The organism is Mesorhizobium sp. PUT5 (genome assembly GCF_052216645.1).
In the GTDB taxonomy this organism is placed as follows: domain Bacteria; phylum Pseudomonadota; class Alphaproteobacteria; order Rhizobiales; family Rhizobiaceae; genus Mesorhizobium.
The window spans coordinates 336,493-392,987 of sequence record NZ_JBQOSO010000003.1 but is presented as its reverse complement, the minus strand read 5'-3'; the positions used below and the strand labels follow the sequence as shown (position 1 = coordinate 392,987).

General features: G+C 67.3%; 51 protein-coding genes and 1 other RNA gene (2 of these 52 only partly in view). 21 read left to right on the top strand and 31 right to left on the bottom strand.

The window, feature by feature from the left end; translation table 11 throughout:
* The 6 genes from ACTDI4_RS03470 to ACTDI4_RS03445 all read left to right on the top strand — a co-directional run.
* Positions 1-793 carry the 3' portion of an ABC transporter substrate-binding protein gene (locus ACTDI4_RS03470; protein WP_442839826.1) on the top strand. It extends 476 nt beyond the left edge of the window, so only the last 793 of its 1,269 coding nucleotides appear in the window; its start codon lies off the left edge, out of view; it ends in the stop codon at positions 791-793.
* A gap of 68 nt (positions 794-861) precedes the next feature.
* On the top strand, positions 862-1,749 hold the full coding sequence (locus ACTDI4_RS03465; protein WP_442839825.1) for a carbohydrate ABC transporter permease: 888 nt from the start codon (positions 862-864) through the stop codon (positions 1,747-1,749).
* A gap of 41 nt (positions 1,750-1,790) precedes the next feature.
* Entirely contained in the window at positions 1,791-2,600 is an 810-nt protein-coding gene (locus ACTDI4_RS03460; RefSeq protein ID WP_442839824.1) for a carbohydrate ABC transporter permease, read from the top strand.
* 17 nt (positions 2,601-2,617) lie between these two features.
* Positions 2,618-3,736, top strand: a complete 1,119-nt coding sequence (locus ACTDI4_RS03455) for an ABC transporter ATP-binding protein (RefSeq protein WP_442839823.1) — start codon at positions 2,618-2,620, stop codon at positions 3,734-3,736.
* A complete protein-coding gene (locus tag ACTDI4_RS03450; RefSeq protein WP_442839822.1) occupies positions 3,733-4,686 on the top strand; it encodes an N-acetylglucosamine kinase in 954 nt (317 codons plus the stop codon). The genes ACTDI4_RS03455 and ACTDI4_RS03450 overlap by 4 nt, the downstream gene beginning before the upstream one ends.
* 31 nt (positions 4,687-4,717) lie before the next feature.
* Entirely contained in the window at positions 4,718-5,722 is a 1,005-nt protein-coding gene (locus tag ACTDI4_RS03445; protein WP_442839821.1) for an SIS domain-containing protein, read from the top strand.
* A 71-nt stretch (positions 5,723-5,793) separates the two neighbouring features.
* Here the strand turns inward: ACTDI4_RS03445 and ACTDI4_RS03440 are convergent, their stop codons facing one another.
* A complete protein-coding gene (locus tag ACTDI4_RS03440) occupies positions 5,794-6,228 on the bottom strand; it encodes a cupin domain-containing protein (RefSeq protein ID WP_442839820.1) in 435 nt (144 codons plus the stop codon).
* Positions 6,229-6,446: 218 nt separating this feature from the next.
* On the opposite strand from ACTDI4_RS03440, the gene ACTDI4_RS03435 reads away from it, so the two are divergent.
* The 3 genes from ACTDI4_RS03435 to ACTDI4_RS03425 all read left to right on the top strand — a co-directional run bounded on the left by ACTDI4_RS03435 (position 6,447) and on the right by ACTDI4_RS03425 (position 10,363).
* Positions 6,447-7,904, top strand: coding sequence for a phospholipase D-like domain-containing protein (locus tag ACTDI4_RS03435; protein ID WP_442839819.1), 1,458 nt, complete (start codon positions 6,447-6,449; stop codon positions 7,902-7,904).
* Positions 7,905-8,029: 125 nt separating this feature from the next.
* On the top strand, positions 8,030-8,887 hold the full coding sequence (locus ACTDI4_RS03430) for an endonuclease/exonuclease/phosphatase family protein (RefSeq protein WP_442839818.1): 858 nt from the start codon (positions 8,030-8,032) through the stop codon (positions 8,885-8,887).
* A gap of 84 nt (positions 8,888-8,971) precedes the next feature.
* On the top strand, positions 8,972-10,363 hold the full coding sequence (locus ACTDI4_RS03425; protein WP_442839817.1) for an FAD-binding oxidoreductase: 1,392 nt from the start codon (positions 8,972-8,974) through the stop codon (positions 10,361-10,363).
* Between the two features lie 31 nt (positions 10,364-10,394).
* Here the strand turns inward: ACTDI4_RS03425 and ACTDI4_RS03420 are convergent, their stop codons facing one another.
* Positions 10,395-11,540 carry a GGDEF domain-containing protein gene (locus ACTDI4_RS03420; protein ID WP_442839816.1) on the bottom strand — a complete coding sequence of 382 codons (1,146 nt, stop codon included), beginning with the start codon at positions 11,538-11,540 and terminating at the stop codon, positions 10,395-10,397.
* Between the two features lie 328 nt (positions 11,541-11,868).
* A complete protein-coding gene (locus tag ACTDI4_RS03415; protein ID WP_442839815.1) occupies positions 11,869-12,327 on the bottom strand; it encodes a transposase in 459 nt (152 codons plus the stop codon).
* Positions 12,328-12,762: 435 nt separating this feature from the next.
* Between ACTDI4_RS03415 and ilvD the strand changes: the two genes are divergently transcribed.
* Positions 12,763-14,436, top strand: coding sequence for a dihydroxy-acid dehydratase (gene ilvD / locus ACTDI4_RS03410; protein WP_442839814.1), 1,674 nt, complete (start codon positions 12,763-12,765; stop codon positions 14,434-14,436).
* 31 nt (positions 14,437-14,467) lie between these two features.
* Here the strand turns inward: ilvD and ACTDI4_RS03405 are convergent, their stop codons facing one another.
* The gene (locus ACTDI4_RS03405) at positions 14,468-14,929 is read right to left on the bottom strand and encodes a universal stress protein (RefSeq protein WP_442839813.1); all 462 of its coding nucleotides are present in this window, start codon (positions 14,927-14,929) and stop codon (positions 14,468-14,470) included.
* A gap of 222 nt (positions 14,930-15,151) precedes the next feature.
* Between ACTDI4_RS03405 and ACTDI4_RS03400 the strand changes: the two genes are divergently transcribed.
* The 3 genes from ACTDI4_RS03400 to ACTDI4_RS03390 all read left to right on the top strand — a co-directional run bounded on the left by ACTDI4_RS03400 (position 15,152) and on the right by ACTDI4_RS03390 (position 16,240).
* Positions 15,152-15,382: a hexameric tyrosine-coordinated heme protein gene (locus ACTDI4_RS03400; protein WP_442839812.1), complete on the top strand. Its 231-nt coding sequence runs from the start codon at positions 15,152-15,154 to the stop codon at positions 15,380-15,382.
* A 164-nt stretch (positions 15,383-15,546) separates the two neighbouring features.
* Positions 15,547-15,942 carry a hypothetical protein gene (locus tag ACTDI4_RS03395; RefSeq protein ID WP_442839811.1) on the top strand — a complete coding sequence of 132 codons (396 nt, stop codon included), beginning with the start codon at positions 15,547-15,549 and terminating at the stop codon, positions 15,940-15,942.
* Positions 15,943-16,039: 97 nt separating this feature from the next.
* A complete protein-coding gene (locus ACTDI4_RS03390; protein WP_442839810.1) occupies positions 16,040-16,240 on the top strand; it encodes a hypothetical protein in 201 nt (66 codons plus the stop codon).
* 111 nt (positions 16,241-16,351) lie between these two features.
* Here ACTDI4_RS03390 and ACTDI4_RS03385 read toward each other — a convergent pair whose 3' ends face one another.
* The 3 genes from ACTDI4_RS03385 to ACTDI4_RS03375 form a co-directional block, all read right to left on the bottom strand.
* Positions 16,352-16,936, bottom strand: coding sequence for a UbiX family flavin prenyltransferase (locus tag ACTDI4_RS03385; protein ID WP_442839809.1), 585 nt, complete (start codon positions 16,934-16,936; stop codon positions 16,352-16,354).
* Positions 16,921-18,438 (bottom strand): UbiD family decarboxylase, encoded by a 1,518-nt coding sequence (locus ACTDI4_RS03380; protein ID WP_442839808.1) that lies wholly within the window; start codon positions 18,436-18,438, stop codon positions 16,921-16,923. The genes ACTDI4_RS03385 and ACTDI4_RS03380 overlap by 16 nt, the downstream gene beginning before the upstream one ends.
* An 85-nt stretch (positions 18,439-18,523) precedes the next feature.
* A complete protein-coding gene (locus ACTDI4_RS03375) occupies positions 18,524-18,805 on the bottom strand; it encodes a DUF6455 family protein (protein WP_442839807.1) in 282 nt (93 codons plus the stop codon).
* Between the two features lie 191 nt (positions 18,806-18,996).
* Between ACTDI4_RS03375 and ubiT the strand changes: the two genes are divergently transcribed.
* From ubiT to mog, 4 genes are read left to right on the top strand one after another with little or no spacing between them, the layout of a single operon-like run.
* Positions 18,997-19,545 (top strand): ubiquinone anaerobic biosynthesis accessory factor UbiT, encoded by a 549-nt coding sequence (gene ubiT, locus ACTDI4_RS03370; protein WP_442839806.1) that lies wholly within the window; start codon positions 18,997-18,999, stop codon positions 19,543-19,545.
* Between the two features lie 11 nt (positions 19,546-19,556).
* Positions 19,557-20,540: a ubiquinone anaerobic biosynthesis protein UbiU gene (gene ubiU / locus ACTDI4_RS03365; protein ID WP_442843253.1), complete on the top strand. Its 984-nt coding sequence runs from the start codon at positions 19,557-19,559 to the stop codon at positions 20,538-20,540.
* Positions 20,541-20,543: 3 nt separating this feature from the next.
* Entirely contained in the window at positions 20,544-21,443 is a 900-nt protein-coding gene (gene ubiV, locus ACTDI4_RS03360; RefSeq protein ID WP_442839805.1) for a ubiquinone anaerobic biosynthesis protein UbiV, read from the top strand.
* A gap of 46 nt (positions 21,444-21,489) precedes the next feature.
* Positions 21,490-22,038: a molybdopterin adenylyltransferase gene (mog, locus tag ACTDI4_RS03355; RefSeq protein ID WP_442839804.1), complete on the top strand. Its 549-nt coding sequence runs from the start codon at positions 21,490-21,492 to the stop codon at positions 22,036-22,038.
* Between the two features lie 24 nt (positions 22,039-22,062).
* Here mog and ACTDI4_RS03350 read toward each other — a convergent pair whose 3' ends face one another.
* From ACTDI4_RS03350 to ACTDI4_RS03320, 7 genes are read right to left on the bottom strand one after another with little or no spacing between them, the layout of a single operon-like run.
* Positions 22,063-23,061: an FAD:protein FMN transferase gene (locus ACTDI4_RS03350; protein WP_442839803.1), complete on the bottom strand. Its 999-nt coding sequence runs from the start codon at positions 23,059-23,061 to the stop codon at positions 22,063-22,065.
* A gap of 1 nt (position 23,062) precedes the next feature.
* Entirely contained in the window at positions 23,063-23,596 is a 534-nt protein-coding gene (locus tag ACTDI4_RS03345; RefSeq protein WP_442843252.1) for a nitrous oxide reductase accessory protein NosL, read from the bottom strand.
* An 8-nt stretch (positions 23,597-23,604) separates the two neighbouring features.
* Complete coding sequence (locus ACTDI4_RS03340; protein WP_442839802.1) at positions 23,605-24,435, bottom strand: ABC transporter permease subunit; 831 nt, start codon at positions 24,433-24,435, stop codon at positions 23,605-23,607.
* Entirely contained in the window at positions 24,432-25,349 is a 918-nt protein-coding gene (locus tag ACTDI4_RS03335) for an ABC transporter ATP-binding protein (protein ID WP_442839801.1), read from the bottom strand. The genes ACTDI4_RS03340 and ACTDI4_RS03335 overlap by 4 nt, the downstream gene beginning before the upstream one ends.
* Entirely contained in the window at positions 25,346-26,704 is a 1,359-nt protein-coding gene (locus tag ACTDI4_RS03330) for a nitrous oxide reductase family maturation protein NosD (RefSeq protein ID WP_442843251.1), read from the bottom strand. The genes ACTDI4_RS03335 and ACTDI4_RS03330 overlap by 4 nt, the downstream gene beginning before the upstream one ends.
* 36 nt (positions 26,705-26,740) lie before the next feature.
* Entirely contained in the window at positions 26,741-28,669 is a 1,929-nt protein-coding gene (nosZ, locus tag ACTDI4_RS03325) for a TAT-dependent nitrous-oxide reductase (protein WP_442839800.1), read from the bottom strand.
* A gap of 25 nt (positions 28,670-28,694) precedes the next feature.
* Positions 28,695-30,986 carry a 4Fe-4S binding protein gene (locus ACTDI4_RS03320; protein ID WP_442843250.1) on the bottom strand — a complete coding sequence of 764 codons (2,292 nt, stop codon included), beginning with the start codon at positions 30,984-30,986 and terminating at the stop codon, positions 28,695-28,697.
* 233 nt (positions 30,987-31,219) lie between these two features.
* Here ACTDI4_RS03320 and ACTDI4_RS03315 point away from each other — a divergent pair, with 233 nt between their 5' ends.
* Positions 31,220-32,074, top strand: coding sequence for a ferritin family protein (locus ACTDI4_RS03315; RefSeq protein ID WP_442839799.1), 855 nt, complete (start codon positions 31,220-31,222; stop codon positions 32,072-32,074).
* A 33-nt stretch (positions 32,075-32,107) separates the two neighbouring features.
* On the opposite strand, the gene ACTDI4_RS03310 is transcribed toward ACTDI4_RS03315, so the two are convergent.
* The 14 genes from ACTDI4_RS03310 to ACTDI4_RS03245 form a co-directional block, all read right to left on the bottom strand.
* Positions 32,108-32,827 carry a peptidylprolyl isomerase gene (locus ACTDI4_RS03310; protein ID WP_442839798.1) on the bottom strand — a complete coding sequence of 240 codons (720 nt, stop codon included), beginning with the start codon at positions 32,825-32,827 and terminating at the stop codon, positions 32,108-32,110.
* Positions 32,824-33,543 carry a respiratory nitrate reductase subunit gamma gene (gene narI / locus ACTDI4_RS03305; RefSeq protein WP_442839797.1) on the bottom strand — a complete coding sequence of 240 codons (720 nt, stop codon included), beginning with the start codon at positions 33,541-33,543 and terminating at the stop codon, positions 32,824-32,826. Before narI ends, ACTDI4_RS03310 begins: the two co-directional genes overlap by 4 nt.
* Before the next feature lie 14 nt (positions 33,544-33,557).
* A complete protein-coding gene (gene narJ, locus ACTDI4_RS03300) occupies positions 33,558-34,175 on the bottom strand; it encodes a nitrate reductase molybdenum cofactor assembly chaperone (protein ID WP_442839796.1) in 618 nt (205 codons plus the stop codon).
* A gap of 10 nt (positions 34,176-34,185) precedes the next feature.
* Positions 34,186-35,718, bottom strand: coding sequence for a nitrate reductase subunit beta (gene narH, locus ACTDI4_RS03295; RefSeq protein WP_442839795.1), 1,533 nt, complete (start codon positions 35,716-35,718; stop codon positions 34,186-34,188).
* Positions 35,715-39,494, bottom strand: a complete 3,780-nt coding sequence (locus ACTDI4_RS03290) for a nitrate reductase subunit alpha (protein WP_442839794.1) — start codon at positions 39,492-39,494, stop codon at positions 35,715-35,717. Before ACTDI4_RS03290 ends, narH begins: the two co-directional genes overlap by 4 nt.
* A 22-nt stretch (positions 39,495-39,516) precedes the next feature.
* Positions 39,517-40,800: an MFS transporter gene (locus ACTDI4_RS03285; RefSeq protein WP_442839793.1), complete on the bottom strand. Its 1,284-nt coding sequence runs from the start codon at positions 40,798-40,800 to the stop codon at positions 39,517-39,519.
* Between the two features lie 277 nt (positions 40,801-41,077).
* Positions 41,078-42,016, bottom strand: a complete 939-nt coding sequence (locus ACTDI4_RS03280; RefSeq protein WP_442839792.1) for an ABC transporter permease — start codon at positions 42,014-42,016, stop codon at positions 41,078-41,080.
* A gap of 17 nt (positions 42,017-42,033) precedes the next feature.
* Positions 42,034-43,011, bottom strand: coding sequence for an ABC transporter permease (locus ACTDI4_RS03275; RefSeq protein ID WP_442839791.1), 978 nt, complete (start codon positions 43,009-43,011; stop codon positions 42,034-42,036).
* Position 43,012: 1 nt separating this feature from the next.
* Complete coding sequence (locus tag ACTDI4_RS03270) at positions 43,013-44,482, bottom strand: sugar ABC transporter ATP-binding protein (RefSeq protein ID WP_442839790.1); 1,470 nt, start codon at positions 44,480-44,482, stop codon at positions 43,013-43,015.
* A 69-nt stretch (positions 44,483-44,551) separates the two neighbouring features.
* Positions 44,552-45,565, bottom strand: a complete 1,014-nt coding sequence (locus ACTDI4_RS03265; RefSeq protein ID WP_442839789.1) for a substrate-binding domain-containing protein — start codon at positions 45,563-45,565, stop codon at positions 44,552-44,554.
* 57 nt (positions 45,566-45,622) lie between these two features.
* A complete protein-coding gene (locus tag ACTDI4_RS03260) occupies positions 45,623-46,507 on the bottom strand; it encodes an SMP-30/gluconolactonase/LRE family protein (RefSeq protein WP_442839788.1) in 885 nt (294 codons plus the stop codon).
* A gap of 3 nt (positions 46,508-46,510) precedes the next feature.
* The gene (locus ACTDI4_RS03255; protein ID WP_442839787.1) at positions 46,511-46,702 is read right to left on the bottom strand and encodes a tautomerase family protein; all 192 of its coding nucleotides are present in this window, start codon (positions 46,700-46,702) and stop codon (positions 46,511-46,513) included.
* Between the two features lie 120 nt (positions 46,703-46,822).
* Positions 46,823-47,575, bottom strand: coding sequence for a response regulator (locus ACTDI4_RS03250; RefSeq protein ID WP_442839786.1), 753 nt, complete (start codon positions 47,573-47,575; stop codon positions 46,823-46,825).
* The gene (locus ACTDI4_RS03245) at positions 47,575-48,891 is read right to left on the bottom strand and encodes a GAF domain-containing sensor histidine kinase (RefSeq protein ID WP_442839785.1); all 1,317 of its coding nucleotides are present in this window, start codon (positions 48,889-48,891) and stop codon (positions 47,575-47,577) included. Before ACTDI4_RS03245 ends, ACTDI4_RS03250 begins: the two co-directional genes overlap by 1 nt.
* A 123-nt stretch (positions 48,892-49,014) precedes the next feature.
* Between ACTDI4_RS03245 and ACTDI4_RS03240 the strand changes: the two genes are divergently transcribed.
* Entirely contained in the window at positions 49,015-49,338 is a 324-nt protein-coding gene (locus ACTDI4_RS03240) for a YMGG-like glycine zipper-containing protein (protein ID WP_442839784.1), read from the top strand.
* A gap of 49 nt (positions 49,339-49,387) precedes the next feature.
* Positions 49,388-49,879, top strand: a complete 492-nt coding sequence (locus tag ACTDI4_RS03235) for an L-2-amino-thiazoline-4-carboxylic acid hydrolase (RefSeq protein WP_442839783.1) — start codon at positions 49,388-49,390, stop codon at positions 49,877-49,879.
* 58 nt (positions 49,880-49,937) lie between these two features.
* Here ACTDI4_RS03235 and ACTDI4_RS03230 read toward each other — a convergent pair whose 3' ends face one another.
* The 3 genes from ACTDI4_RS03230 to ACTDI4_RS03220 form a co-directional block, all read right to left on the bottom strand.
* Positions 49,938-54,743: an NAD-glutamate dehydrogenase gene (locus tag ACTDI4_RS03230; protein ID WP_442839782.1), complete on the bottom strand. Its 4,806-nt coding sequence runs from the start codon at positions 54,741-54,743 to the stop codon at positions 49,938-49,940.
* A gap of 147 nt (positions 54,744-54,890) precedes the next feature.
* A complete protein-coding gene (nudC, locus tag ACTDI4_RS03225; protein WP_442839781.1) occupies positions 54,891-55,832 on the bottom strand; it encodes an NAD(+) diphosphatase in 942 nt (313 codons plus the stop codon).
* Between the two features lie 35 nt (positions 55,833-55,867).
* Positions 55,868-56,287 (bottom strand): HIT domain-containing protein, encoded by a 420-nt coding sequence (locus ACTDI4_RS03220; protein ID WP_442843249.1) that lies wholly within the window; start codon positions 56,285-56,287, stop codon positions 55,868-55,870.
* 130 nt (positions 56,288-56,417) lie between these two features.
* On the opposite strand from ACTDI4_RS03220, the gene ffs reads away from it, so the two are divergent.
* Positions 56,418-56,495, top strand: an RNA gene (gene ffs / locus ACTDI4_RS03215) — signal recognition particle sRNA small type (it continues 19 nt past the right edge of the window).

Below are 56,495 nucleotides of genomic sequence, written 5' to 3'. Positions count from 1 at the left end.
GGAGAAGGCAGGCATCGACACGAGCAAGCCGCCGGCAAGCTGGGCCGAATGGTTCGAGCAGATGAAGAAGGTCAAGGATGCCGGGATGTACGCCATTCCGGACGAGACGCTCGTCTTCAACTCGGTCGGCGAGATCTACGCCACCACGGGCGGCAACGACAGCTGGGGCTTCGACTGGGCCAGCCGCACGACCCGGATCACGCCGGACGCCATGACCAAGGTGCTCCAGAAGTTCGTGGACCTCGTGCCGCTGAACAGCAGCACCAGCCGCAACGACCAGGCGACGAAGGACCTGTTCATCTCGAACCCGCTCGCCTTCCACACCGTCGGCCCCTGGGTCAACCCGACATATGAGGAAGCCGCCAAGGCGAGCGGCCTCAAATACGACTTCGTGCTGATCCCCGGCGACGAGCCCGGCAAGACCGGCGGCGTGCGGGACTACGAGATGATCGGAGTGGCGCCGGGAGCGCATCAGGACGTCGCCTTCGAATTCGCGGCCTTCCTCACCGACAAGGCGCAAATGGCCCGCTGGGCGAAGCTGCTCGCGCGCTACAATGCAAACGCGGCCGCCATGGCCGATCCCGAGGTCTCGGCGCTGCCGCTGATCAAGGCCTCCGTCGATGCCGCGCATGGCGCGATGGACGTGGCGGCCCCCTATTTCGTCGATTCCGTGCCGAACTGCTACAAATCGATCGTGACGGACTATGCCGCGGCTACCGCAGACGGGAAATACACTCCCGAGGAGGGCGCCAAGGAGATGATCGCGGAACTCAACGACTGCCTGGCCAAGTAGACACCCGCAGCCAGACAACATTTGCGGCCGGCGCCCGATGCCGGCCGCAATACGAACCGAGAGCATCCATGTCCCTGCGCCGTCATTTGCCGCACTACCTGATGATCGCCCCGTTCATGGTCCTGTTCGCGGCCTTCTTCCTGTATCCGATCCTCAGCGGCTTCTATTACAGCTTCCACGATTGGAACGGCGTGAAGACGCCTGAATTCGTCGGGTTCGGAAACTACGCGAAGATCCTGCACTCGCGCGATTTCTCGACGGCGATGTCGAACCTCTTCCAATACATCGCCATCACCGTGCCGCTGGGCATCCTCGTGGCCCTTGGACTCGCGCTTCTCGTCGACAGCTTCACCGGACGCTGGGCCAACTTCTTTCGCAACGCCTATTTCATGCCGGTGGTGCTGCCGGCCTTCCTCGCCGCCACGATCTGGCGGTGGATCTACGCGCCGAACCTCGGGCTTCTCAACATGGTCCTCGGCTGGTTCGGCATGCCCTCGATCAACTTCCTGAACGATACGGGCACCATGCTCTACGCGTTGATCGCGGTGGACGTCTGGGTCTCGGCCGGATTCAACATGATCATCATCCTGGCCGGGCTGAAGAACATCCCAACGGAGCTCTACGAAGCCGCGCGGCTCGACGGCGCCAGCAAATGGCAGCAGATCGTCCACATCACCATTCCGATGCTGAGCCCGGTCCTCTTCTTCGTTTTCACCTACGGCCTGATCTCGGCCATGCAGGTTTTCGACAAGCCCTGGCTTCTGACCGGCTCGTCCTTCACCAGCTATGGCGGACGGCGGAATGCGCTGCTCTTCCCGGTCATGGACATGATGGGCAGGGCATTCGGGGGCGTGAAGTTCGGCGAGGCCGCCGCCTACGGCTTCCTCCTCACCATCGCCATCGTCGCCATCACCGCGGTCATGTTCGGGCTCCGCAACTGGAGGGAACGCAGATGAGAAGTTCCGGCGCATTCCCACGTCGCTTGAACGGATGGACCGTGCTGAAATGGGCCGTGGCCATCATCGTGGCCGTTATCGCGGTCTTCCCGATCTGGTGGATGGTCAACGTCGTCTTCGCCCTGCCGGGGGAGCCCGTGTCGCTGAACCCGCGGCTGTGGCCCACCTCTTTTCCGGCGGGCGTCGAAAAGATCCGCGTCATCTTCACGGAGACCGAATATCTGCGCGCCTACGGGATTTCTCTCGTCTACGCGCTTCTCACCATTGTCGGCGCCCTGCTGATCGGTTCGCTGGCGGCTTTCGAGTTCTCGCTTTTCGACTTCCCAGGCCGGCGCATACTCTTTGCGATCGTCATGCTGTCGCTGATGGTGCCGACCGCCGTCACCATCATCCCCACCTATCTGCTGACCGCCCAGTTCGGCTGGCTCAACACGATGCGCGGCCTGGTGGTGCCGGGGCTGGCCTCGGCCTTCGGGCTGTTCATGCTGGTGCAGTTCATGCGCTCCATCCCCAAGGACATGATCGAGGCGGCGCGGCTCGACGGGGCCAGCCATCTGCAGATCTACTGGCATGTCGCGCTGCCGCTCTGCCGCAACGCCCTGGTGACCCTGGCCATCCTCACCTTCATGCAGACATGGGGCAACTATATGTGGCCGCTCATCGTGGCGACGAAACCCGAGATCTACACGGTGGGCCAGGTCGTCGGTCTCTTCAATTCGCCGCTGTCGCACCAGACCGTCGATATGGTCATGACAGCCAACCTGCTGGCCGCGATCCCGCCGCTGCTCTTCTTCCTGATCTTCCAGCGCAAGATCGTCGAAGGCATCGCCATGTCGGGAACCAAGGGCTAACCGGAGTGCAGCAGAACATGGCTTTCCTCGACATTTCCTCCGTCTCGAAGTCCTTCGGCGCGGTCAGCATTCTCGAGAACGTCGATCTCTCGATCGGGCAGGGCGAGTTCGTCGTCTTCGTCGGCCCCTCGGGTTGCGGAAAATCGACATTGCTGCGGCTGATCACCGGGCTCGAGAACCTCACCTCCGGCACGATTTCCATCGACGGCAAGGTGGTCAACGACGTCGAGCCGGCGGAACGCGGCACCGCAATGGTGTTCCAGTCCTATGCGCTCTACCCGCACATGACGACCTTCCAGAACGTCTCCTTCGGACTGCGCATGGCGCGCAAGCCGCGCGATCTGATCGCCGAGCGCGTGCGTGGCGCAGCCGCGATCCTGCGGCTCGACAAGCTGCTCGAGCGCCGGCCGGGCCAGCTTTCAGGCGGCCAGAAGCAGCGCGTGGCCATCGGGCGCGCCATCGTGCGCGAGCCCAAGGTTTTCCTCTTCGACGAGCCGCTTTCCAATCTCGACGCCGAGCTTCGGGTGCAGATGCGGGCAGAGCTGATGGACCTTCACCGCCGGCTCGGCACGACGATGATCTATGTCACCCACGATCAGGTCGAGGCGATGACGCTGGCCGACAAGATGGTGGTGATGAACGGCGGGCGCGTGCAGCAGGCGGGGCGCCCGCTCGATCTCTACGACGACCCGGACAACCGCTTCGTGGCCGGCTTCGTGGGCTCGCCCAAGATGAACTTTCTACCGGCCCGGATCGTTGCCGTGGAAAGCGGCGGCCTGCGGCTTGCAGGCCTTGGCGGCGACGCCGAGGCGTTCCTGCCCCGTTTCGACGCCGGAATGCCTGCCGGCGACGTTGAGGTCGGTATCCGCCCCCATCACATGCGCCTGCTGCAGCAAGGCGAGCCCGTGCCCGACAGCGGGCTGGTGCTCGACGGTCGCCGGACCTTCGTCGAGGAACTCGGCTCCGAGACCTTCGTGCATCTCGAACTGGGCGACGGCACACGCATGACCATCAGGGCAGGACGCAACGAGGCCGTCACCGCCGAGCGGATCCGCGTTCACGCCGATCTCGGACATGCGCTGCTTTTCGCATCCGACGGTCAGCGGATCCGGGACCGGAGCGGAAAGTCGGCATGACACCTGCAACCGAAGGCGCAGCCATGATCGTCGGCATCGATATCGGCGGCACCAAGACCCACCTGCGGGCCGAGCCGGTCGCAGGCGACGGACCCGCGCGCGATCTGGTGGTCCGGAGCGCGGACTGGCGCGTGAGGGACTGGGAGCGCGACGCTGCCCGGCTGCTCGAGATTCTGGCCGGACTTGTCGAAGGCGCCGCGGTCGAAGCCATCGGCATCGGTGCGCACGGCTGCGACGACGAAGCAGAATGCAACGCATTCCAGGCCGCCTTCGCCGCGCGGATCACGACGCCGCTGGCCGTCGTCAACGATGCCGAACTGATGCCTTTCGCGCTCGGCCTGCCGGGACAGATCGGCGTGGTCGCAGGCACGGGTTCCATCGCCACCTGCCGCACGCGCGCCGGCGGAATGCTGGTCGCGGGCGGCTGGGGATGGATCATCGGCGACGAGGGCAGCGCGGCCAGTCTGGTGCGCGAAGCCGTGCGCGCCGTCGCCCATCATTTCGATGCCGGCGGCGGCCGTGGCGAGCCGCTGGTCGAGGCCATCTTCGAAACGCTGGACGTGCCGGCCGTGCCGCGCCTGGGCAGCGTGCTTGCCGCATACCGCTCGGCGGCTGAGATCGGCCGGCATGCCGCGGTAATCTTCGAAGCGGCCGACCGCGGCTCCGCCCTGGCGGCCGACGTCATATGGCGTGGCGGCCGGGCATTGGCCGAAATGGCCGCGTTGCTCGAAAGCCGCGGCGCGGGCGCTTCCCATGCGGTCGCCGGCGGCAGCGTCATCGTTTCGCAGCCCCGGCTCTGGCAGGCGTTCGCAACCGGCCTGACGGAGGCCACCGAAGGCCGCCTCACGCCACATATCTTCACCGGCCAGCCGGTAGAAGGTGCCTGCCGCCTCGCCGCGAGCCTTATCGAAAATCCGAATTCGGCCCGCAGCGGACTGCTCTCCGCCTGAGCGGAAACACGATCAACGGAAGGACCACCCCATGAGCTATCGTTCCACCATTGCCCGTCAACCGCAGGCCCTGGCCGACACCTATGCCGCCGCCCGCAGCCAGTTGGCCGGGATGGATCTGTCGATCCTCGACCGGCCTCTGATCGGCGTGACCGGGATCGGCGCGAGCTTCGCCGCCGCCGTGGTGGTGGCCGCTCAGTTGCAGGACGGCGGACGGCGTGCCTTCGCCATCCGCTCGGTGGATATGGCGGGCGGCCTTGACCTGTGCGATGCGCTGGTGGGCCTCTCCCACCGCGGCCGCAGCGTGGAGACGCTGGCCGCCCTGGAGAAGCTGCCCTCCGCCGGCCGCCTTGCCATCACCAACGACGCGGCAAGCCCGCTTGCGCTGGCGGCGGACCTGCATCTGAAGCTCGACAACGGCTCTGATGCCACGCCCTCCAGCACCGGCTATACCGCCACGCTGCTGGCCGCCGGCATGATCTGCGAGAAGCTGGCGGGCGAGACGGCCGACGCCTTCGCTGCGATCCCCGCGCTTGCGGGCGAGGTGCTGGCGACTGCTGCTGGCAAGATGGAGCGACTGGGCAGGCTCTTCGCCACACGCCGTGCCATCGATTGCGTCGGGGCCGGGGCGGCCATGGGCACCGCCGATGAAGCCTCGCTGCTGATCCGGGAGGCGTCGCGCATACCGGCTGCAGCCTATGACACGCGCCACTACCTGCACGGCCCCATGGAATCCATGGACGGCACGACGGGCGTCGTCATCTTCGGCACGGGCCGGGAGCTGGAGCTTGCCCGCCATCTGGAGCGCATCGGCTGCCCGGCCCTGCTCGTCACCACCGCGGAGGGTATGGAAGACGGCGAACTCCTGACCGTGATCCGGGTGCCGGCATCCCGAAACGTGATCGCGCAAGGCATCATCGACATTTTCGCCGCCCAGCTCCTCGCCGCGGAACTCTCCGACGCAGCCGGCCTGACCGACACCAAATTCCGCTACCGCATGTCCGACACCAAGGTCCCGGACTCCAAGGCCGCCTGATCGCCCGATCCGCGAGGGCACGGCAACACCGGCATGGGCACGGAGCGGGCGTGCCCGACGCCGGTGTTCACTCAATGCTGCTGGAGAACGGTGTTTTCCGCACCTTCCTCGACCTGATCGATCACCAGCAGCCGCACCGGCTCGGTGCCGACGTTCTCGGCCCGATGCCATTGCCCGATCATTTCCACGATGAAATCGCCGGCCTGATAGACGGTGCTTCGCTCAGTCTCGACATTGGTGACCTGAAGCTTGCCGGCCTCGACATAGGCATAGCGCGGGAAGGGATGCTTATGCACCGGCAGTCTGGCTCCCGGCGCTATCTGGTAGCTCGAAACCAGAACCTGCACATTCTTCTGCGGCAGCGTTATCGGCTGCCCCGACGCCGTCTTGCTGCTTGACGCCAGAGGCAGCACCACGACCGGCGATCCGGCGCTGTCCAGCGCCATCGACCCCGTTGCCGGCAGCACGGCCAGCAACGCAAAAGCTCCAACCAGACGGAATTTCATGGTCTCCCCTCCCCCCGCACGCGCAACCTTGGCGCGGCCCGGCTGGAGGTGTCAATCCACATCGTGCGTGTCCGGCCGCGAGGCATCGTTGTTGTGGAGGCCGGGCGTCGCGGGCATGGTTGAGGTTGCCCGGCATGCAGCCTTTCCCGTAGACCCTGGAAAGGGAGAATCTCCTGGCGACGGGTCCCAGGAGCACGACCGCTGGATTGCTTGCGCTCATGTGGAATCTGCTCCTGGCCTATTGGCCCCATATTCTCGCCGTCATTTCCGTGCTGGTCGCGGCGGTCGCCAGCGTGCATGCGGCCATGACGAAGGAAGAGGTGCGCTCCGCCATCGGCTGGGTCGGAGTGATCCTCCTGTCGCCGATCATCGGCGCCCTGATCTACGCCATTGCCGGCATCAACCGGATACGGCGCGGCTCGATCGCCGCCGAGCGCTCCGCCGCCGGGCACGAGATGCTGGCCCATCCCAGCTTCGACGTCACCGACGAACTGGTCGCGGGCCGTTTCGGCAGGCGGTTCGCCGCGCTCAAGAAGCTGGGCGACAGGATCACCCACCACACGCTGACCTCGGCCAACGCCATCGACATCTTGAAGTCGGGCGACGACGCCTACGCGGCGATGGTCGAGGCCATCGCACAGGCGCGGCGCAGCGTCATCCTGGAGACCTACATCTTCGACCGCGACCCGATCGGCCTGCGCATCGCCGACGCGCTGATCGCGGCGGCGAAACGCGGCATTGCCGTGCGCGTGCTGATCGACGCCGTGGGCGCGCGCTATTCGGTGCCCAGCATCGTGGGCTACCTGCGTGAAGGCGGTGTTTCGACCGACGTGTTCAACGGCAGCATCATCATGGGGCTGCGCCTGCCCTACGCCAACCTCAGGACCCACCGCAAGATCCTGGTGGCGGACGGCGCCGTGGCCTTTGTCGGGGGCATGAACATCAGGCAGGGTTTCACGGCCGAATTCGCCGGCAAGGCGAGCGCCCACGACACGCATTTCCGCGTCAGGGGACCTGTGGTGGCCGACATCTTCGCCGTCGCCGCCGAGGACTGGTATTTCGCGGCGGGCGAGAGGCTGCATGGCCAGCCCTGGCAGATCGAGCAGCAGGAGGGCGAGCCGGATTCGCCGATCCTCATGCGGGCGGTGCCTTCCGGGCCGGACGTCAGCATCGAGACGAACCACAAGATGCTGATGGGCGCCTTTTCGGTCGCCCGCCACACCATCCGCATCATGTCGCCCTACTTCCTGCCCGACCGCGAGCTTGTCAGCGCGATGACGACGGCGGCACGCCGCGGCGTGGCGATCGACATCGTGGTGCCCTCGGCCAACAACCTCGTCCTGGTCGACCGGGCAATGACGGCCCAGTTCAACCAGGTGCTCAAGAACTACTGCCGCATCTGGCGCTCGATCGGCCCCTTCGATCACTCCAAGCTGCTTGCCGTCGACGGCACCTGGGCCTTTGTCGGCTCCTCCAACCTCGATCCGCGATCGCTGAGGCTGAATTTCGAGATCGATCTGGAAGTGGTCGACACCGGCTTTGCCGGCAGCATAGACGCACGCATCCAGGACATCATCGCCTCCGCCAGGCAGGTGACGCTGGCAAGCCTGCGCGCCCGGCCCTTTCCCATGCGGCTGCTCGACCGCATCCTGTGGCTGGGGTCGCCCTATCTTTGACGGGATGACCGTGCGGGGCACGGTTTCGCCATGCTTGCCTATATATGGATTGTTTGGGAATTCGCGATTACCTAGGTACAACGGAGTCCTGCACGAAGCAGGGGCCCGAGGAGGACAGAAGGATCATGCGCAGACTGGGCGGCGGTCTTCCGGCAAGCGTTCTGGCGCGGCTGAGGAAGAGGAAAGGGCCTCCGCAGCCGGCTGCGTTCGCTCCCCACCCGCATCCGGCCGGCCTGCTGGTCGCCTCCTACAACGTCCACAAATGCGTCGGGGTGGACGGCAGGTTCGACCCGGAGCGCACCGGCAGGGTCATCCGCGAGATCAACGCCGACGTCATCGCATTGCAGGAGGCCGACAGGCGCTTCGGCGACCGCAACGGCCTGCTTGACCTGGCCCGGCTCGAACGCGAAGCGGGCCTGGCGCTGGTTCCTGTCACCGGAATGGCCAAGGCGCATGGCTGGCACGGAAACGTCGTGCTGTTCCGGCGCGGCAGCGTGCGCGACGTGCACCAGATCACGCTTCCGGGGTTGGAGCCCCGCGGAGCCATCGTTACCGAGATCGAACTGGAAACCGGCGGCGCGATCCGCATCGTGGCCGCGCATTTCGGCCTGCTGCGCCGCTCGCGCACCCACCAAGCCCGCATCATTCACGAGATCATGAACGCGCGGGACGAGATTCCGACATTGCTGATGGGCGACCTCAACGAATGGCGCCTCAACGACCGCTCCGCGCTGAGCACGCTCGACTCCGCCTTCGGCCCGCTGCCGGCCGCCGTTCCGAGCTTTCCGTCGCGGCTGCCGCTGCTGGCTCTCGACCGCATCATCGCCAACCGCAACGACATCCTGTCGCCGGTGGCGGTCCACGACACCCCGCTGGCGCGCATGGCGTCCGACCACCTGCCGATCAAGGCCGTCGTGAATCTCGCCCTGGCGCACGACGACAGCGATCCCGCCCACGCGGATGGCGAGCGAAGGGCGGCCTGAACCGGCGACCGGCCCCGACGGCTCCGCGCATCCGCGGACATGGAAGGATGACCGGTCGCAGCCGAACCCGGCAGGAAAACGGACATGGACGGCCAGGACGATCTTCTCGCTGAACTGCGCAGGACTGCGGGACATGCGGCCGTGTGGGGCAGCGACGAACTCAAGAACCGCGATCCGGGTTTCGACGACCGCAATTTCAAGGCGGCCGCGCTGGTGCGTCCTGCCGACACCGAAGGCGTGGCGGCGCTGATGCGCTTCTGCGCCCGACGCGGAATCGAGTTGGTGCCGCAGGGCGGCCGCACCGGACTTGCCGGCGGTGCGGCGACGACGGCCGGCCAGATCATCTGCGACCTCGGCGCAATGAACTGCATCGAGGAGATCGACACGCTGGCCCGCGTCGCCATCGTCCAGGCCGGAACCCCGCTCGCCGCGCTTCAGGAAGCCGCCGGCGCCCACGGGCTCGACCCCGGCATCGACCTGGCGGCGCGTGGAAGCTGCACCATCGGCGGCATGATCTCGACCAATGCCGGCGGCATCATGGCCTTCCGCAACGGCACGATGCGCCACCGCCTGCTCGGCCTCGAAGCCGTGCTGCCGGACGGGCGCGTGTTCCGCGACCTCACCCGCGTTCTGAAGACCAGCGCCGGCTACGACCTGAAGCACCTGTTCGTCGGGGCCGAGGGCACGCTGGGCATCGTCACCCGCGCCGCGATCAGGCTCGATCCGGTCGGCGGCGCCACCGCCACGGCGCTCGTCGGCGTCGGCGATGCCGCAAGCGCCCAGCGCATCGTGCGCCATTTCCTCGGCATGACCGGGACAAGCCTGCGCGCGGCCGAGATCATGTGGCGCGATTTCACGCTCGCCATGAGCAGGATGCTGGACCTCGAACCCGGCACGCTGCCGCTCGACGCGCCCTGCCTGCTGCTGCTGGAACTCGCCGCCGACACGGCCGGCCAGGCTGCGGCCGCGCTGGAGCAGGGCCTCTCCGACATGTGGGAGGCGGCAGGCATCGCCGATGGCCTGGTCGCCGGCTCGCTCGCCCAGGCCAGGGCCATCTGGCGCCTGCGAGAGGAGACCGAGCAGATCGAGCGTATGCACGACCATCCGCCGTCCTTCGACGTGTCCGTGCCCGGCGGCGCGATCGACGCCTATGTCGCGCGCATCACCGAAGACCTCAAGGGCATCGATGCGGACTATGCGCCCTATGTGTTCGGCCATCTGGCCGACGGAAACCTGCATATCTCCATCAACGCCGACAGCCCCTCGCGCGAACGCTACAGGGCGATCGAGGACGTTCTCTATGCGGGCCTGCGCGAGATCGGCGGCTCCTTCTCGGCCGAGCACGGAGTGGGCCTCGACAAGCGCGATGCCTATGAGCGCCATGCCGATCCGGTCAAGCAGGAGCTTGCGCGCGCGGTCAAGGCGCTGCTCGACCCCGAAAATCTGATGAACCCGGGCAAGGTCGTCCGCTCATGATCTCCGGCGCACGAGCGCCGGATTTTCCCGCCTACGCCACGGCCTGCAACTCGATGGCGATCCGGTCGCGACCGGTATTCTTGGCGCGGTAGAGCGCAGTGTCGGCCCTGCCGAGCACATCCTCGAAATCGTCGCCGCGCGACGTCGAAAGGGCGATCCCGGCGCTCGCGGTGCCCTTGATGGTACCCTTCGGCGTCTCCATCGGGCTCGCCGCAAAGGCTGCCCTGATGCTTTCCGTCGTGGCGGTCGCCAGGGTCACGGGAGCCGCGCGCATCACCAGCACGAATTCCTCGCCGCCCGTGCGTGCGGCCAGGTCTCCCGGCCGCAGGCTCCGGCGAAGCGCCTGCGCGAACTGGCACAGCACCCGATCGCCCGTGTGGTGGCCATATTGATCGTTTATCGACTTGAACCTGTCGAGGTCGAAGGCAATCACCGCGTCACCCAGGCCCAGCGTATCGGTCGCCAGACTGTCGAACAGCGCCCGCCGGTTCAGCAATCCGGTCAGGGGATCCGTCTGCGCCTCCAGCCGGTGCCGGCGCGCGATCCTTGCCTGATTGAGCCCCAGCGACAGAGCGCCGATGCCGGTTATGCCGGCGATGGACATCATGGCGTTGAAGTGCTCGGCCCAGTTGTCGGGACGCCCGTCCAGAACCCACCTGCCGTCGTGGAAAAGCATCACCCCGCAGGCCAGGAAAGAAGAGGCCGAGAGCAGATAGAGCACGGTGACGCCGATGATGCAGGTGGGAGCCTCGCCGCGGACGCTCCAATATTGCAGCGCCGTCACGGCAAGCAGGGCCGCCGCCAGGATGTTGTAGATGGCGATGCCGAGCCCATCCAGACCGGCGGCAATGGGCACGCCCACGGGCAGCGCGACGGCGATGGCGAGCGCGATGATGGCGCTGCGCTGCGCATGCCGGCCCGTGAAGAGCCGGGCGGCGGCATAGACGGCGACAAAGCCGACGATTTCCAGCGTGAAGGCCAGGGTGACCACCGCCGTCAGCTTGGGCGGCAGTGTCGAATAGAGGATGACGCCGCTTCCCAGCAGCACCATGCCCAGCATCCAGCCGATAAGGAAGCGATCCATGCGGTTCTGGAACCACATGCCCAGCATCGTCATGGCCAATGCCGCCGCAGATATCCCGGCCGCAAGGAACAGCGTATCCGGATCGAATCCCACTCTGGCCGCCCCCTCCGAGCCCGCTTCCTCTCCTTCATCCCTAGCATGGCCTCGCGGGACTTCGCGCAGCCGAGTGGAAACGAGGTGAACGGAAGGTAAGCGCCGCTTCCGGTGCAGCCGAGGCGGCTCGTTCAGAGAATGCGTCCGCCCCCCGAGATGCAGGCGGCAGGCATGGGAGAAGCGCCAGGAGAAATCCCGAAGCCGCGGCCATGCCCCAAGGCCGCCGGCGCGATCAAACCGCGCCGCCGCGCCGAACGGGCAAAAGGTGCACGGCTTCGCTCAGCGAGAAGAACGCCGCCGGGCAGCCCGTCGGCAGTCTCCGGCCGACTCAGGCGAGCCCGAGCTTCTTCTTGAGTTCGGCATTTTCCTTGCGCAGGCGTTCGGCAAGGAGGCCCTTCAGGCGCTTGTTTTCCTCCTCGAGCGCCAGGAGGTCCTTGAGGTCGCCGCCCTGAGGCGCAGCCGCCGCCGCCCTCTTCCAATGGTAGTAGGTCTGCTCCGATATGCCGGCCTGCTTTACCGCGTTCTTCATGTTCTCGCCGTGACCGATCGCCTTCTCGATCTGGGCAAGCTTCTGGGCGCGTTCCTTCTCGGAATAGGCCCTCCGTCCGGACCGGACCACGGCGGGCGCCTCGGCCGCAGGCTTGGCCGCGGCCTTTCGCCCGGCCTGCTTGGGCTGCGCCTTCGCCTTCCTCGGCCGCGGAGCCTTCTTCCTCGCTTCAGGCGCTTCCGTATTCGCAGGTACTTCGGCGGCGGTCTGCGCGGATTCAGCTTCCTGGGGATCGGCCATCAGATGCTCCACTTGGGGTCAGTGTCTCACGCCAGCATTAATGACCTGCACATTGGAGTCAACATGCATGCGCTTTTTCCCTTTAAGGCCGATCTTCAAGGTTAACCGGCCCGGCCATCGACTGTTCTACCAATCCTGTTCTTCCGCTGATCAAGGGCAATGCCTTCATCATGCTTGCCAATGAGAAGCAGCGCAGGTCGATGACGCGGCCGAATGTGCACCCTCCGCAGGCGATCATCCGGCGACGGGCAGCGGGCCGGCCATCGTCAACAGCGGCGAATGGGCGCTTCCCCGCTTCGACGATTGCGGCGTGGACAGTCATAAATATACTGGCCATGTTTGTTTTGGCGGCTATGCGAAGTGTTGCGGGAAAGGTTCCGCTCCCCGATCGCAGAAAGAAGAACGCCGCCATATCGCCAGGTCGAGGTTTCCGCCATGCCTTTCAACGAACGCTCGAAACACATCACGCAAGGCGTGGCCCGCTCGCCGAACCGGGCCATGTTCTACGCGCTGGGCTATGAGAAGGCCGATTTCGACAAGCCGATGATCGGCATCGCCAACGGCCATTCCACCATCACGCCTTGCAATGCCGGCCTGCAGCCGCTGGCGGACGCCGCGGCGGCGGCGATCAAGGCCGCCGGCGCCAATCCGCAGACGTTCGGCACGCCGACCATATCCGACGGCATGTCGATGGGCACGGAAGGCATGAAATATTCGCTGGTGTCGCGCGAGGTGATCGCGGACTGCGTCGAGACCTCGGTGCAGGGCCAATGGATGGACGGGGTGCTGGTGCTGGGCGGCTGCGACAAGAACATGCCGGGCGGCATGATCGGTATCCTGCGCGCCAACGCGCCGGCCATCTACGTGTATGGTGGCACGATCAAGCCCGGCCGCTGGAAGGGGCAGGACCTTTCCATCGTCTCGGCCTTCGAAGCGGTGGGCGCCTTCATGGCCGGAACCATGAGCGAGGAGGATTTCGAGGGCATCGAGCGCAATGCGTGCCCCACGACCGGCTCCTGCGGCGGCATGTACACGGCCAACACGATGAGCTCCTCCTTCGAGGCGCTCGGCATGTCGCTGCTCCATTCCTCGACCATGGCCAGCCCCGACCGCGAGAAGCTGGAAAGTGCTGCCGAATCCGGCCGCGTGCTGGTCGATGCGGTGAAGAGGAATATCTGTCCGCGCGACATCATCACGCGCAATTCGATCGAGAACGCGGTGGCGCTGATCATGGCGATCGGCGGCTCCACCAATGCGGTGCTGCATTATCTGGCCATCGCGCATGCCGCCGAGGTCGACTGGACGCTCGACGATTTCGAGCGCGTGCGCCGCAAGGTCCCGGTGATCTGCGACCTCAAGCCTTCGGGGAAATACATGGCGGTCGACCTGCATCAGGCCGGCGGCGTCCCGCAGGTGCTGAAGATCCTGCTCAACGCCGGCCTCGTCCACGGCGATTGCCTGACGATTACCGGCCGTACGCTGGCGCAGGAACTGGCCGCCGTGCCGGACGAGCCACGCGCCGACCAGGACGTCATCATGCCCATCGAAAAGGCGCTCTATCGCGAGGGCCATCTCGCCATCCTCAAGGGCAACCTTGCCGAGGACGGCGCGGTGGCCAAGATCACCGGCCTGAAAAGCCCTGCGATCACCGGCCCGGCGCGCGTTTTCGATGACGAGCAGTCGGCGATGGAGGCGATCCTGTCCGACAAGATCAAGCCGGGCGACGTGGTGGTGCTGCGCTATCTCGGGCCGAAGGGCGGGCCGGGTATGCCGGAGATGCTGGCGCCGACCTCGGCGCTGGTCGGGCGCGGCCTTGGCGAAAGCGTCGGCCTCGTCACCGATGGCCGCTTTTCCGGCGGCACCTGGGGCATGGTGGTGGGCCATGTCGCGCCGGAAGCCTATGTCGGCGGCACCATCGCACTGGTGGAGGAAGGCGACACCATCACCATCGACGCCCACAGGCTGCTCCTGCAACTGGAGGTGGACGAGGCCGAGATCGCCCGTCGGCGCGCAGCGTGGAAGCAGCCGGAGCCGCGCTACCGGCGCGGTGTGATGGCCAAGTTCTCGGCGCTCGCCCGCCCGGCCAACGAAGGCGCCGTCACCGGATAGGCCGGCGAAAGCGACCCTAAAAGCGGCCTTGTCAGCGCACCACCAGCACCGGCACGGGGCTGGTGACCAGCACCTCGACCGCCTGGCTGCCGAGGAACGCGCGGTCATGCCCGCGCCGGCCGTGCGAGGCCCCGTGGGAGGTCATGACGATGAGGTCGCAACCCTTGTCCCTGGCGACCTCCACGATGGCCTCGGCCGGCCGCATCTGGTCGACATGCACCGTCTCGCAGGCAACGCCGCGTGCCTTTGCCGCCGCGGCCGCCGCGGCCAGCACCTGCCCGGCGAACTCCTTGCCGGCCCGCCGGTAGAGCGCCATCGTCTCCACGACCGAGACGTTCTCGAATTCCGGGCGCGCCGCGTAGACCGGAAAAATCTCGGTGACGTGGAGGATGGTGACCCGGCTGCCGTGGACGGAGGCCAGCGCAAGGCCGTGGTCGACCCCGCGCTGCGAAAAGTCCGAGCCGTCGGTCGCGACGAGAATATGGGAATACATCGGCAGCCTGGTCTCCGTTGAACCGGCAGGCAGCATAGGCCGATTTCCGCAGCGCCTGCACCCCCGATTGCCACGGACGCGGCGGTTGCGACGCCCCGGCAGATCGACGCACTCCCTGACGGCCGGAAAGCTGCATATCATTTTGCTTGCGCCGGCGGCCTCTAAAAGATACATATGTTATGTATCTTTATACTTTGGACATGCAGGGGAAAGGAAATTCCGATGGCTGAAACCTGGCTTGCCTCTCTCAGGACGGCGACCCCGCAGGAAGGCTTCGAACTGGCCGCGAAGCTCGCCCGCGTCGGCGTGAAAGTGACCCAGCCGTCGGCCGAGGTCCGCGACAAGCTGCGCGCGGCATACGACCATGACACCACCCAGTTGATCGCGTCATCCCAGGTCATAGCGATCCATTTCCAGACGGTCGCCGCCGCGAACAATTACTGGCGCGACTGAGGCCGGCCGGCCCTGTCGGCATGTTCGCGCTGTTTGCGCCTGCGCAAACTGGCTTCCGGCGAAGCAGGCTATGATGGCATCGGTTCATCGAATGCCGGCGCCGCAGCGGGCGCCGGAATGCAACGCGTCGCACGGCCGCGCGGGATGAGCCGCAGGAGAAAGAAGTGCGCGTCATCGAAACACGCCAGGCGGCGGCCCAGGCCACCGCACATTGCGCCGACCTGGAGGTCGTGGCCCGGCTGGCGGCCGTGATAAAGGATGCGCGGCTGGATTGCGGGTGCAAGCCGAAGCTGGACGAGACGCTGGCGCGTTTCGCCATGCTGGAGCGCCGGCGCACGGCACGCGGACATCTGTTCAATGCCCGCGGCCATCGCGAGCAGATCGAGGCGATCCTCTTCTTCCTGAACGATCTGGACGAACTGGAAACGACGGAACAGGACCACAGCGTCTATGTGGACATTGCGCTTCTGTTCGACGACATAGCCAATATCGCCCGGGAAGGCGCCTATTCGATGCGGCAACTGTCCGCAACCGTGGAAGACGACCGGGGCACGGCCTGACACTTCTCCGCCCGCGCATTCCCCCCGTCGCATTCCGGCACCACAGCGGATGGGCACGGCCGTGATCGCCGCTTTCGCGCAAGGAAAGGGAGCGCCGATGCGCAAGCCCGGGAAAACGGCGGAGCCGAGCCTGCCGCAACTGATGACCTGCCATCCGGCGATGGTCCACGCCATCCTGCCGACCACTCGGCCGGACAGATCGGCAGGAGCGGCGGGCGGGGCCGAGCGCGGCGACGGCAAGCGCTCGTTTTCCTGCAGCGCCCGGCGCGGGCTGCGGCGCATGGCCGGCAAGGGATGAGGCTGCGGCCTAGAGCGTTTCCGCTTTTCTCCGAATCGCGGAAACGCTCTAACCCTTTGTTTTGATGCAATTCCGAACGCAAAACCGCTTCGCACTTTTGCTGGAATTGCTCTATGGCCGGCCGACGGGATTTTCTCCCCAGCGCGTCATGCGCGCGCCGGGGTCCACGCCCGCCCAGTTGACGAGCCGGGCGGCGATCTCGCGCACCATATCCTCTATAGTGGCCGCCCTTGCATAGAAGGGCGGCACCGGCGGCGCGATAACCGCGCCGAGGCGGGCGAGCCGCAGCATAGCCTCCAGGTGGCCTTCGTGCAGCGGCGCCTCGCGCGGGGCCACCACCAGTCGCCGCCTTTCCTTCAGCACCACGTCGGCGGCGCGCGTGAGCAGGTTGTCGCCCAGCCCGTGCGCCATGGCGGCGAGGCTGCGCATGGAGCACGGCACCACGACCATGCCCTCGGTACGGAAGGAGCCGCTGGCGATCGGCGCCGCCAGATTGCGCGGCGAATGCGCGTGATCGGCCAGCGCCGTCAATCGGCCGAGTCCGCCGGGCCCGAGTTCGTGAGCGATGGTCATGCGCGCGCCGGCGCTCACCACCAGATGCGTCTCCACCTCTGCCTCCGCCAGTTGCCGCAGCGTCTCCAGCGCCAGCACCGCGCCAGAGGCGCCGGTGACGCCGACGATCAGGCGTCTGCGCATTCCGCCTCCTTTCGCAATTCAGGAAAGAACTCCCCCCACCGTTCGCCCACCCGGCGCCGGACGGCGGCGTCCATCTCCAGCATCACGCCCCATTCGCGGGCGGTCTCGGCGCCGATCTTGCGGGTGGCGTCGAAGCCGGCCTTGCCGCCCAGCCCTTCCAGCGGCGAGGCGAAATCGAGCTGGTCGATCGGCGTGCGCTCCACCAGCATCAGGTCGCGGGCCGGGTCCATGCGCGTGGCCATCGCCCACATCACCTCCGGCCAGGAGCGGATGTCGATGTCGTCGTCCACCACGATGAGCATCTTGGTCATGGAAAATTGCGGCAGCAGCGACCAGAAGCCCATCATCACCCGCCGCGCCTGCCCGGCATATTTCTTGGCAATGGAAATCACCGCGATCCTGTAGGAGCAGGCCTCCGGCGGCAGCCACACGTCCACGATCTCCGGCACCTGCTGGCGCAGCAGCGGCTTGAACACCTCCAGCAGCGCCGCCCCCAGCACCGAGGGCTCGTCCGGCGCGCGGCCGGTGAAGGTGGTGAGATAGGTCGCGCGGTCGCGCAGGCGCAGGCGCTTCAGCCGGAAGACCGGATAGTGCTCCGGCGCGTTGTAATAGCCGGTATGGTCGCCGAACGGCCCTTCGAGCACGGTCTCCTCGGGCGAGACCGTGCCCTCCAGCACGATCTCGGCGCTGGCCGGCACGTGCAGGGGAATGCTGGCGCAAGGCGCCAGCGCCGCCCGGCGGCCGCCGATCAAACCCGCCAGCGCCAGTTCCGTCACCCCCTCGGGCGCGGGCATCACGGCGGCCAGCAACGTGGCCGGATCGGCGCCGATCACCACCGCCACCGGCATTTCCTCTCCCCGCGCGCGCCACAGGCGGTGATGGGCAGCGCCGCCGCGCATCGGCAGCCAGCGCAGGATGGCGCGGTCGCGCCCGATCACCTGCATGCGGTAGATGCCGAGATTGTAGGCGCCCGCGTCGTCCTCGCCCGGCGGACGGGTGACGACCGCCGGCCAGGTGATGAGCGGGCCGGCATCGCCCGGCCAGCAGGTCTGCACCGGCAGCAGCGAGAAATCCGGGTCGGCGTTCTTCCATTCCCGCAGCGCGCCGACGATCTTCGGCCTTGTCTGAAGCGCGCTGCGCGCGGCCGGCAGGATCAGCCGCGCCTGCCGCAGGTTCTGCGGCGGCTGCGGCGACCGCATCCAGGCCAGCAGCGTGCCGAGCCGGCCGAGACCGTCCACATCCGTGCCCAGGCCCCAGGCCACGCGCTCGGCCGTGCCGAATAGGTTCGCCACCACCGGCATGGCGGCAGGCGCGCCGCGCCGATCCAGCGCCTGCGTCAGCCGCAGCGCCGGCCCGCCGGCGGCGATCACCCGGCGGTGGATCTCGGTGAGCTCCAGCTGCATGGAGACGGGCGCCGAAATGGTGGCGAGTTCCCCTTTCCCCTCCACGAAGGTGAGAAACGAGCCGAGGCCGGGAAACGGAGGGAGGCTGCGCTGGTGCATGAAGGATCCTGCCGGCCCATGCGCCGGCTGCGCAGCGATGCCACGTCCGCGGGTGAAGCTCGTTGAGCTTGCGCAAAGATGCAGGTCAGGCCCGCCGCCGGTCCCGGGCGCATGCCCGGAAGAAGCCAAAATTCGGACAGAAGCCGGCCAGCGCGGCAAGGTCGCCGCCGCCCTCCAGCCAGTTGCGGCACTCGCGATGGGAAGCACAGCCCAGGCAGGTGTCGCGGGCCTCGGCGAGCGCGGCACCGCCGGCCGTGCGGACCGCGACGGCCGGATCGACACCCGTCCGCTCCATGACGAGATCCATAAGCGCGAATTGCTGCCAGACCCTGTCGGTCTGCGGCCAGCGCCGCTCATCCGATTGCACTGCGACCTCCTTGCTGATCGCACCACCAATCCGCATGAATTCTATCGCGGAACCGCGCTGGGCTGGATGTGTCCTGTCGCCGCGCCGCCGATTCCGCCCCGTCGGTTTCGTCCCGCTGTTTGATCCGGAGCAAACTTCCCGCGCGCGAGCCTGCCTATTGTGGCGCGTCGACGACAGTCCGGAGGGCGGGAATGGCGGCAGGAAACGAAGAAAGCACATTGCCGGCCTTTGCCCGGCGCCTTCTGCCGCCATTTGCCGGCCTGCCGCTCGGGCCGCTGCTGACCCTGTCGCTGCGCTCGCTGGCCAGGCGCCGGCCGGGCCTGTTCGAGCGGCTGGGCAAGCATCGCACAGCGCGTTACCTCATCGACCCGACCGACCTTTCCTTCGCCTTCAGCGTGGTGCCGGACGGGCAATCCTGCACCGTGCGCGTCACCACCAAGACCGGCAGCGAGCCCTGTGACGTCGTCATCCGCGGCCCGATCCTGATGCTGCTCGGCATCCTCGACGGGACGCTCGACGGGGATGCGCTGTTTTTCCACCGCACCATCTCCGTCAGCGGCCGCACCGAAGCGGTGTTGGCGCTGCGCAACGCCATCGAGGACGCGGAGTTGCGCCCTTCCGACCTGCTCGGCCTGCGCGGCGCACTCGCCCGCTTCGCCGATGCCGGCATCGTGGGGGGACTGGGCGCGATCCGCCATCTGGCGGCGAGCGCGCCCGTGCGCGAAGGCGGCCGGGCATGAGCGGAGCCCGCATGGAACTGGTCTGCCCGGCCGGAACCCCCGCCACCTTGCGCGCGGCCGTGCAGGCGGGCGCCGACGCCGTCTATTGCGGCTTCCGCGACGAGACGAACGCGCGCAACTTCCCCGGCCTCAATTTCTCGCCCGAGGAAATGGCCGAGGGCATCCGCTTCGCCCACGACCACGGCAGCAAGGTGCTGGTCGCCATCAACACCTTCGCGCGGGCCGGCGGCACCGACCCCTGGCGCAGAGCGGCCGACACGGCCGCCGAATGCGGCGCCGATGCCGTCATCGCCGCCGACATCGCCGTGCTCGACCATATGGCGGGCGAGCATCCGCGCACGCGCCTGCACCTGTCGGTGCAGGCCGCCGCCGCTACGCCCGAGGCGATCGGCTTCTATGCGCAGGCCTTCGGCGTGCGCCGGGTCGTGCTGCCGCGCGTGCTCTCGGTGCAGGAGATCGCCGCCCTCAACCGCGCCATCGACGTGGAGACCGAAGCCTTCGTCTTCGGCGGGCTGTGCGTGATGATCGAGGGCCGCTGCCATCTCTCCTCCTATGCCGCCGGGAGGTCGCCGAACCTCAACGGCGTGTGCTCCCCGCCCGAGATGGTGAGCTATGACGAGGACGCGGGCGGCACGGCCGCGCGGCTGGCCGGCTTCACCATCGACCGCTACGAGCCCGGCGAGCCGGCCGGCTATCCCACCCTTTGCAAGGGCAGGTTCAAGGCCGGAGACAAGTCCGACTACCTGTTCGAGGATCCGGTGAGCCTCAACGCCGGCAGCATGATCCTGGCGCTGAGGGCGGCCGGGGTCACCGCCCTGAAGATCGAGGGGCGGCAGCGCGGCAAGGGCTACGTCACCCAGGTGGTGCGCGCCTTCAGGAGGGCGGTGGACGCCGCCGAGCAGGGCTACGACGCCACCGAGATCGACGGCATCCTGGCCGGCATGTCCGAGGGCGGCCGGCAGACCACCGGCGCCTACCGCAAGATCTGGAGATAGGCCATGCCGCGGATCAGCCTGACGCTCGGGCCGCTCTTCTTCCACTGGCCGGCCGACCGGCTGCGGAGCTTCTACGCCCGGATCGCCGACGAGGCGCCGGTGGAGCGCGTCCATGTCGGCGAGGTGGTGTGCGGCAAGCGCATGCCGTTTTCCGATCCCGTCTGGCCCGAGATCATCGAGCGGCTGGAGCGCGGCGGCAAGGAGGTGGTGCTGTCCACGCTGGCCGCCCCCGCCACGGTGCGCGAGCGCCGCGCCGTGGAGGAGCTTTGCGCGGACGGGCGGCTGGTGGAGATCAACGACATCACGGCGCTTCCCGCCCGTAGCGGCCGGCCGTTCGTGACCGGCCCCTTCCTCAACGTCTACAACGAAGCGACGGCGCGCTTCCTCATCCGCCACGGCGCGGCCACCATCTGCCCGCCCGTCGAGCTTTCCCTGAAGACCGTAGGCGCGATCGCGGCGGCCTGCCCCGAGGCCGGGTTCGAGATATTCGCCTTCGGCCGGCTGCCGCTGGCGCTTTCGGGCCGCTGCTACCACGCGAGGCTCAACGGGCTGCACAAGGATTCTTGCCAGTTCACCTGCGAGCAGGACCCGGACGGGCTGGCCGTCGACACGCTGGACGACCAGTCGTTCCTGGCCATCAACGGCGTGCAGACCCTGTCGGCGCAGGTGCATGCCGTGCTGGCGGACCCTGCCGAGATCGCCGCCCTCGGCATCGGCCGCCTGCGGCTGTCGCCGCATGGCTGCGACATGGTGGAGGTGGCGCGGACATACCAGGCTCTCGTCGAGGGGCGGCAGGACCCGGAGGGAGCCCGCTTCCTGCTCTCCTGCCTCGACCTGCCGGGAACGCTGGTCGACGGCTACGCGCGGGGCGAGGCCGGATCGCGGCCGGCCATCCCGGCCTGACGCAGCCTTGGGGAGCGATCATGGGAGAAAGAAGGAGGGAGGACAAATGACACGGATCGCCATCCTGACCATTTCGGATCGCGCCAGCCGCGGGGACTACGAGGACCTCGGGGGCCCGGTCGTCGAAAGCTGGCTGCGCGCAGCCATTGCGAACCGGTGCGACTATGTCCGCAGCATCGTGCCGGACGGACTGGAAAGCGTGCGGAACGCGCTGGTGGAACTGTGCGACCGGGACGGCGCCGACCTGGTGCTGACGACCGGCGGCACCGGGCCCGCGCTGCGCGACCTGACGCCCGAAGCCATGCGCCAAGTCGTGACCAAGGAACTGCCGGGCTTCGGCGAACTGATGCGCCAGGCAAGCCTGGTTCAGGTTCCGACAGCCATCCTCTCCCGCCAGAGCGCCGGGGTGCGAGGCCGCACGCTCATCATAAACCTGCCCGGCAAGCCGTCGGCCATCGACGTGTGTCTCGCCGCCGTCTTCCCCGCCGTGCCCTACTGCCTGGAACTGATCGGCGCCGGGCGCATCGAGATGTCGGTCCGGTTCGGGGAGGTCGGTTCCGCGCGCCCGGTCCAGGCTCTCGCCGCAGCCTGCTAAGTATAGCGGTTTTCGGATCGACGTTCAGGCGCAGATGCGCGCCCACTTCCCGCCATGTGACAGGATGTGGGCTTCGACGCCGGCCATGCCGTCGAGCACCGCCGCGATCTCTGCGGCATCCATCAGATTGAAGGCGGTGGACAGCGCATCCGCCAGCGCCGCCTGACCGGCCACGACGGTGACGCCGGCGTGACGCTGGGGAGTCGCCCCGCTGCGCGGATCGATGATGTGGCTGAACTGCCCTTCCGCGTCGAAGCGGAAGCCGAACGGGCTCGACGTGGCGACGGCACGGTCTTCCACTTCGAGCACCTTGAGGATGCGGGCGCTGTCCTGCGGATCGGAAATGCCGACGCGCCACGGCCGGCCGCCCGGCGCGGAGCCGATGGCGCGGCTTTCGCCCATGTCGACCATGGAGCGCTCGATGCCGCCGGCCCGCAGGAGGTCCACCACCTTGTCGGTGATGTACCCTTGCGCAATGCCGTTGAGCGTCAGCGCGGAGCCCGGAACCGGCAGTTCGATCCGGTCGGGCGAACAGGCAATCCGGGCGAGGCCGACCCGTGCGAGGCATTCGCGCACGATCTCGGCGGAAGGCCCGGTCTCGGACGCGCCGGGCGTCGAGAAATGGCGCCGGTAGGCGTCCCACAGCGGCTGCACGGTGGGATCGAAAGCGCCGCCGGTGCGCTCGCCGGCCTCGCGGCTGAGCAGCAATATCTCGACCAGCTCCTTCGGAGGCGCCACAAGGAAGCGCTGGCGGTTGAGCAGCACGAGGTCCGAATCGTCGCGGTAGAGGCTGAAGATGCGCTCCAGCCGGCGCATCTCGGTCACCACCATGGCGGCCAGCTTCTCGGCCGTCGAATGATCCGGGTGGTGGATGGTGAGCGAAGCCTGCGCGCCCATCGCCTCGCCCTGCCATGTCACCGCCTCGGGCACGGCCGCCATGCTCCCGAACGGCAGCAGCGCCATGCCGGCCGCGGCGGCGCTGATGCCGATCATGCGGCGGCGGGTCATCGTTCCGGAAATCATGTCAGTGAACCTCCCCGGAAGTTGCAGGCGCGTCGCCTGCCTGCTGTTCCAGAATGTAGTCGCGCGGAACGGCGTCGAAGCGCACGACATCGCCGCCATGGTCGCCGGCAAAGGCTTTCGCCGCTTCCTCGGTGGAGAAGGGCACGGCCTCGGCCGCGCCCATGCCGCCCTTCCGGTCGCTGCCGATGACGAAGAAGGCCTGCCTTGCGTCCACCCAGTTGTCGGCGCCCGGCTCGTCCCAGGTCTGGGCCCTGGCCATGTCGGAGACGTAGATCGCCCTTATGTCCTTCGGCTCCTCCGGCAGCATGGTGAAGGCGATGGCGTCGCGCGCGGAGGAAAACCAGATCGGCTCGTCATATTTGGCGAGGATGACCTGCCCCTTCGGCCCGGCATGTTCGAGGATGTTCATGCCGCAATAGCGGCCCATCGCCTCGTCGGTCATGGCAAAGGGCGCCGGCGGCGGCTCCGCCTCGCGCTGGCAGGCCCCCAGGGTCGGGAGAAGCGCGAGCAGGCCGGCCAGGAGGGCGATCGTCAGGCGCGGTCTCACAGCTCCCTCCTTGAAAAGGCGGCCGCGGCCAACGCCATCGGCGCCACGATCCATGCGACGAGCGCGGTCAGCAGCGCGGCCGGCTCCAGCGCCGCGCTCTGCACGATGCCGCCCATGCCGGAAGCCGCCGCGATCTCGTCCGAGCCGGCGAGATTGAGCAGCCGATAGGCATCGGTCGGGTTGAGCAGGAGCAGCGCGTCCAGGACGCCGCCGCCGACGGACTGCCCCTGGTCGGCGACCAGCAGCCCCAGCAGCGCCATGTCGTAGATGACGACGAAGACCAGCCAGACGCCGATGGCGATGCCGCCGGCGGTGCCGCGGTCGCGCACAAGCGCACTGACCAGATAGCCGATCGCCACGAAGACGGCGCCCAGCAGCACCGACGAAGCCGTCATCGTCGTGAACGCCGTCCAGCTTCCTCCGCCGATCGCCTTGCCGGTGGCCAGCAGCGCGACCGCGGCCAGCCCGTAGCCGACGCAGGTGGCGAAGGCCAGGATGGCGATATGGCCGAGGAACTTGCCGACCAGAACCTGGCTGCGCCGGACCGGATAGGACAGGAGCAGCGTCATGGTGCCGCTGTCGATCTCGCCCACGATGGCGTCGTGGGAGATGAGCAGCGCGATCAGCGGCACGATGAAGATGGTGAGGCTCGCCAGGCTGATGACCACCACGTCGAGCGCGCCGGCGCCGACCGAGCCGGTGGGGGCGCTGCCGAGGAAGGCGAGCGTGAGCGCGAGCGCCGCCAGCAGCCCCGTGGCCGCGAGCACCCAGCGGTTGCGCAGGCCCTCGCGCACCTCCTTGGCCGAAAGCAGAAGGATCGTCTTCATCTGGAGGCCTTCCCTGCGAGGAAATGGGCGTAGAGCTCGTCGAGGCCGGGGGGCACCATGTCGAGGTCCTCGAAGGGCGCACCCTCGCCGGCGGCGCGGCGCAGGAAAGCGGCCTTGTCCTCCGGCGTGGCGTCGAGCTCGATGATATGGCCGTTCACCTGCCTGAGGCCAGCGGGTTCGCCCATCCATTCCCGCAGGCGCCGGGCGCCGCCCTCGGCGGTCCTGATGCGGATCTTGGTGGGCAGCCGCGCCATGTGACGCAACTCGTCCAGCGAGCCGTCGGCGATCTTGCGGCCCTCGTTCATGATGACGACGCGGCCGGCATTGCCTTCCAGCTCGTTCAGCGCATGGGAACACAAAAGCACGGTGGCGCCGGCCGCACCCATTTCGCGCACGATCTCATAGAACTGCTGGCGCAGCGCGGGGTCGAGCCCGGTGGTGGGCTCGTCCAGCAGCAACACCGCCGGCGTGCCGATCATGGCCTGGGCGAGGCCCAGCCGCTGGCGCATGCCCTTGGAATAGGTGCCGACGCGCCGGTCCGCCGCATGGGCGAGGCCAAGCCGCTCCAGCAGCGCGTTCTCCTCGCCCTTGCTGCCGCCCTTGAGCCGCACGTAGAAACGCAGCGTCTCGCGGCCGGTCAGCGCGGGATTGAACGAGACGTTCTCCGGCAGGTAGCCCAGGCGCCGGCGCACGGCGGCATCGCCCGCCGCCGGGTCCTGGCCGAGCACGGAGACCGAGCCGGCGGTGGGACGCGCAAGGCCGAGCATCAGCTTGATGAGCGTGGTCTTGCCGGCGCCGTTGTGGCCCACCAGTGCGATCACCTCGCCGGGGCCGGCCGCGAAGGACACGCCGTCCACCGCCTTGACCCGGCCATAGTGCCGGGCGACCGATTTCAATTCGACATTCAAGCTCATGGCAGTTGCGTTCCCTTGATGCCGACAGGCTTCATCAGCGGATGGCTGTCGACCACGCCGCCGGGAAAGACCGCCGGAAAACGGGCCTGCGCCCAGCGGATGACCTGCACGGCCGGGCTATTGACCAGCACCTTGGCCGCCGGCGCTTCCCATAGGACCCTGTCCATCATGTCGTTGGGCCGGTAGGGATTGTCGGCTATTCCGTCGCCGTCGAGGTCGAAGGCGGGGTTGTCGCTCCAGTAGTTGCCGCGTCCGCCGCTCGACCAGTCGAGCGAGCGGGTGCCGACATATTTGACCTGGTTGCGGTTGCGCACGAAGGCGTTGCCGCTCATGGCGTTGCCTTCGGAGCCGGCGGTGAAGTGCACGCCGATCTCGCAGCCTTCGAAGAGGTTGTCGGAGAAGCGGTTGCGGTTGGCGTTGTAGATGAAGACGCATTTCTCCGGACCGATGCGCGTGCCCTTGCGCGCCTTGGCGGCGGGCGCGCCGGTGCCTTGGGCGCGCGGCATGTCGGGGTCGGCCGCGAAACGCTGGCCGTTGCTGGTCCAGCGGGCGGCCGGCTGGGCACGGCCGCGCACCACATTGCCGCGGATCTCGGAGCCGTTGGCGTAGTTGAACAGAAGGCCGTTGTCGCGGTCGCCGTCCGAAACGTTGTCGGTGACCTTGAGCCGGTCGGAATACATGATCGCATAGCCGACGATGTTGCCGATGGAGCTGTTGCCGGCGATCACGCTGTCGTTGGTGTACATGTAGTGGATGGCGAAGCGCAGGTTGCTGAAAGTGTTGCCGCGGAACTCGTTCTTCTTGCTTGTGTTGGCGAATATCCCATCGCGGCCGAAGCTGATGTCGTTGTCCAGCACCTTGGCCCCCGGCGCGTTCCACACCGACACGCCGTTGCCCGAACGGCTGGTACGGCCCTGGCGCTGGCCTTCGATGCGGTTGCCCCGCGCCACCGCGTCGCGCGAGCCGTGCAACTGGATGCCGTAGAGATTGCCGACGATGCTGTTGCCTTCGATGAGCGCGCGCGTAGCGGTCTCGGCGGCGAACACCCCGGCATCCAGCGTGTCCAGGTCCGTGCCCGAGCCCTCGATGTGCAGGCCGCGCACGGCGGTGTCGGGCGCCTCCAGCGTGACGACGCTGCCGTGGCCGCTGCCCTTCAGCACCGCGCCCGGCTCGCCCTGCAGCGTCAGCGGCTTGGAGAGGACGACCGGCCCCAGATGCTCGCCGGGCGCCAGGCGCAGCACGTCGCCGGGCGAGGCGGCGTCCACCGCAGCCTGGAGCGGTGCTACGCCTGCCGGCACGGATATTTCCGCCGCGCCCGCCGCGCGGCAGGAAACGGCGGCGACAAGCGCCGCCATTCCCATCGTTGCGATATGGAGTGAACGGATCACGTCCTAGACGCCCTGCGGTTCCACGAACATGCGGCCCTTCATCTCCATGTGCATGGCATGGCAGAACCACGAGCAGTAGTACCAGTAGACGCCGGGCTTGCTGGCCGTGAACGTCACCGATGCCGTGGCATGCGGCGCGACCTCCATGTTGACGCCGTAGTTGATGATGGCGAAGCCGTGGGTCAGGTCTTCCACCTCGTCGATGTTGGTGATGTAGACGGTGACCTCGTCGCCCTGCTTGACGCTGAAGCTTTCCAGGCCGAAGGCGGGCGCCGAGGACGTCATGTAGACGCGCACCTTGTTGCCGTCGCGGATCACCTCGCTGTCGATCATCAGGTCGATGCCGTCGGCTTCGGCCTGCTTGACCGCGTCGGCGAAGAACGGATCGGCGCGGTCCCAGATGCTGACCGGATTGATCTTGGAGCGGTGGACGAGGGTGGCGTCGTGCGGTTCGGCGAAGCTCGGGCCATCATGCACCAGCACCATCTGGTCGCCCGAGATATCGATGAGCTGGTCGTTCTCCGGCTTCAGCGGGCCGACGTTGAGGTAGCGGTCCTTGGAGAACTTGTTCAGCGAGATCAGCCATTTGCCATCGGCCTCCTTGGTCTGGCCCATGGAGGTGTGGTTGTGGCCGGGCTGATAATGGACGTCGAGCTTCTGGCGGATCGGATCGACCGCCTCGCCTGCGTAGGAGCGCTTGGCGTCCTCGATGTTCCATTTGCAGATCTGGCTGTCGATGAACAGGGTGGTGTAGGCGTTGCCGCGGCCGTCATAGGCCGTGTGCAACGGCCCGAGGCCCAATTCCGGCTCGGCCACCACGGTGTCGCGCGGCTGGATCTTGTCGTCGAACAGGTCGTCGAACTTGCGCACGTCGAACACGGTGACCGTCGGCGAGAGCTTGCCGTTGGCCACGACATGGATGCCGTCGGGCGCGGTGTTGATGCCGTGCGGGCTGTTCGGCACCGGCACGTAGCGCGTGTAGGGCGAGCCATGGCGCCCGTCGATGACCGGCACGCCGCCCATCTCCTTGAAATCGCCCTTCTTGACCGCTTCCTCGATGCGCTTGAGGTTGAAGATGACGATCCAGTCCTGCTCCTTGGCCATCATCTCGGCAAGATTGACGCCCTCTTCGGAGTTGTAGCAGGTGGCGAAAGCGTATTTGCCCTGGTAGTCGGCGTCGACATTGTCGAGGTTGCCGTCCACCATCACCTGCCAGGCCACGTTCATCGTCTCGCCGTCCACGGCGGTGAAGATGGAGTGATACTGCTTCGGGTCATCGAGGATCTTGCCGTCATTGGGGATCGGCACGCGGTCCTCGCCGTTGGCGAACACATAGCCGGTCTTGGGATATTTCTGCACGCGCAGGCCGTGCACCGTGTGCTGGTTCGGCAACTGGATGATCTTGTCGCACTTCATCACATCGAGGCGGATGCGGGCGACGCGCGTGTTGGCCTTGTCGTTGACGTACAGATAGCGGCCGTCATACGTGCCCTCCGTCTGGGACGGGTGCGGGTGATGCAGATCGCCGTTGAGGTAGATGCCGCCGCGATCCTTCAGGAACTCCTTCGTTTCCGGCAGCAGCCCCTCGGTCAGGATCTTGCGGCTCTCATTGGTCTCGCCCCAGCCGGTGGCGCTGCAGCGGTTGAAGACGGGGATGCGCATCAGTTCGCGCATCGAAGGCGCGCCGACGATGCGCACCTCGCCGGTCTGGCCGCTGGAGAAGAACACGTAGTATTCGTCCAGTTCCCCCGGCTTGACCTCGAATTCCTGCCCGCCCGCGGCTCCTTGCGCCGCGGCAGGCGAAACGACGCCTCCGTTCAGCGCCAGTCCGCCGCCGACGCCCGCGGCCCCGGCGGCGGCCATGGCGGCGGTGGTGCCCAAAAGCTGGCGTCTGCTCAGGATCGTCTTCCTGTCCTGATCTTCTTGCGACATGCTCCGTCTCCTTCTGGTTGGCGTGTCAGCCTGTTGCATTCGTGTCTTGCTGCGAAGCCGCCACCGGCACACCCTTGTGGCTGATGACCGGCTTTGCGGGCCCCTTGCCCGGTTTCGTCGGGTCTTTCGCGGCGGGTGAGGACAGGGCCTCGAACTTCTCCCGCTTCAGCCGCACCTGGATCATGTGCGGGCAGCGGTGGTCGTCGTGGTAGAGTTCCTGGCAGTGCATGCAGTAGATGCACTCGTTGACGTTGATCTGCCCTTCGGGATGGATCGCCTCGACCGGGCATTCCTTGGCGCAGCGCTGGCAAGGCGAGCCGCATTCGGGATAGCGCTTGAGCCATTCGAACATGCGGATGCGGCCAGGAATGGCGAGCGCGGCGCCCAGCGGGCACAGGTAGCGGCAATAGAAACGCTCTATGAACAGTCCGGCCACCAGAAGCGCCACGGCGAAGACCACGAACGGCCATTCGCGGGCGAATTTCAGGATGATGGCGGTCTTGAACGGCTCGATCTCGGCATAGGTCTCGGCCAGCGCCACCGAATAGAGCGACAGGCCGAACAGGCCGAGGAAGATCATGTACTTGACCGGCCACAGCCGCTCGTGCAGGCCGAAGGGCAGCTTGATCTGCGGCACCTTGAGCCATTGGGCGAGATTGTTGGTGAGTTCCTGCAAGGCGCCGAACGGGCACAGCCAGCCGCAGAACGGCCCCCTGCCCCAGAACAGCAGGCCCGCGGCCACAGCCGCCCACAGGATGAAGATCAGCGGGGCGGCGAGGAAGAACTCCCAGTTGAAGCCGGTGACCAGCGAATTGACGAAGGTCAGCACGTTGACCACGGAAAGCTGGGCGTTGGCGTACCAGCCGAGCCAGACCAGCGTGAACAGCAGGTAACCACGCCGCACCCAGGCGAACAGGCGCGGACGCCGCACCAGCCAGTTCTGGAAGAAGAAGATGGCGGTAAGCACCAGAAGCGCAAAAACCGTGATGCCGACCTCGACCGTGTTCAGCTTCCATATCCTGATCCACAGCGCCTCCTCGTCCGCGAAGCTTTGTGCGGCGGCAGATTCGGGAGCAACCTCCGCGGGCACAGCCTCGGGGGCGGCCTGGGCAGCGGGCTGACCCGCCGGGACTGGCGCCGGCGCGGCTTTCAGATAGCGGTCGGGCAGCGTGTAGCCGAGGTTGAAGGGCAGCGTGGCCTTGTCGCGGGCGCCGAAGCTGCGCTGGACGAGAAGCTGCAACTCCCACGGCTCGGAAAGGTCGAGCGGGAATTCCTCCGGCACCGTGAACAGTGCAATCTCGCGCAGATGCGGCGCGCCCGCCGCGGCGAGGTCGCCCAGACGCGTATGATCGCGGTCGCGGAAGCGTACGCCCTGGCCGTCCTGCATGAGTTCTACGCGGTCGAATATGCCGCCGCGCACATAGCCCGAGCCCTTGAAGGAATAGGCGCCGTCGCCGGCCACGACGACCGCCTGCTGGCCGGGCTTGAGCTTCTTCTGCAAGCGTTCGTAGACGGCTTCGCCCAACAGGCTGCGGCCGATGGCGGGCACGCTGACCGGGGCAAGGTAGAGGTCGATGAAGCGATCGTCCGGATTGCCGGTCTCGGGCCGCTCGGCCGCCTGTCCCTGGCCGGCATCAGCGAAGGCTTTCGTCACCTCGCCCACGGTCAGGCGCAGGCTGCGCACCGAACCGTCGCCGACCAGCGTATTCCAGTCGAGGATTTCCGACACCGAGGTGTCCAACACCCTGGCCGGAACGGCCGCAGCGCCGGCGGCGGCCACGCCCTTCTGCCCCAGGCGCCCGCTGCGGATGAGCTTCACGGCGGAGCGCACGACGCTGTCGCCCATCACCAGCACGGTGACGGTGGCGCCGCTGACGATGTCCACCTGCGGAATCTGTTCCTGCCCGGCCGCGACCCGGCCGAGATCCTTGCCGATCAGCGAATTCAGCGAAGCGACGACCTTGGCCTCGGGAATGCCTATGAGGACGATGGGCTCCTTGTGCTCGACCAGCTTGAAGCCGCGCACGACGCCATTCTCGTCGATGCCGACGAGAATGCGGATCGGCTTGCCGGAATAGCCGACCGCGCTGGTGTAGTCGGTGTTGAGATAGGCATAGCCGACCGTCTCGCCGCCGGAAAGCACGGGCACGAGCGGCGGGCTTCCTTCAGCCTTGCCATAGGCGTCGGCGCCCGGGATCAGTTCGGCCGCCGGCGTGGCGGACAGGAAGTCGCCCAGGTTTTCGCCCTCGGCCCGGACCGGCGCCGCAAGGGAGGCAAGGCAGGCCAGTACGGCGACCACGCACAGCAAGGAGCGCAAAAGCCCTGCGGCGATGCGTGCCTGACGGCCCGCGCCCGACCTGCGCCCCCATCTTGTCGAGGAAATGCTCACTGGTTTCCGCACCTTTTCCCCCGCCCCTGAAACGGGCGGTTTTGCCGGCGCAGGTGTCGGTGGTTTCGCTCGTTACGTCCTTGATCCAGCGCAAATAAATTTGCCGGGCGCTCGCCTATGGTTTGCAGCGTGATTTGACGACAAGCTGGAAGAGCGTTGCGATGATCCGCCTGACATCCGAACCGTCGACGCCGATCCGCTCCATGGACGAGCTGCTCGCGGTCGCCATGGCGATGGAGAAGGAATCGGCCGACAGATATGCGGACCTGGCCGCGCGCATGCGCGCGGCAGGCCGGCAGGAATTGGCCGAAGTCTTCGAGCGGCTGGTGCGCGAGGAAAGCGGCCATATCGACATGATCGCCGGCTGGTCGCAGCAGCTTCGCCACCATGAGCCCGGCACGCTGACGGCGGAGGCCATGCCGCATGGCGTGTTCGACGACGAGAATATGGCACTCGTCTCGCCCGAACTGCTGGACGCCTACCTCTCCCTTGCCATCGCCGTGCGCAACGAGGAGCGGGCCTTTGCCTTCTGGTCCTACGTGGCCGCACAGGGGGTGTCGCCGGAAATCCGGGACGCCGCCGAGCGGATGGCGCGCGAGGAACTGGAGCACGCAAAGACGCTCCGGCGCGAGCGGCGCAAGGCGTTCGTCCGGCACCGCCACGAGATGGCGACGGGGCAGGAGCCCTACGACCTGCCCCTGCTCGAACTGGAAGTCAGCAAGGCCCTCGAGGAGCGTTACCGCATGAACGAGAAACAAGGCGAATATCGCGACCTTGCCGAGGAGGCACGCATGCTTTCCAGCGACCTGGCGGCAGATCCGCTACAGGATCCCGCACCCGCAGGCCCGCCGCCGCCCCGCGCGCTGGACGCATTGTGCGAATGGCTGGCAGACTACTACATCGAGGCCGGCGAGCACCTGCTTTCGCAGGCCGCCCGCGACCGGGCCCAGAAGCTGGCTACGGCGGCGGTCAGGCGCCTCGCCCTGGTGCGGCATCTCGAAGCGAAACACCAGTAACGCTAGGCGCATTCCGTGCAGCCATGAAGGGCTCTATTGGACCAGCGGCGAAGCGCTGGCGGCAAGATCCACCCCTTCGACCTCGGCCTGCCCCGCAAGCACGCTTACATATTGCCTGAGCGCCTTTTCCTCGACAGCCGCCGCGAGCCGCTCGGCGACGCGCTCGCGCACCGTCTCGAACGGCACGAGCTTGCCGGGAATGCGCCGGTCGATGGCCACGATGTGGAAACCGTAGCGGGTCTTGACCAGTTCGCGCAGGATGCCGGGCGGGGCCAGCTTGAACAGCGCCTGCTCGAATTCCGGCACCGTGTCGCCCCGGCCGATCTGGCCGAGATTGCCGCCCTGCTGGCCGGACGGGCAGTTGGAAAGTTCGGCCGCAAGTGCTGCGAAGCGGTCCGGCTCGGCCAGAAGCTCGTTGAGCGTCCGCTCCGCGCGGGCGCGCATGTGCGGCACGTTCACCTGCGGCGTGACCTGGAACAGGATGTGGCGCGCATTGACCAGGTCGCCGCTCTCGAATTCCTGCCGGTTCTGCTCGTAGTAGCGCCGGCATTCGTCCTCGGTGGGAATCGGCGTCGCCACCTCCCGTTCCAGCAGCGCCTCGATCGCGGCATCGACTGCGGCCTCGTCCTCGGCCGCGGGCGCCAGCAGCCCGATCGCCACCGCCCGCTGCCGCAGGAGCTCGCGCGCGGCGGCAAGCTCGGGCGGGTGGCCGGCTTCCACGGCCACCGCGATGCCGTTGACCGAAAGGATCATGGCCGCGTCGGCTCCTCGGCGCGCGTCTTGGGCGTGCGCACGATCTGGTAGGGCCGGAACAGGTAGGAAAGCGCGCCCGCCCCGCTCCAGATGTGGATCATGCGCGTAAAGGGCGAGACCAGGAAGATGGTGAAGCCGAGCAGGACATGCAGCTTGTAGGTCAGCGGCACGCCGAGCATCAGCGCCGATGCCTCGCCGTTCAGCGTGACGATGCCCTTGACGTAGCTGGTCAGCGTCTCGAACAGCGCGCCGTCCATGTGGAAGGCCGAGAGCGGCACGGTGAGCAGGCCGAGCGCAAGCTGCAGCCACAGCATGAAGGTGATGGCGATGTCCCACTTGCGGCTGTTGAGGCGGATGCGCGGGTCGGAGAGCCGGCGATGGATGAGGATCGTCAGTCCGACGATGGCGACAAGGCCGGCGATGCCCCCAACCACCATGGCGAGCAACTGGTGCGCGACCGGCGACAGCGCCCAGTCCACGGCCCAGTGCGGGGCGAGGAACCCGGCGAAATGGCCCAGGATGACGACGATGACGCCGTAGTGGAACAGGTTGGAGCCCAGCCGCAATTCGCGCTTGCGCAGCATCTGCGACGAATCGCTCTTCCAGGTGTACGGCTCGCGGTCGAACCGGATCAGGCTGCCGATCAAAAGCACCACCAGGCAGACATAGGGGTAGATGCCGAAAAGAAGCGTATTGACGTAGGGGTTGGAGAGCATGGCGATCTTCCTCCTCAGACGGCGGGCCTGTCGCCGGCAGCATCGGCGAAGGCGGGTTGCTCGACCCAGTCGCGGTCGAGCGCATCATGCCGTTCGCGCACGGGCGCGACCTTGCCGGCATCCACCGGCTTTTCCCCGGCGATGACCAGCAGCGCCTGCAGCACGGCGGCGTAACGGCTCTGCCGCGCCAGCAGCGAGCGGCAGATGGAGGCGAGGATTGCCGAGCAATCGGCCAGCAGCTCGCGCGCTTCCTCCATGTCGCGCAGACTCAGATATTCCAGCACCACCGGCAGATAGTCCGGCAGTTCGGAGGCGGTCAGTTCGAAGCCGGCGGCTGCGTAGAGTTCCTTCAATTCGACCATTGCCGCGCCTCGGTCGCGGCCGTCGCCGTGCAGATGCTCGAACAGGTGCAGGGACAGCGCCCGGCCGCGGTCGAACAGGTTGACATAGCGCTCTTCCGCCGCCAGCAGATCGCCCTGCCCGATCTCCCCGATCAGGCGCGCCAGTTCCTCGCGCTCGCGCGCGGTGACCAGCGGCGAGGCGCCGATCACGCCTGCGATCTCGGGCAACGCCCGGCGCATCTCCTCGCCGGGATAGGACAGCAGCGCGCTGAAAGCCCTGAAGATCAGCATGGCGTAGCCCTCACGTATCCAGCGGCCGCATCGGGTTCAGCTTGCGCCGGCCCATCTTGCCGCCGAACAGCGAGGAATGCGGCGGGCCGAAATCGCAGCCATTGCCGAAGGTGAAGCCGCAGGAACCTTTCAGCCCATAGGCGTCCTCGGCGCTTTCGCGGTGGCTGGTGGGGATGACGAAGCGATCCTCGTAGTTGGCGATGGCGAGATACCGATGCATGTCCTCCACCTGCGAAAGCGAAAGCCCCGCCTGCGCCAGCACGTCGGCGCCGTCGCCCTCGCCGAGCTGGCGGCGGCGGTAGTGGATGCGCATGGCCAGCATCCGCTCCAGCGCCGAGACGATCGGCTCCTCCTTGCCGGCGGTAAGCAGGTTGGCGAGATAGCGCACCGGGATGCGCAGCGAGCGCACGTCCGGAATGCCGCCCACCGTCTCGATGGCGCCGGCATTGGCGTGCGACTGGATGGGCGAGAGCGGCGGCACGTACCACACCATCGGCAAGGTGCGGTATTCGGGATGCAGCGGGAAGGCGATCTTCCAGTCCACCGCCATCTTGTAGGCGGGCGAGCGCGTCGCCGCCTCGATCCAGTTGTCGGCGATGCCGTCGGCGCGCGCCTGTTCCACCACGGCCGGGTCGTTGGGGTCGAGGAACAGCTTGAGCTGCGCCTCGTAAAGGTCCTGCTCGTCCTCGGCCGCCGCCGCGCGCTCGATGCCGTCGGCGTCATAGAGCAGCACGCCCAGATAGCGAATGCGGCCCACGCAGGTCTCCGAGCACACCGTCGGCTGGCCGGCCTCGATGCGCGGATAGCAGAAGATGCACTTCTCCGCCTTTCCGGAGGTCCAGTTGTAGTAGATCTTCTTGTAGGGGCAGCCCGACACGCACATGCGCCAGCCACGGCACTTGTCCTGGTCGATCAGGACGATGCCGTCCTCCTCGCGCTTATAGATCGATCCGGACGGACAGGAGGCCACGCAGCTCGGATTGAGGCAGTGCTCGCACAGCCTCGGCAGGTACATCATGAAGGTGTTCTCGAACTGGCCGTAGATGTCCTTCTGCACCGCCTCGAAATTGTAGTCCTGCGAGCGCTTGTCGAACTCGCCGCCCAAGATCTCCTCCCAGTTCGGGCCCCATTCGATCTTCTCCATCGGCCGGCCAGTGACCAGCGACAGCGGCCGGGCGACCGGCGCCGTCTCAAGTTCGGGCGCCTTCTGCAGATGCTCGTAGTCGAAGGTGAAGGGTTCGTAATAGTCGTCGATCTCGGGCAGGTTCGGATTGGCGAAGATCTTGGCCAGCACCGAAAGCTTGCCACCCTGCTTGGGCACGATCTTCCCGTTCTTCCTGCGCTCCCAACCGCCCTTCCAGCGCTCCTGGTTTTCCCAATCCTTGGGATAGCCGATGCCGGGCTTGGTCTCGACATTGTTGAACCACGCATATTCCATGCCCTGGCGCGAGGTCCACACCTGCTTGCAGGTGACGGAGCAGGTGTGGCAGCCGATACACTTGTCGAGGTTGAGCACCATCGCAACCTGTGCGCGGATCTTCATGACGCAGCCTCCTCGGCAACCGGATCGACGGGGTTGGAATGGTCGAGCCATTCGACCTTGGCGAGCTTGCGCACCACCACGAACTCGTCGCGGTTGGAGCCGACCGTGCCGTAATAGTTGAAGCCGTAGGAAAGCTGCGCGTAGCCGCCGACCATATGAGTGGGCTTGAGCACCGTGCGCGTCACCGAATTGTGGATGCCGCCGCGCTGGCCGGTGATCTGCGAGCCCGGCACGTTCACGATCTTCTCCTGCGCATGATACATCATGCACATGCCTTCCTGCACGCGCTGGCTCACCACGGCGCGCGCGGCGATGGCGCCGTTGAGGTTGAACAGCTCGATCCAGTCGTTGTCGACGATGCCGGCCTTCCGAGCGTCCGTCTCCGACAGCCACACGATCGGGCCTCCCCGCGAAAGGGTGAGCATGATGAGGTTGTCGGTGTAGGTGGAGTGGATGCCCCATTTCTGGTGCGGAGTGATGAAGTTGAGCACGATCTCCTTCTCGCCGTTCGCCTTGGCGCCCAGCATGGCGGCGGCTGTTCGCGTATCTATGGGCGGTCGGTAGACGGCAAAGCCCTCGCCGAAATCGCGCAGCCAGCGGTGGTCCTGGTAGAATTGCTGGCGGCCGCTGATCGTGCGCCACGGGATCAGCTCGTTCACGTTGGTGTAGCCGGCGGTGTAGGAGACGTGCTCGCTTTCGATGCCGGACCATGTCGGCGAGGAGATGATCTTGCGCGGCTGGGCCTGGATGTCACGGAAGCGGATCTTCTCGTCCTCGCGCGTCTCGGCGAGATGGACGTGGTCCCGTCCGGTGATCTTGCCGAGCGCGGCCCAAGCCTTCACCGCAACCTCGCCATTGGTCTCCGGCGCGAGATACATGATGGTCTCGGCCGCATCGATGTCGGTGTCGATGCGCGGCCGCCCATCGGCCGGCCCGCCGTCGTTCACCCGATGGTTCAGCGCGCCGAGCCCCTTCACCTCGGCCTCCGTGTTCCAGGAAATGCCCTTGCCGCCGTTGCCGAGCCTGTCGGCGAGCGGCCCGAGCGAGGTGAAGCGGCGGTATGTGCCGGGGTAGTCGCGCTCCACCACCGCGATCTGCGGCGCGGTGACGCCGGGCACCAGATCGCATTCGCCCTTCTTCCAGTCCTGCACCTCGAAGGGCTGGGCAAGCTCTGCCGGCGTGTCGTGCTGGATTGGGATCAGCACCACGTCGCGCTCGATGCCGAGCTGGCCTTCGGCGAGCTCGGAAAAGCGCTTGGCGATCGCCTTGTAGGTCTCCCAGTCGCTCCTTGCCTCCCACACCGGGTCCACCGCCGCCGACAGCGGGTGGATGAAAGGGTGCATGTCGGAGGTGTTGAGATCGTTCTTCTCGTACCAGGTGGCGGTCGGCAGCACGACGTCGGAATAGAGGCAGCTCGTCGACATGCGGAAGTCGAGCGTGACGACGAGGTCCAGCTTGCCTTCCGGCGCGGGGTCGCGCCAGGCGACCTCGGCCGGCTTCTCGCGACCCTCCTCGCCGAGGTCCTTGCCCTGCAGGCCGTGCCGCGTGCCGAGGAAATGGCGCAGGAAATATTCGTGCCCCTTCCCCGACGAGCCGAACAGGTTGGAGCGCCAGATGAACAGGTTGCGCGGGAAATTGACCGGATTGTCAGGGTCCTCGCAGGCCATGGCGAGCCTGCCGGATTTCAGGCCGGCCACGACATGGTCCTTCACTTCGACGCCGGCCTTTTGCGCCTCGGCAGCGAGCATCAGGGGATTGACATTGAGCTGCGGCGCCGAAGGCAGCCAGCCCATGCGCTCGGCCTTGACGTTGAGGTCGATCATCGAGCCGCGATAGGGCGCGGGATCGGCCAGCGGCGAAAGCAGTTCCGCCACGTCCAGCTTCTCATAGCGCCACTGGTCGGAATGGGCATAGAAGAAGGATGTGCCGTTCATCTGGCGCGGCGGCCTTGCCCAGTCGAGCGCGAAGGCAAGCATGGTCCAGCCGGTCTGGGGCCTGAGCTTCTCCTGCCCGACATAATGCGCCCAGCCGCCGCCGGACACGCCCACCGTGCCGCACATCATCAGCATGTTGATGATCGAGCGGTAGCCCATGTCCTGGTGGTACCAGTGATTCATGCCCGCCCCGATGATGACCATGGAGCGGCCCTTCGTCTTCTCGGCATTGGCGGCGAAACCGCGCGCCACCTCGATGGCATGGGCGGCGGAAACGCCGGTGATCTTCTCCTGCCAGGCGGGCGTATAGGGAACGTTGTCGTCAAAGCCCTTGGCGCAATCGCCGCCCAGTCCCCGGTCCAGCCCGTAATTGGCGCAGAGCAGGTCGAACACGGTGGCGACATGGGCCTCGCCGTCGGCAAGCCTGACCCGCCGCACCGGCACGTTGCGGAGCAATACGTCTCCGCCCTGGTCGTTCTCGGCGAAATGCGGATGCGGCGTGCCGCCGAAATAGGGAAAGGCGACCGGCACCACCGCGTCGTGCCTGTCCCTCAGGCTCAGGCCCAGCCGCACCTCGGCGCCGGTCTCGCCGTCCTTCTCCTCCAGGTTCCAGCGGCCCCTTTGCTCGTCCTCGGCCGGCCAGCGGTAGCCGATCGAGCCCTGCGGCACGACGAGGTCGCCGCTGTCTTCCGCCACCGCCACCGTCTTCCAGGCGGCACGTCCGGCCTTCGGCGCCTTGCGGCGCGATCTTGCGCCGCCGCCGAGATCGCTCTGACGCAGGTAGCGGTCGGGCACGAAACGGTCGCCGTCCTTCCTCAACCGCACCAGCATCGGCATGTCGGTGTAGCGGCGGCAATAGTCCTGGAAATACGGCACCTGACGGTCGAGGAAGAATTCCTTCAGGATGACATGGCCCATCGCCATGGCGAGCGCGGCATCGGTGCCCTGCTTGGGATGCAGCCACAGGTCCGACAGCTTCGCCACCTCGGAATAGTCGGGCGTGACGGCCACGACATTGGTGCCGTTGTAGCGTGCCTCGACGAAGAAATGCGCGTCGGGCGTGCGCGTCTGCGGCACGTTGGAGCCCCAGGCGATGATGTAGCCGGAATTGTACCAGTCGGCCGATTCCGGCACGTCGGTCTGCTCGCCCCAGGTCTGCGGGCTCGAAGGCGGCAGGTCGCAATACCAGTCGTAGAAGGAAAGCAGCGTGCCGCCGATCAGGCTGAGATACCGCGCGCCGGAAGCGTAGGACACCATCGACATGGCCGGGATCGGCGAGAAGCCGACGACGCGGTCCGGCCCGAAGGTCTTGACCGTGTGCACGTTCGCGGCGGCGATCATCTCCACCGCCTCCGCCCAGGTCGAGCGCACGAAGCCGCCGCGCCCGCGCATGGCCTTGTAGGACCTTGCAACCTTCTCGTCGCCGGCGATGCAGGCCCAGGCCTCGAGGGGCCCGAGCGTCTTGCGCGCCTCGCGCCATGCCTTGACGAGGCGACCCCGGACCATCGGATACTTGATGCGGCTGGCGCTGTAGAGATACCAGCTATAGGAGGCGCCGCGCGAGCAGCCGCGCGGCTCGTGGTTGGGCATGCCCGGCCGCGTGCGCGGATAGTCGGTCTGCTGCGTCTCCCAGGTGACGACGCCGCTCTTGACGTAGATCTTCCAGGAGCACGAGCCGGTGCAATTGACGCCGTGGGTCGAGCGCACGATCTTGTCGTGCTGCCAGCGCTGCCGGTAGCCTTCCTCCCACATGCGGTCCTCGTCGCGCAACTCGCCGTGACCGTCCGCGAAAGTCTCCCGGCGTCGGGACAGATAGGTCAGGCGTTCCAGGAAGTGGCTCATATGGCTATTCCTTTCGTCGGCGTCAGGCTTGCGAGGGTTTCGGCTGCGCCGCCTCCCCGCCCATGACATTCTCACCCAGGACATTCTCGCCCATGACCGGGGCGCGCCGCACCTCGGTGAGGTAGTTCAGCGTCAGCGACACCCACACGATGCCGTAAAGCAGCATGAAGCAGCTCGAATTGAAGCCCAGCCGGTCGAGGATGGCGCCGAACATGATCGGCAAGAGGAAGCCGCCGAGACCGCCGGCCATGCCGACGATGCCGGACACCGCGCCCATGTTGTCGGGAAAATCGTCGCCGATATATTTGAAGGTGGAAGCCATGCCGCAGGCAAAGGCGATGCCAAGCACGAACAGCAGCAGCGTGAAGAACCAGGCCGGCAGCGCGATGCCGAAGCTGATGGGATCGCGGATCGTGTGGATCGTCAGCTCGGTGCGGGGGTAGGAAAGCAGGAAGAGACATATCCAGGCGATCCACAGCACCCACCAGGTGACGCTGTGCGCGCCGAAGCGGTCGGACAGCCAGCCGCCGAAGGCGCGGAAGACGCCGGCAGGCAGGGCGAAGCAGACGGCGAGCAGCGATGCCTGGGCGATGGTGAGCCCGTATTCCGACTTGAAATATTGCGGCATCCAGATCGACAGCGCCGTGAAGCCGCCGAAGACGATGGAATAATACTGGCAGTATTTCCACACGCGCGGATCGCGCAGCACGCCGAGTTGCGACAGCATGGAAGGCGAAGCTGCCGCCCGTGCCGGGTCGGCTGCGGAAAATATCCAGAAGATCGCCGCCGTCGCCACCAGGCCCACCGCATAGACCCTGGGCACCATCTGCCAGCCATAGGCGTCGATCAGCCATGGCGCGACGAACATGTTGAGCGCCGCGCCCACCGTGCCGGCGCCGAAGAAGCCCATGGCGAAGCCGCGCTTCTCCTTCGGGAAGAAGCGCGCCACATAGGGCGTGCCGACCGAGAAGGATGCGCCGACAAGCCCCAGCGCCAGGCCAAGCAGCAGGAACTGCCACAGGGCCACGGCATAGGAGGAGATCCAGACCGGAACGGCGCAGCCCAGAAGCAGCGCCAGCATCAGGCGGCGCCCGCCGAGGCGGTCGGTCCAGATGCCGAGCGGCAGGCGGAACAGCGCCCCGGTCAGCACGGGCGTCGCGGTGAGCAGGCCGAACTCGACGGAGTTCAGGCCCAGTTGCTCGCGGATGGGAATGCCGGTCACGCCGAACATCATCCAGACGGCGAAGCAGACGGTGAACGCCCAGGTGGTGGCGAGCAGAACGATGTAGCTTCGAAATCCGGACATCACACCTCTGCAACGGACGGTGGACTGGACTCGCAAATTTCCGCGCCCGACCCCCGCAATAGTTGCAGGAAACCGGCGGTCTACTTTCCTTGCGACAGTCTATGCAAAAATGATTGCCAGTGACAAGGCCGTGTTTCTTTGCATTTCTGCAAACGAAAACGCTGCAAGGTCGCGTGACGGCCGGGGACGGCCGCTGTCGCGTCACCGGCCGGACACGCCCTCATCCCAGCCAGGGCTGATACGGGTCGCAGTCTCCGGCCGCTGCGGCGCCTTTCCTTCATCGCGACGCCGGCGTCTGGCCGCCGGCCGCCGTGATGACACCGACGATGATGAGCCCGGTGAGCAGCAGGCGCACGCCGGCGCTGACGCCGAAGGTGTTGAGCATGGTCAAAAGCAGCACCAGAAACAGCGACGCGCCCCACACGCCCGGCACGTTGGCCTTGCCGCCGGCGACCGACGTGCCGCCAATGACCACGACGGCGATGGAGGCAAGCAGGTATTCGTTGCCGAGGTTGACGCTGGCGCCGCGGAAATAGCCTGCCAGCAAGGCACCGTTGAGCCCGCCGAGCATGCCGCAGAGCGTATAGGTGAGGAAGCGGATGCCGCCGACCTTGACGCCGGCGAGCCAGGCGGCGCGGATGTTCTGGCCGATGGCCAGCACCGAACGGCCGTAGATCATGCGGTTGAGCGCGACGCCGGCCCCGATGGTGAACAGCACGGTGAGGATGGCCAGCACCGGCACGCCGAGAACCTGCAGATTGGTGAAGGCGGCAAAGCCGGGCGGCGGCTTGATCTGCAGGCCGCGGCCGAAGGAGATGTCGATCGACTGGATGATGAAGCTTGCCGACAGGGTGGCGATGATCGGCGGGATGCGCAGCGCCCAGATCAGGAAATAGTTGGCGGCGCCGATCGCTGCGCCGCAAGCCAGGGCGGCAGCAAGGCCGAGCGCGATCAGGCTGTCCTGGCCGTCCATGACCGTCATGGCGACGGCCGAGGCGAGGCCGATATTGGCCGGCAGCGACAGGTTGACATTTCCCGGCCCCAGCGTGATGACGAACATCTGCCCGACGCCGACGATGACCATGAACACGGCCAGCGAAAGCGCGGCTGTGATCATGCCGCCGCCGCCATGTCCGCCGGTGAAGGCGACAGTGGCGAGCCATACCAGCGCCGCACCGATGAAGGACCAGATCCAGGGCCTGGCGAGAATTGCCATCGGCGCGCGCTCCATGGTCAGCTTCCCTTGCGGCTGATGAGCACACGGGCGGCAAGCACGATGATCAGGATGGCGCCGTTGGCCGCCACCTGCCAGTCCGGCGGGATGTGCATGAAGGTGAGAAGCGGCGAGGCCGCCAGCGCCAGCGTCAGCGCGCCGATCACCGCGCCCACCGGCGAGACGATGCCGCCCATGAATTCGCCACCGCCGAGGATGACGCCGGCAATGGAGAGCAGCGTGTAGCCGTTGCCGATATTGGCGTCGCCCGACGTGGTGATGCCGATCAGGGACAGGCCGGAGAGCACGCCGAACAGGCCGGCCAGCGCGAACAGCGTCACCTTGGTCCTCAGCAGCGACCAGCCCGCGCGCCCGAGCGCTGCGGGATTGCCGCCCGAGCCGCGCAATATGGCGCCGTAGGAGGTGCGCATGAGCCCGACATGGACGACCAGCGCGATCACGATCGCCGCGATGATCGGAAACGGCATCAGCGGAGGCTTGAAGCCCATGAGCCCGAGCAGCCAGGCCGGCGCCTGGCCGCCCGGCTTCGGCAGGATGAGGATCGCCAGCCCTTGCCACACGAAGCTCATGCCCAGCGTGACCACGATCGAGGGCAGGTTGCGCAGGTGGATGAGGGCGCCCAGAAGCGCATAGACGCCGATGGAGGCGGCGAGCACGGCGGCGCCGAAAAGCGGGGCCTCGCGCAGCCAGGTCGCCGTCACGCAGCCGACGAAGCCGACGAAAGTGCCGATCGACAGGTCCAGCTCGTTGCCGGCGATCACGAACATCTGCGCGATGGTGGCCAGCGCGATCGGAATGGCGAGGTTCAGCATCAGGCTGAAGCCGAAATAGGAGATGGCGCGCGGATTGAGCCAGGCGATGGCGATCAGCACCAGCGCCAGCGAAAGCGCCGGCAGCAGCGCCCTCAGCATGCGGGCGCGGGGCGTCATGGCGGATGCCGGCGCCCTGCGACCGGTCTCGGCGGAAGCCGTCGTCATCTCAGGCCTCCTCGCCGAAGGAGGACTGGATGATCTTCTCCTCCGTCAGTTCGCCCCGGCTCAGATTGGCGACGATGCGGCCATTCTTGAACACATAGATCTGGTCGCAATTCTCCAGCTCCTCGGTCTCGGTGGTGTACCACAGGAAGGTGCGGCCGGCCCGCGCCTCCTCGCGCACCAGATCGTAAACCTCCAGCTTGGTGCCGACATCGACGCCGCGCATCGGGTCGTCCATGAGCACGATGCGCGCATCCGAGCCGAGCGCGCGGGCGAACAGCGCCTTCTGCTGGTTGCCGCCGGAGAGCGACAGGATGTTGTTGTTCATGTCCGGCGTGCGGATGCCGATGCGCTGTTGCCAGCGGCGGGCCATCTCCGCCTCGCGCCGGGGCGAGATCAGCAAGCCCTCGCGCAAGCGGGAAAGCGAGCGGATGCCGATATTCTCGGCGATCGACCATTGCGGGAAGATGCCGTCCGACTGGCGGTCGCCCGCCACCAGCGCCACAGGCGCCGTCACCTGCACGCCGGCACGGCGCCGCGCGGCCGCGGAGAACACCTCAAGCAGAAGTTCCGTCTGGCCGTGGCCGGCGAGCCCGGCAAGCCCGATGATCTCGCCTTCATGCGCCAGAAGCTCCTTGTCGCCATCCTGGCGGGCCGGACGGGCACGGACGCGAAGCGAGCCGGGCTCGCTCCGTTCCTCCCGCAGCTCGACGGCCGCCTTCTCGCGCAGGGCGTCGCCGCCCATCAGCGTCACCAACCTGTCGCGGTCGAACGAAGCCGCGGCGTCCGCCGCCACCACCTTGCCGTCGCGCATGACCACGATGCGGTCCGCGTTCCTCAGCACCTCGCCCAGCACGTGCGAGATGAGGATGCAGCTTCCGCCGGCGGCGACGAAGCGGCGCACGAAGGCAAGCAGTTGCCCCGCCGTGTGCGCATCGAGGGACGAGGTCGGCTCGTCCAGGATGACCAGGTCGAGCGGGTCCTTCGTAATGGTGAAGGCGCGCGCCACCTCCACCATCTGGCGCCGGCCGATGGAAAGGTCGCGCACGATGTCGGAGGCCTCGATGCCGTGGCCCGGAAAGATCTCGTCCAGCCTGGCGCGGATGAGGGCGGCGGCCTTGCGCCGCCAGCCGAAGCCGCGCAGCGACGGATGGTTGATGCGCGTGTTCTCCGCCACGCTGAGATTGGGGCAGAGCGAAAGCTCTTGGAATACGCAGCGGATGCCGAGCTTCTGGGCGCGGACCACCGAATAGCTGTCCTCGGCCGAGCCGCCGACGGCGATGCGCCCGCCACTCGGCGCGAGCGTGCCGGCGACCAGGTTCATGAGGGTCGACTTGCCCGCGCCGTTATGGCCGATCAGCCCGACGCACTCGCCCGGATCGACCGCGAAGTCGACGCCGTCCAGCGCGCGAACGGCGCCGAAGTGCTTTTCGACGCCGTCCAGCCTGACGATGGTGCGTTGGGTCGCTGGCACCGGCTCTCCTCGAAGGTTCCTGCCTCGAACGTCCGGTCTCAGGTTAGGCGCACGCCGGCACCGCCGCAATCACTTCATGTTCTCCTTGATGGCGGCGATCGCATCCTCCTGCGTGTATTCGTGGCTGGCGACGCCTCCCTTGGGAATGTTCGGCAGAGCGGCCTCGAAATCGTCCTGCGTGAAGACGAGGTAGGGCACGGTCAGGTCGTGGGGGGTGTCGGTCTTGCCGTCGAGCACCTGCTGGGCCACCCAGAAGGCGAGCGTCGACACGCCCGGCGCGATGGAGGCGGACCAGGTGGTGTAGCCGTCCTTCTCCTTCTGCTCCTTCCACCACTGCAGCTCGTCCTGCCGGTTGCCCATGATGATGGTCGGGCGCGGCTTGCCGGCCGCGGCGAAGGCCTGCGCCGCGCCATAGCCGTCGCCGCCCTGGGTGACGACGCCGACGATGTCGGGCAGGGAAGGCAGCACGGTGGCCACCGCCTTCTGCGCCGTGGTCTGGTCCCAGTTGCCGGTCACCGAGTTCACGATCTTGAACTGGGAATGGGCCGCCACCCCTTCCTCCAGCCCCTTGTGGATGGCGTCGTCGATCGAGGTGCCGGCAAGGCCCCGGATCTCGAGCAGGTTGCCGCCCTCGGGGTGGAACTTCGCCATCTGCTCGATCTGCTGCTTGCCCATGTCGACATAGTCGACGACCACCCGATAGGCGCAGGGCTCGTCGACGATGCCGTCGAAGGAGACGACGACGATGCCGGCGTCGCAGGCCTGCTTGATGGCGCCGTTGAGCGCGGTCGGCGAGGCCGCGTTGATGACGATGGCGTCATAGCCCTGCAGGATCAGGTTCTGGATCTGCGCCGCCTGCGTGGGCACTTCCTGGTCTGCGGTGGTGAACACGTCGGCCGCGGCGACGACGCCGTCGGCGACGGCCTTCTTGGTCACCACATCGTAGCTCTTGAGCATGGACTGCCGCCAGGAATTGCCGGCATAATTGTTGGAAAAGGCGATCTTCTTGCCGCTGGTGTCGGCCAGCGCAGTGCCCGAGGCCAGCATGGCGGCCAGAGCACCCAGTACGAACAGCTTCTTCATTTCACGCTCCCCTTGTTGTTCCAACCATCTCCATCCACCGGCGCCGACTGCGCCGGCTCAAAACAATCTCAGCCCCGGCACGCGCACCCTGCGACTGTAGAGCGAACTCGACGCGGTGATGAACAGGGTGCGCAGGTCGTCGCCGCCGAAGGTGAAGTTCGCCACCACCTCGGGCACCCGAACGACGCCGAGCGCATGGCCCGACGGATCGAAGACATGGATGCCGGCCGGGCCGCAGCAATAGAGATTGCCGCAACTGTCGATCTTCATGCCGTCGGGTGCGCCGGGCTCCACGCCGTGGGTCTCGGCCCACACGGCGCCGCCGGTCAGCGTGCCCTGCGGCGTGACGCTGAATACCCTTATGTGCCGGCGTTCCGTGTCGTTGACGAACAGCCGCGCCTCGTCGAGGGAGAAGCACAGGCCGTTCGGCTGCGCGAAATCGTCGACCAGGAGCGTCAGGCCCGAGCCATCCTCCTCCATCCGGTAGACACCCTGGAAGGCAAGATCCTGCGGGCGCGGCACGCCGTAATATTCCATGCGGCCGTAGCTCGGATCGGTGAAGTATATGGACCCGCCGGTCGCCACCACGATGTCATTGGGGCTGTTCAGTTCCTTGCCCTTGAAATGGGTGGCGAGCACGCTCAGGCTGCCGTCCGGCTCCAGCCGCGTCACGCGGCTCGTCGCATGCTCGCAGGTCAGCAGCCGACCCTGCCGGTCGAGCGTGTTGCCGTTGGCCTTGTTGCTCGGCTCGCGAAAAACCGCGATCGTGCCGTCCGGCGCGCGCCTATGCATGCGGCTGTTGGGCATGTCGCTGAAGACCAGCCATTTTTCATAAGGGTGCCACACCGGCCCCTCGATGAAACCGAAGCCGGTCGCCAGCCTTTCCAGTGCCTCTTCGCCGACCACGTCGCCGAAGCCGGGCTCGCGGGTGACGCTCGGCATGGCCTAGCTTCCCGGCTTTTCCACGGTCGTGCCCGCGACATACCAGTCGGCGGCCGCAACATCCTCGAACACCACCCAGATCGCCTCTCTGGGCAGTTCAGCCACCTCGCTGACCGCGTCGGTGACGCGGCGCGCGATCTCGTTCTTGCGCTGCTGCGAATGGCCCTTGAGAATACGTATGTTGACGAAGGGCATGGTCTCCTCCCAGCCTGTTCGTTCCCACGCGGCAGAGATTAGGCGCAAGCATGCGGCGGCGATAGGTGCCAAGCCGCAACGCCGACTGTGCAAACGCACAGTTCTTTCGTGGCCTCTGCGCTATTGCGGCCAGCGCTGGCCCGCAGGTGGCCCGGCCGCCAGCCAGTCGTCCAGCTTCTCCTGCTCGCGCCGCAGCGCGTCGATGTTGATCATGCCGCGGGCAAGCGCGAGGTAGATCGCCCGCGTGCGCGAGTTGAAGGTGGAGCCGGCCTTGTCGGTGCCGGTTCCGTCCGGCGCCACGCCGAGCTTTTCATAGAGATGCTTCAGGCGGGCCTGGGCACCGCGGGTCGAGAGGCCGCGCCGCGCCGCGATGGCCTTGTCGGTGAGGCCGAGCGCAATGTCGATGAGGCCTTCGTACTCGCCGTCGGTCAGCCCCTCGAGGCGGTCCTGCACGCGGCTCTGGATGCCGCGCACTTCGCGGTCGATGATGCAGTGGCCTTCGCTGAAGACGCCGCGCAGGGCCGAACGCATGCCCTCCTCGGACGTCGATTTCAGGACATAGCCGTAGACGGAGCCCGGCGGCACGATGCGCGCCACGCCGCGCACATAGGATTCGTCGGCGAAATTGGACCAGAACAGGATCTGGATGTCGGCGCGCCGGCTCCACAGGGCGCGCGCGACCTCGATGCCGGTGGCGCGCGGAAGCTGCAGATCGAGCACCACATGGGAAGGCGCCAGCCGGATACCGAGATCGATCGCCTCGTCGCCATTGGTGGCCTCGATCACCTCTACCGCGCCCTGCCACAGGCGCTCCACGATCGTGCGGGCAAAGCTGCGGTGCAGGCCGTCGTCCTCGGCGATCATGACCAGCATCACACGCTCCCGATCGCCTCGGCCGGCCTTGCGGCAACCGCCGGCGCCGCCATTGCCGCCGGCAGCCACGCCACCTCCACCATGACCCGCGTGCCGCCCCTGCGGGAGGCGCGGCCGATGCGCAGGCGCGCGCCGATCAAGGCGGCGCGCGTGTGCATGTGGCCGATGCCGCCGCTCGCCTCGGGGTCCACCGTGCCGCAGCCGATGCCGTCGTCGCTCACCATCACACACAGCGACCTGTCGCTCGCCTCCATGCGAACCTCGATCCGGTCCGGCTGCGCATGGCGGACGGCATTGTTGATCGCCTCCTGCACGATCCGGTAAAGGGCGGTGCGCATTTCCTGCGAGAGCCGGTCGGCCGCGCCGGCGCTGGTGTCGTCGATGCGCACGGCGATCGGCGGCGAGGCCCTGCTGACGCTGCGGTTCAGATGCGCCTCGATGGCGTCGCGAAGCCCGAACAGTTCCAGCACGCCAGGCCGCATGTCGTCGACGATGCGGCGCAGTTCCGCCAGGCAGTTGACGATCTCGCGCTCGAGTTCGGCAAGCTGTGCGACACGCGCCACGCCCTGCCGGTGCAGCGCCGAGACCTGGCGCACCACGCGGGCGAGATCGGCCAGCGTCTGGTCGTGTAGGTCCATGGCGATGCGCCGCCGCTCCCGCTCCATGCCCTCGGTCAGGCGCGAGGCGCCGACGCGCAGCAGCTCGGCGTGGTTGCGCGCCTCGCTCTCGGCCAGCATGGCGCGCCGCGCCTCCTCACTCTGGATCAGGGCGTAGATATAGGGCGCGATGAAATCGGCGCAGTGCTGGGCCGTCTCCACGTCGGCGAAGGTATAGCAGCCGGGATCGTGCCTGCTGATGTCGAGCGTGCCGACGATGTCGCCGCGCGCCCGCATCGGCACGATGATGCGGCTGCGCAGGCCGGCCGAAAAGATCGGCTCGTCGAGGGCGCCGGGAAAATGGAAGCGGGCATCGCACAATGCATCGGGCGTGAGCAGATGGGCCACCTCGCCGCGCAGCACCGAGCGCACGGGACTGAGATCCGTGGGCAGGGGGTTGGCGGCCAGTTCGCTCCAGCTCGTCTGGCAGCCGGCCTCGTAGCAGGCATGCTTGCGCCGGTCGTGCAGCAGCACGGCGACGTCGATATGGTCGTGAGGGATGAGTTCGCCTATCTCCGCCGCGGTGGCCCGGAAGGCCGCGCCGGGGTCGATATGGCCGGCAAGTGCCCGCGCGATCACGAGCAGGCGCTCTACCAGCAGGGGAGAGACGTCCTTTGCGATCCCAGGTTCCTCCTCCCGTCCGCTCCGGATAGTGGACACCCTCCGGCGAGCTTGTCAAATCCCCAAAGCCGGCGCCGTCCGCTTGCGGCCGTGCCGCAGTCAGCTTCCGTTCATCTTCGCCGGCTATGGTCCCCGCAACGTGGCCAAAGGAGAGGATCGCACGTGAAGCTTCGCAGGATTTCCACCGCCGCCGTCGTGGCTCTGTCGGCCGCACTGGCTGCCTGTTCCCAGACCGAGCAGCAGCAGAGGGCGGGAACGGGCGCGGCCCTCGGCGCAGCCGGCGGCGCGCTCGTCGGGCAGGCCATCGGCCGCGACACCAAGAGCACGCTGATCGGGGCAGGGGCCGGAGCCCTGCTCGGGGCGGTGGCCGCCACCTCCACCGGGCCGCAGCCGCGCGGCGAGGAAATGTGCCGCTATCAGGACCGCAATGGCCGCATCTATACGGCGCCCTGCGACGAGCGCTACTATAACAATGGCGGCTACTGATCCGGCCGCCTGACCGACAGCCGGTCCGCATCCCCGGAAAGGATGGCCAATGGCGTCGCAAGACGGAAAAGACCTGCCGACGCTGACCAGGCGTCGGCTCCAGGCCGAGGTGATCGGACCGATCTATGCCGAGATGGTCGCCGCCATCGGGGAAGACAAGGCGCAGTCCATCCTCGATGCGGCCATCCGCAAGGCGGCGGTGGCGGAAGGCGAGCAGTTCGCCCGCCGCGCGCCCGGCGGCATCACCAGCATGGCCGATTTCATCAAGCTCTACGATCTGTGGACCACCAACGGCGCGCTGGAGATCGAGGTGCTGGAGGCCTCCGATTCGACCTTCGATTTCGATGTCACCCGGTGCCGCTATGCGGAGATGTACCGCGAAATGGGGCTCGGGCACATCGGGCATCTGATGTCGTGCAACCGCGACGGCACCTTCTGCCAGGGCTACGATCGCAACATCGAACTCGACCGCCAGCACACCATCATGGCCGGGGCGCCCCGCTGCACCTTCCGCTACACCTACAGGCGCGACGCGAAATAGCGGCCGCCGGCCGGCCGCGCCTCTGCAGCCGGCTCGGGGCAGGACCGACGGCTTGCCCCTACCTTCCGGCCAGATCGCTCATCAGCCCCGCGGCCACGGACAGCCGCGACACGGTGATGTCGCCGCCCTCGGTCAGCGCCTGCAGCCGCTCGCGGATCGTTGCGATGCGCTCGCCGCCCGCCTCCAGCCACGCCGTCAGCGGTTCGGCGGCAGTGCCGTGGCCCGTCAGCGCGGCGACGGCGATGCCGCGCCGGGCAGCGCCGATGACGTCGCCGGCGCGCGACAGAGCAAGCTGGTCGTAATAGTCCGACGGCGAGATGGCGTGCAGCGCATCTTCGATGCGGGCGATGCGGAAGACCTCGCTGGCCGCGAAGAATGCCTTTGCGGCGGCCGCCATGTCCGCGCCGGCCTGGCGTGCGGCAAGCGCGATGTCGGGCACCAGTTCGGCGATGTCGGCCAGCGCCAGCCTCTCCGCCAGCTTTTCCGGCACGCCGGCCGTGCAAAGCTCCAGCCTCTTCTCCTCGATGCGGGCGCGGGTGAATTCGGGCAGCAGAGGCAGAAGCTTCGGCTCCAGCGCCGCGCGCGCTTCCCGCAATTGCGCGATGCGGTCGGCAAGCGGGGCGGCCCCGGTGTCGTTCTTCAGATACCAGCCGGTGGTGACGAAGATGAGCCGGCTGACCATCTGGTAGAGGTCGAGCTGGAGCTGGCCGTCCATGCGGTTGTCCAGCGCGTCGATCTCGGCATAGAGCGCGGGCAGCTCGAAGCCGTCGCGGACGGTGGCGAAGGTGCGCACCACGTCGGCGGCGCTGCGTCCGGTCGCCTCCTCCAGCCGGTTGACGAAGGACGGCCCGCCGCGGTTGACGAGGTCGTTGGCGACGACGCGGGCGATGATCTCGCGCCGCAGGCGATGGCCGCGGATGTCGTCGGCGAATTTCTTGGCCATGCGGTCGGGGAAATAGCCCATAAGGTCGCGCTCGAAATGCGGGTCGTCCGGCACGTCGGAGGCGACGATGTCGGAAAACAGCACGATCTTGGCATAGGCCAGCAGCACGCCGAGTTCCGCCCGCGTCAGCGGCTCGCCGCGCGCCTCGCGCTCGGCCAGCGCGGCCGCGGAGGGCAGGTTCTCCACCGTGCGGTCGAGCAGGCCGCGGCCTTCCAGCGCCGCCATGAAGCGGCCCTGGTGGGCGATGTCGGCCAGCCCGCGCTTGCGCGCCAGCGACAGCGCCAGCGTCTGCTGGTAGTTGTTGGACAGCACCAGCCGCGCCACCTCGCCGGTCATGTCGGCCAGCAGCCTGTTGCGGGCCGGCCGTTCCAGCGTGCCCTTGCGCATGGCCGAGGCCAGCGCGATCTTGATGTTGACCTCGACGTCCGAGCAGTTGACGCCGCCGGAATTGTCGATGGCGTCGGAGTTGTTGCGCCCGCCCTTCAGGCCGAATTCGATGCGCGCGCGCTGGGTGACGCCGAGATTGGCGCCCTCGCCGATCACCTTGGCGCGCACCTGCGCCGCCGTGATGCGGATGGCGTCGTTGGCGCGGTCGCCCACCTCCTGGTTGGTCTCGTCGGAGGCGCGCAGATAGGTGCCGATGCCGCCGAACCACAGAAGGTCGACGGGCGCGGCCAGCACGGCGCGCATGATCTCGACGGGCGTGGCCACTTTCTTGTCCATGCCGATGGCGGCCGCCGCCTCGGGCGAAAGCGTGACCGACTTCTGGCTACGGGAGATGACCATGCCGCCCTTCGACAGCCTGGCCTTGTCATAGTCCTGCCAGCTCGAGCGCGGCAGCGCAAACAGCCTTTTGCGCTCGGCCATGGAGGCGGCCGGGTCCGGATCGGGGTCGATGAAGATGTCACGATGGTCGAAGGCGGCGATCAGCCGCGTCTGGTCGGACAGCATCATGCCGTTGCCGAACACGTCGCCCGACATGTCGCCGACGCCCACGCAGGTGAAGGGCGTGGTCTGGATATCGCGGTTCATCTCGCGGAAATGCCGCTTCACCGCTTCCCACCCGCCCTTGGCGGTGATGCCCATGCCCTTGTGGTCGTAGCCCGCGGAACCGCCGGAGGCGAAGGCGTCATCCAGCCAGAAGCCGTGCTTCTCGGAAATCGCGTTGGCGGTGTCGGAGAAGGTGGCCGTGCCCTTGTCGGCGGCGACGACGAAATAGGGGTCGTCGCCGTCCTGCCGCGTCACGCCCTCGGGCGGGATGATGTGGTCGATGCCGATATTGTCGGTGATCGACAGCATGCTGGAGACGAAGTTGACGTAAGCCGCGCGGCCCGCCTCGAACACGGCGTCGCGGCTGCCGCCGACGGGCAGGCGCTTGGGATAGAAGCCGCCCTTGGCGCCCACGGGCACGATGACGGCGTTCTTCACCTGCTGCGCCTTGACCAGCCCGAGCACCTCGGTGCGGTAGTCCTGGGCGCGGTCCGACCAGCGCAGGCCGCCCCGCGCCACCGGGCCGAAGCGCAGATGCACGCCCTCCACCTCGGCGCCGTAGACGAAGATCTCGCGCCACGGCCGCGGCTCGGGCAGGCCGGAAATGGCGCGCGAATCCAGCTTGATCGCCAGCGACCAGCCCTGCTCCTTCTTGCCGGGCACAAAATGGTTGGTGCGCAGCGACGCCTCGATCAGGTCGAGATAGCGGCGGATGATGGTGTCGTCGTCGATGTTGGGGACGTCTTCCAGCGCATCCTTGATCCTGGCCCCGATGTGGCGGGCCGCGGCCGCGCCCTCGCCATGGCCGTCCGGACCGAGCCGGGCGACGAACAGCTCGTAGAGGCCGCGCGCGATCTCGGGATAGCGGTTCAGCGCAGCGGCGATGAAATCCTGGCTCTGCGGGATGCCGGCCTGCTGGAGATAGCGGCCGTAGGCACGCAGGATGCGGATCTCGTCCGAGCGCAGGCCCGCGGTCTGGGCGAGGCAGTTGTAGCCGTCATTATCGACTTCGCCGCGCCAGATGGCCAGGAAGGCGTCGTCGAACAGGGCGCCGCCGTCGGACAGGTCCACCGGCCGCCCATAGGCGTTTTCCAGCTCCATGTCGTGGATGAACACCTTGTCCCCGGCTTCGCGCACGATCTCGAAGGTGCGCTCGCTGATGACCCGAAAACCCATGTTCTCCAGCAACGGCACCCGCCGCGAGAGCGCCACCGGGCTGGCGTGATGGTAGATCTTCAGCGAGGCCTGCTCCGGCGTCTGGCCGGCGTCGCGATAGTAGTCGATGAAGATGGGATTGGCGGCGTCCAACGCCGCGACCCGGCCGGCATCGACCAGCGCGACCGCCGGCGAGAAGCTGTCGCGGTAGCTTTCGGGGAAGCGCGCGGCGACGAGCTTGAGCGCGGGATCGCTGCCGGCGGCTTCGGCGGCCTCGGCCAGCGCGTCCTCCCAGGTGCGCACGATGTCGCGGATCGCCGCCTCGATCGCCGCCTGCTCGACCTTCGGGGTCTTGCCGCCGGAGCGGCCGATGATGAAGTGGATGCGGGCCAGGCCGCCTTCGGGGAAGGCGGGGTAGTAGGCCGACAGGCGCCCGTCGAACACGGTCTTGAGATAGGCGCCCACCTTCTCGCGCACGACGCTGTCGTAGCGGTCGCGCGGCACGAAGACGAGGACGGACACGAAGCGATCGAACTGGTCGACGCGCACCAGGGCGCGCACGCGCGGCCGGTCGATCAGGCCCAGGATCGCCTCGGCATGCTTGCGCAGGACCGGCACCGGCACCTGGAACAGCTCGTCGCGCGGATAGCTTTCCAAAATGTTTATCAGCGCCTTGCCGGAATGGTCCTCGGGGTTGAACCCCGACTTGGCGATGACGGATTCGGCCTTGGAGCGCAGATAGGGGATGTTGGCCACCGAGCGCGTATAGGCGGTGGAGGTGAACAGGCCGACGATGCGCAGCTCGCCCGCCAGCTTTCCGTTCCCGTCGTAGGTCTTGACGCCGATATAGTCGAGATAGATGCGCCGATGCACGGAGGACTTGGCGTTGGCCTTGGTGACGATCAGCGGCTCCGGCCCGTGCAGGAAGGCGCGGATCTCGGGCGTCGTCGTCACCGCCTCGGTGCCGCGCCTGAGCACCAGCACGTCCGGATCGGTGAGGATGCCGAGGCCGGGCTTGTCGGCCAGTTCCAGCGTGCCGCTCTTCTCCCCGCCGACATAGTTGAACTCGCGCATGCCGAGGAAGGTGAAGTTGTCGTCGCGCAGCCATTCCAGGAAGGCGATCGCCTCGGCCACGCCCTTCTTGTCAAGCGGGATCGGGGCATAGCGGAAGTCGGAGATCGCCTGGTCGAGACGCGCGAGCATCGGCTTCCAGTCGACGACGGCATCGCGCACCTGCGCCAGCACCTTGGCCAGACGCGCCGACAGTTCCTGCGCCCGGGCCTCGTTCAGCCGGCCGACATGGATCTGCACCACGCTCAGCCGCTCATGCGCGCCGTCGTCGCGGATATGGCTGCCTTCGTCGAGGATCTCTTCCACCGCACCGTTGCCGCCGCGGCTCACCGTGAACACCGGATGGGTGACGAGCGTCGGCTCGCCGGCGTCGTCGGCCACCTCGCCGAGGATGGAATCGAACAGGAACGGCATGTTGTCGTTGACGACGGTGACCACCGTGAGCGGCCGCCCCTGCCGGGAGATGCCGGCGTCGGCATCGACGGCGATGACGCTTTCGCCGTGGCGATGGCGGGCCATCGCCCGTTCCGCAAGCTCGGCCGCCCGCGCCAGGTCGGCGGCGGTGTAGGCGGCAAGGTCCTCCGCGGGAGCGCGGGCAAGCAGATGATCGACAAGCCGCGCGGGCTTCTTGTCCGCCACCTTTTCCGCATTTGCCTTCCTCGCGCCGGTCTTGCTGGGCTTGGTTGCGGATTTCAGGCTGGCCATGACGTGAATTTCCTCCCGTCGAACGCGGTGTTGCGGCTATCGTAGCAGATGGCCGGCTTTTGGCGACAAAGGTTTGACGGCCCGTAAAGAAAATAGCAACCGTCTTTGCCGGCGGCGGTGTCGGAGGAGCGCCCCCGGTCCGCTGCCCTAATCGGCCTCCACCCAGGCGCGGATGAGATGGTGGGCGATGGCGCCGGGCGGCGGCGTCATCAGGCCCGCCGGATGAGTCCGCTCCAGCATCGGCCGCACCTCGTCGCGGGAGAACCAGCGGCAATCCTCCAGCTCCGAAAGGTCGGGCCGCAGGTCCTCGCCCAGCGGCTCGCCGAAACAGCCGATCATCAGCGAATAGGGAAACGGCCAGGGCTGGCTGGCGTGGTAGACGACGCGGCCGAGGCGGATGCCGGCCTCCTCGAAGGTCTCGCGGCGCACCGCATTCTCGATCGTCTCGCCCGGTTCCACGAAGCCGGCCAGCGCAGAATACATGCCCGGCGCGAAATGCGGGCTGCGGCCGAGCAGGCACTTGTCGGGCGTCACCGTCAGCATGATCGCCACCGGATCGGTGCGCGGGAAATGGTCGGCCCCGCAGGTCGGGCAATGCCGCCGGTAGCCGCCGGCGCGCATCTGGCTGGGGGTTCCGCAGCGACTGCAGAAGCGATGGCTGGCGTTCCAGGCCAGCAGCGCCGCGCCCTGCGCCAGCGCGCCGAGGGCGGCCGGATCGATCAGGCCCTGCGTGTAGACGGAACGGTGGTCGATCGCCTTGAGCGCCTCCGGCAACTCTTCCGGCGCAACGCCCGCGGCTACCGCCAGCACCGGGCCGCAAGCATCGTAGCCGAGGAGGGCCGCCTCGGCCGGCACGGCCGCAAGCGCTTCGGCCTCGGCAATGTTGTGCCAGGGGTCGAAGACGCCGTCATGCAGCTTGAGGTAGAGCCGGCCGTCGCGCATCAAAAGCAGCCGCGCCCGGGCATCGGCCAGCGCCGCCTCCACGCAGTCGTCGGGACGGTGCTCCGACCGGCTGTCGATGACGTTGCCGGCAAAGCCGACGAACTGGCTGGCTTCGCGCAACGGCGCGTCAAAAAGGGGAAAGGGCATGGTGCTTGGCCTGGATTTGGCAGTGGAGAGGGCGCTTATAGCGCCGCCCGGATCGTTTCGGCAATCCGATGGAGTTGGGCCCGCTGGTAGGGCTCGCGCAGGCCGTGGCCCCAGACCGGGCCGGGCCAGCCGGCATCGCCCTCGGAACGGGCCACGACATGGATGTGGAGCTGGCGCACGATGTTGCCCAGCGCGCCGATGTTGATCTTGCTGCAGCCGGTCGCCTTCTTCAGCGCCTTGGCCGCAATGTCGATCTCGAATGTCAGCATGGCCTGGTCGAGCGGCTTCAGCTCGTGCAGTTCCTCCACGTCCGGCCGCTGCGGCACCAGGATCAGCCACGGCCAGCGGCTGTCGTTCATGATTCGCAGCTCGCACAGGCCGAGCCACATAAGATGTTCGCTGTCCGCCTCCAGCCGGGCGTCCAGTGTGAAACCTGCCCTGAGGCCCGGCAGCATCGGCATTCCCTCGATTTTCCCGGGAAGGCTAGAACGATGATCGGGCCGCTGCAATAGTCTTCCGGCGCCTGAAGCCCGCCTTTCCCATCCGCTCTTGCATTTCGCGCCCGGATTGCCGATATGGACGTCGGGAGGTTGGTGGTGGACGATCCACTCGCCAACCGGGTCAGGTCCGGAAGGAAGCAGCCCTAACGAGCCCGGAACGGGT

What these genes read in the sequence shown, in the direction of transcription:
- narJ (WP_442839796.1), bottom strand. Translation starts at nt 34,175, where the DNA reads ATGCTGATCTTCAGGGCTTTCAGCGCGCTGCTGTCCTATCCCGGCGAG.
- ACTDI4_RS03405 (WP_442839813.1), bottom strand. Translation starts at nt 14,929, where the DNA reads ATGTATTCCCATATTCTCGTCGCGACCGACGGCTCGGACTTTTCGCAG.
- nosZ (WP_442839800.1), bottom strand. Translation starts at nt 28,669, where the DNA reads ATGTCGCAAGAAGATCAGGACAGGAAGACGATCCTGAGCAGACGCCAG.
- ACTDI4_RS03425 (WP_442839817.1), top strand. Translation starts at nt 8,972, where the DNA reads ATGGACGGCCAGGACGATCTTCTCGCTGAACTGCGCAGGACTGCGGGA.
- ACTDI4_RS03400 (WP_442839812.1), top strand. Translation starts at nt 15,152, where the DNA reads ATGGCTGAAACCTGGCTTGCCTCTCTCAGGACGGCGACCCCGCAGGAA.
- narI (WP_442839797.1), bottom strand. Translation starts at nt 33,543, where the DNA reads ATGCTCTCCAACCCCTACGTCAATACGCTTCTTTTCGGCATCTACCCC.
- ubiU (WP_442843253.1), top strand. Translation starts at nt 19,557, where the DNA reads ATGGAACTGGTCTGCCCGGCCGGAACCCCCGCCACCTTGCGCGCGGCC.
- ACTDI4_RS03330 (WP_442843251.1), bottom strand. Translation starts at nt 26,704, where the DNA reads ATGGCGGCGCTTGTCGCCGCCGTTTCCTGCCGCGCGGCGGGCGCGGCG.
- mog (WP_442839804.1), top strand. Translation starts at nt 21,490, where the DNA reads ATGACACGGATCGCCATCCTGACCATTTCGGATCGCGCCAGCCGCGGG.
- ACTDI4_RS03315 (WP_442839799.1), top strand. Translation starts at nt 31,220, where the DNA reads ATGATCCGCCTGACATCCGAACCGTCGACGCCGATCCGCTCCATGGAC.
- ACTDI4_RS03350 (WP_442839803.1), bottom strand. Translation starts at nt 23,061, where the DNA reads ATGATTTCCGGAACGATGACCCGCCGCCGCATGATCGGCATCAGCGCC.
- ACTDI4_RS03335 (WP_442839801.1), bottom strand. Translation starts at nt 25,349, where the DNA reads ATGAGCTTGAATGTCGAATTGAAATCGGTCGCCCGGCACTATGGCCGG.
- ACTDI4_RS03440 (WP_442839820.1), bottom strand. Translation starts at nt 6,228, where the DNA reads ATGAAATTCCGTCTGGTTGGAGCTTTTGCGTTGCTGGCCGTGCTGCCG.
- ACTDI4_RS03285 (WP_442839793.1), bottom strand. Translation starts at nt 40,800, where the DNA reads ATGTCCGGATTTCGAAGCTACATCGTTCTGCTCGCCACCACCTGGGCG.
- ACTDI4_RS03385 (WP_442839809.1), bottom strand. Translation starts at nt 16,936, where the DNA reads ATGCGCAGACGCCTGATCGTCGGCGTCACCGGCGCCTCTGGCGCGGTG.
- ACTDI4_RS03310 (WP_442839798.1), bottom strand. Translation starts at nt 32,827, where the DNA reads ATGATCCTTTCGGTCAACGGCATCGCGGTGGCCGTGGAAGCCGGCCAC.
- ubiT (WP_442839806.1), top strand. Translation starts at nt 18,997, where the DNA reads ATGGCGGCAGGAAACGAAGAAAGCACATTGCCGGCCTTTGCCCGGCGC.
- ACTDI4_RS03235 (WP_442839783.1), top strand. Translation starts at nt 49,388, where the DNA reads ATGGCGTCGCAAGACGGAAAAGACCTGCCGACGCTGACCAGGCGTCGG.
- ACTDI4_RS03220 (WP_442843249.1), bottom strand. Translation starts at nt 56,287, where the DNA reads ATGCTGCCGGGCCTCAGGGCAGGTTTCACACTGGACGCCCGGCTGGAG.
- ACTDI4_RS03445 (WP_442839821.1), top strand. Translation starts at nt 4,718, where the DNA reads ATGAGCTATCGTTCCACCATTGCCCGTCAACCGCAGGCCCTGGCCGAC.
- ACTDI4_RS03390 (WP_442839810.1), top strand. Translation starts at nt 16,040, where the DNA reads ATGCGCAAGCCCGGGAAAACGGCGGAGCCGAGCCTGCCGCAACTGATG.
- ACTDI4_RS03340 (WP_442839802.1), bottom strand. Translation starts at nt 24,435, where the DNA reads ATGAAGACGATCCTTCTGCTTTCGGCCAAGGAGGTGCGCGAGGGCCTG.
- ACTDI4_RS03280 (WP_442839792.1), bottom strand. Translation starts at nt 42,016, where the DNA reads ATGGCAATTCTCGCCAGGCCCTGGATCTGGTCCTTCATCGGTGCGGCG.
- ACTDI4_RS03455 (WP_442839823.1), top strand. Translation starts at nt 2,618, where the DNA reads ATGGCTTTCCTCGACATTTCCTCCGTCTCGAAGTCCTTCGGCGCGGTC.
- ACTDI4_RS03380 (WP_442839808.1), bottom strand. Translation starts at nt 18,438, where the DNA reads ATGCACCAGCGCAGCCTCCCTCCGTTTCCCGGCCTCGGCTCGTTTCTC.
- nudC (WP_442839781.1), bottom strand. Translation starts at nt 55,832, where the DNA reads ATGCCCTTTCCCCTTTTTGACGCGCCGTTGCGCGAAGCCAGCCAGTTC.
- ACTDI4_RS03465 (WP_442839825.1), top strand. Translation starts at nt 862, where the DNA reads ATGTCCCTGCGCCGTCATTTGCCGCACTACCTGATGATCGCCCCGTTC.
- ACTDI4_RS03250 (WP_442839786.1), bottom strand. Translation starts at nt 47,575, where the DNA reads ATGCTGGTCATGATCGCCGAGGACGACGGCCTGCACCGCAGCTTTGCC.
- ACTDI4_RS03275 (WP_442839791.1), bottom strand. Translation starts at nt 43,011, where the DNA reads ATGACGACGGCTTCCGCCGAGACCGGTCGCAGGGCGCCGGCATCCGCC.
- ilvD (WP_442839814.1), top strand. Translation starts at nt 12,763, where the DNA reads ATGCCTTTCAACGAACGCTCGAAACACATCACGCAAGGCGTGGCCCGC.
- narH (WP_442839795.1), bottom strand. Translation starts at nt 35,718, where the DNA reads ATGAAGATCCGCGCACAGGTTGCGATGGTGCTCAACCTCGACAAGTGT.
- ACTDI4_RS03290 (WP_442839794.1), bottom strand. Translation starts at nt 39,494, where the DNA reads ATGAGCCACTTCCTGGAACGCCTGACCTATCTGTCCCGACGCCGGGAG.
- ACTDI4_RS03265 (WP_442839789.1), bottom strand. Translation starts at nt 45,565, where the DNA reads ATGAAGAAGCTGTTCGTACTGGGTGCTCTGGCCGCCATGCTGGCCTCG.
- ACTDI4_RS03430 (WP_442839818.1), top strand. Translation starts at nt 8,030, where the DNA reads ATGCGCAGACTGGGCGGCGGTCTTCCGGCAAGCGTTCTGGCGCGGCTG.
- ACTDI4_RS03415 (WP_442839815.1), bottom strand. Translation starts at nt 12,327, where the DNA reads ATGGCCGATCCCCAGGAAGCTGAATCCGCGCAGACCGCCGCCGAAGTA.
- ACTDI4_RS03435 (WP_442839819.1), top strand. Translation starts at nt 6,447, where the DNA reads ATGTGGAATCTGCTCCTGGCCTATTGGCCCCATATTCTCGCCGTCATT.
- ACTDI4_RS03230 (WP_442839782.1), bottom strand. Translation starts at nt 54,743, where the DNA reads ATGGCCAGCCTGAAATCCGCAACCAAGCCCAGCAAGACCGGCGCGAGG.
- ACTDI4_RS03260 (WP_442839788.1), bottom strand. Translation starts at nt 46,507, where the DNA reads ATGCCGAGCGTCACCCGCGAGCCCGGCTTCGGCGACGTGGTCGGCGAA.
- ubiV (WP_442839805.1), top strand. Translation starts at nt 20,544, where the DNA reads ATGCCGCGGATCAGCCTGACGCTCGGGCCGCTCTTCTTCCACTGGCCG.
- ACTDI4_RS03255 (WP_442839787.1), bottom strand. Translation starts at nt 46,702, where the DNA reads ATGCCCTTCGTCAACATACGTATTCTCAAGGGCCATTCGCAGCAGCGC.
- ACTDI4_RS03450 (WP_442839822.1), top strand. Translation starts at nt 3,733, where the DNA reads ATGACACCTGCAACCGAAGGCGCAGCCATGATCGTCGGCATCGATATC.